The sequence below is a fragment of the Salinibacterium sp. NYA9b genome (genome assembly GCF_976973725.1).
Genome location: NZ_OZ333476.1, coordinates 1,426,650 through 1,482,001, shown reverse-complemented (window position 1 = coordinate 1,482,001; position 55,352 = coordinate 1,426,650). Strand labels below are relative to the sequence as shown.

General features: G+C 59.9%; 62 protein-coding genes (1 of these 62 only partly in view). 37 read left to right on the top strand and 25 right to left on the bottom strand.

Annotation, left to right across the window (positions count from 1 at the left end):
• Positions 1–2: 2 nt before the first annotated feature.
• The 7 genes from ACWFSR_RS07095 (at position 3) to ACWFSR_RS07065 (ending at position 6,580) form a co-directional block, all read left to right on the top strand.
• A complete protein-coding gene (locus tag ACWFSR_RS07095; protein ID WP_197105590.1) occupies positions 3–350 on the top strand; it encodes a hypothetical protein in 348 nt (115 codons plus the stop codon).
• Positions 351–722: a hypothetical protein gene (locus ACWFSR_RS07090; RefSeq protein ID WP_197105589.1), complete on the top strand. Its 372-nt coding sequence runs from the start codon at positions 351–353 to the stop codon at positions 720–722.
• Between the two features lie 78 nt (positions 723–800).
• The gene (gene tatA, locus ACWFSR_RS07085) at positions 801–1,016 is read left to right on the top strand and encodes a Sec-independent protein translocase subunit TatA (protein ID WP_197105588.1); all 216 of its coding nucleotides are present in this window, start codon (positions 801–803) and stop codon (positions 1,014–1,016) included.
• A gap of 50 nt (positions 1,017–1,066) precedes the next feature.
• Complete coding sequence (tatC, locus tag ACWFSR_RS07080) at positions 1,067–1,825, top strand: twin-arginine translocase subunit TatC (RefSeq protein WP_197105587.1); 759 nt, start codon at positions 1,067–1,069, stop codon at positions 1,823–1,825.
• A gap of 25 nt (positions 1,826–1,850) precedes the next feature.
• On the top strand, positions 1,851–4,283 hold the full coding sequence (locus tag ACWFSR_RS07075) for a DEAD/DEAH box helicase (RefSeq protein WP_197105586.1): 2,433 nt from the start codon (positions 1,851–1,853) through the stop codon (positions 4,281–4,283).
• A 13-nt stretch (positions 4,284–4,296) separates the two neighbouring features.
• On the top strand, positions 4,297–5,862 hold the full coding sequence (gene lnt, locus ACWFSR_RS07070; protein ID WP_447523418.1) for an apolipoprotein N-acyltransferase: 1,566 nt from the start codon (positions 4,297–4,299) through the stop codon (positions 5,860–5,862).
• Entirely contained in the window at positions 5,855–6,580 is a 726-nt protein-coding gene (locus tag ACWFSR_RS07065; protein ID WP_197109967.1) for a polyprenol monophosphomannose synthase, read from the top strand. Before lnt ends, ACWFSR_RS07065 begins: the two co-directional genes overlap by 8 nt.
• Here ACWFSR_RS07065 and ACWFSR_RS07060 read toward each other — a convergent pair whose 3' ends face one another.
• From ACWFSR_RS07060 to ACWFSR_RS07045, 4 genes are all read right to left on the bottom strand, one after another.
• A complete protein-coding gene (locus tag ACWFSR_RS07060) occupies positions 6,581–6,946 on the bottom strand; it encodes an RNA polymerase-binding protein RbpA (protein WP_197105583.1) in 366 nt (121 codons plus the stop codon).
• Positions 6,947–7,090: 144 nt separating this feature from the next.
• Positions 7,091–7,873 carry a glycerophosphodiester phosphodiesterase family protein gene (locus tag ACWFSR_RS07055; RefSeq protein WP_447523417.1) on the bottom strand — a complete coding sequence of 261 codons (783 nt, stop codon included), beginning with the start codon at positions 7,871–7,873 and terminating at the stop codon, positions 7,091–7,093.
• Positions 7,848–8,762 carry an SPFH domain-containing protein gene (locus ACWFSR_RS07050; protein WP_447523416.1) on the bottom strand — a complete coding sequence of 305 codons (915 nt, stop codon included), beginning with the start codon at positions 8,760–8,762 and terminating at the stop codon, positions 7,848–7,850. The genes ACWFSR_RS07055 and ACWFSR_RS07050 overlap by 26 nt, the downstream gene beginning before the upstream one ends.
• Positions 8,759–9,319, bottom strand: a complete 561-nt coding sequence (locus ACWFSR_RS07045) for an NfeD family protein (protein WP_231603834.1) — start codon at positions 9,317–9,319, stop codon at positions 8,759–8,761. Before ACWFSR_RS07045 ends, ACWFSR_RS07050 begins: the two co-directional genes overlap by 4 nt.
• Before the next feature lie 66 nt (positions 9,320–9,385).
• Here ACWFSR_RS07045 and ACWFSR_RS07040 point away from each other — a divergent pair, with 66 nt between their 5' ends.
• From ACWFSR_RS07040 to ACWFSR_RS07020, 5 genes are all read left to right on the top strand, one after another.
• Positions 9,386–10,162: an SDR family oxidoreductase gene (locus tag ACWFSR_RS07040; RefSeq protein ID WP_197109969.1), complete on the top strand. Its 777-nt coding sequence runs from the start codon at positions 9,386–9,388 to the stop codon at positions 10,160–10,162.
• Between the two features lie 10 nt (positions 10,163–10,172).
• Positions 10,173–10,628, top strand: a complete 456-nt coding sequence (locus ACWFSR_RS07035; RefSeq protein WP_197109970.1) for an NUDIX hydrolase — start codon at positions 10,173–10,175, stop codon at positions 10,626–10,628.
• Positions 10,625–11,110 carry a heme-binding protein gene (locus ACWFSR_RS07030; protein WP_197109971.1) on the top strand — a complete coding sequence of 162 codons (486 nt, stop codon included), beginning with the start codon at positions 10,625–10,627 and terminating at the stop codon, positions 11,108–11,110. Before ACWFSR_RS07035 ends, ACWFSR_RS07030 begins: the two co-directional genes overlap by 4 nt.
• A gap of 158 nt (positions 11,111–11,268) precedes the next feature.
• Positions 11,269–11,748, top strand: a complete 480-nt coding sequence (locus ACWFSR_RS07025) for a hypothetical protein (protein WP_447523415.1) — start codon at positions 11,269–11,271, stop codon at positions 11,746–11,748.
• 122 nt (positions 11,749–11,870) lie between these two features.
• Positions 11,871–12,008: a hypothetical protein gene (locus tag ACWFSR_RS07020; protein ID WP_197105576.1), complete on the top strand. Its 138-nt coding sequence runs from the start codon at positions 11,871–11,873 to the stop codon at positions 12,006–12,008.
• Positions 12,009–12,109: 101 nt separating this feature from the next.
• Here ACWFSR_RS07020 and ACWFSR_RS07015 read toward each other — a convergent pair whose 3' ends face one another.
• The 5 genes from ACWFSR_RS07015 to ACWFSR_RS06995 form a co-directional block, all read right to left on the bottom strand.
• The gene (locus ACWFSR_RS07015) at positions 12,110–12,892 is read right to left on the bottom strand and encodes a glucose 1-dehydrogenase (RefSeq protein WP_197105575.1); all 783 of its coding nucleotides are present in this window, start codon (positions 12,890–12,892) and stop codon (positions 12,110–12,112) included.
• Between the two features lie 307 nt (positions 12,893–13,199).
• Positions 13,200–14,591, bottom strand: coding sequence for an NAD-dependent succinate-semialdehyde dehydrogenase (locus ACWFSR_RS07010; RefSeq protein WP_197105574.1), 1,392 nt, complete (start codon positions 14,589–14,591; stop codon positions 13,200–13,202).
• A gap of 51 nt (positions 14,592–14,642) precedes the next feature.
• On the bottom strand, positions 14,643–14,834 hold the full coding sequence (locus ACWFSR_RS07005; RefSeq protein ID WP_447523414.1) for a hypothetical protein: 192 nt from the start codon (positions 14,832–14,834) through the stop codon (positions 14,643–14,645).
• A 230-nt stretch (positions 14,835–15,064) separates the two neighbouring features.
• On the bottom strand, positions 15,065–15,280 hold the full coding sequence (locus ACWFSR_RS07000) for a hypothetical protein (RefSeq protein ID WP_447523413.1): 216 nt from the start codon (positions 15,278–15,280) through the stop codon (positions 15,065–15,067).
• A gap of 77 nt (positions 15,281–15,357) precedes the next feature.
• The gene (locus ACWFSR_RS06995) at positions 15,358–18,447 is read right to left on the bottom strand and encodes a lamin tail domain-containing protein (protein WP_447523412.1); all 3,090 of its coding nucleotides are present in this window, start codon (positions 18,445–18,447) and stop codon (positions 15,358–15,360) included.
• A gap of 223 nt (positions 18,448–18,670) precedes the next feature.
• Between ACWFSR_RS06995 and ACWFSR_RS06990 the strand changes: the two genes are divergently transcribed.
• A complete protein-coding gene (locus tag ACWFSR_RS06990) occupies positions 18,671–19,660 on the top strand; it encodes a YHYH protein (protein WP_197105571.1) in 990 nt (329 codons plus the stop codon).
• Here ACWFSR_RS06990 and ACWFSR_RS06985 read toward each other — a convergent pair.
• Together ACWFSR_RS06985 and ACWFSR_RS06980 are read right to left on the bottom strand one after the other, a co-directional pair.
• Positions 19,618–20,016 carry a GntR family transcriptional regulator gene (locus ACWFSR_RS06985; protein ID WP_447523411.1) on the bottom strand — a complete coding sequence of 133 codons (399 nt, stop codon included), beginning with the start codon at positions 20,014–20,016 and terminating at the stop codon, positions 19,618–19,620. The genes ACWFSR_RS06990 and ACWFSR_RS06985 overlap by 43 nt on opposite strands.
• Complete coding sequence (locus ACWFSR_RS06980; protein WP_197105570.1) at positions 20,013–20,996, bottom strand: hypothetical protein; 984 nt, start codon at positions 20,994–20,996, stop codon at positions 20,013–20,015. The genes ACWFSR_RS06985 and ACWFSR_RS06980 overlap by 4 nt, the downstream gene beginning before the upstream one ends.
• 121 nt (positions 20,997–21,117) lie before the next feature.
• Between ACWFSR_RS06980 and ACWFSR_RS06975 the strand changes: the two genes are divergently transcribed.
• The 4 genes from ACWFSR_RS06975 to ACWFSR_RS06960 all read left to right on the top strand — a co-directional run bounded on the left by ACWFSR_RS06975 (position 21,118) and on the right by ACWFSR_RS06960 (position 23,815).
• The gene (locus tag ACWFSR_RS06975; RefSeq protein WP_197105569.1) at positions 21,118–22,017 is read left to right on the top strand and encodes a hypothetical protein; all 900 of its coding nucleotides are present in this window, start codon (positions 21,118–21,120) and stop codon (positions 22,015–22,017) included.
• Positions 22,014–22,313, top strand: a complete 300-nt coding sequence (locus tag ACWFSR_RS06970) for a transcriptional regulator (protein WP_447523410.1) — start codon at positions 22,014–22,016, stop codon at positions 22,311–22,313. Before ACWFSR_RS06975 ends, ACWFSR_RS06970 begins: the two co-directional genes overlap by 4 nt.
• Before the next feature lie 213 nt (positions 22,314–22,526).
• Complete coding sequence (locus tag ACWFSR_RS06965) at positions 22,527–23,159, top strand: DUF3105 domain-containing protein (protein ID WP_307784072.1); 633 nt, start codon at positions 22,527–22,529, stop codon at positions 23,157–23,159.
• Positions 23,156–23,815, top strand: a complete 660-nt coding sequence (locus ACWFSR_RS06960) for a DUF305 domain-containing protein (protein WP_197105566.1) — start codon at positions 23,156–23,158, stop codon at positions 23,813–23,815. Before ACWFSR_RS06965 ends, ACWFSR_RS06960 begins: the two co-directional genes overlap by 4 nt.
• 3 nt (positions 23,816–23,818) lie before the next feature.
• On the opposite strand, the gene ACWFSR_RS06955 is transcribed toward ACWFSR_RS06960, so the two are convergent.
• The 3 genes from ACWFSR_RS06955 to ACWFSR_RS06945 form a co-directional block, all read right to left on the bottom strand.
• Positions 23,819–25,570, bottom strand: coding sequence for an ABC transporter permease subunit (locus tag ACWFSR_RS06955; protein ID WP_197105565.1), 1,752 nt, complete (start codon positions 25,568–25,570; stop codon positions 23,819–23,821).
• Positions 25,567–26,475, bottom strand: coding sequence for an ATP-binding cassette domain-containing protein (locus ACWFSR_RS06950; RefSeq protein ID WP_197105564.1), 909 nt, complete (start codon positions 26,473–26,475; stop codon positions 25,567–25,569). The genes ACWFSR_RS06955 and ACWFSR_RS06950 overlap by 4 nt, the downstream gene beginning before the upstream one ends.
• Positions 26,476–26,551: 76 nt before the next feature.
• The gene (locus ACWFSR_RS06945; RefSeq protein ID WP_197105563.1) at positions 26,552–26,863 is read right to left on the bottom strand and encodes a hypothetical protein; all 312 of its coding nucleotides are present in this window, start codon (positions 26,861–26,863) and stop codon (positions 26,552–26,554) included.
• Between the two features lie 161 nt (positions 26,864–27,024).
• Here ACWFSR_RS06945 and ACWFSR_RS06940 point away from each other — a divergent pair, with 161 nt between their 5' ends.
• Positions 27,025–29,415, top strand: a complete 2,391-nt coding sequence (locus tag ACWFSR_RS06940; RefSeq protein ID WP_447523409.1) for an ATP-binding cassette domain-containing protein — start codon at positions 27,025–27,027, stop codon at positions 29,413–29,415.
• Positions 29,416–29,448: 33 nt separating this feature from the next.
• Here the strand turns inward: ACWFSR_RS06940 and ACWFSR_RS06935 are convergent, their stop codons facing one another.
• Positions 29,449–29,853 (bottom strand): VOC family protein, encoded by a 405-nt coding sequence (locus ACWFSR_RS06935; protein ID WP_197105561.1) that lies wholly within the window; start codon positions 29,851–29,853, stop codon positions 29,449–29,451.
• A 225-nt stretch (positions 29,854–30,078) separates the two neighbouring features.
• Here ACWFSR_RS06935 and ACWFSR_RS06930 point away from each other — a divergent pair, with 225 nt between their 5' ends.
• From ACWFSR_RS06930 to glpK, 13 genes are all read left to right on the top strand, one after another.
• A complete protein-coding gene (locus tag ACWFSR_RS06930; protein WP_197105560.1) occupies positions 30,079–30,480 on the top strand; it encodes a DUF805 domain-containing protein in 402 nt (133 codons plus the stop codon).
• A gap of 53 nt (positions 30,481–30,533) precedes the next feature.
• On the top strand, positions 30,534–31,457 hold the full coding sequence (locus tag ACWFSR_RS06925) for a YHYH protein (RefSeq protein ID WP_197105559.1): 924 nt from the start codon (positions 30,534–30,536) through the stop codon (positions 31,455–31,457).
• Positions 31,454–32,092 carry a DUF305 domain-containing protein gene (locus ACWFSR_RS06920; RefSeq protein ID WP_447523408.1) on the top strand — a complete coding sequence of 213 codons (639 nt, stop codon included), beginning with the start codon at positions 31,454–31,456 and terminating at the stop codon, positions 32,090–32,092. Before ACWFSR_RS06925 ends, ACWFSR_RS06920 begins: the two co-directional genes overlap by 4 nt.
• A 126-nt stretch (positions 32,093–32,218) precedes the next feature.
• Complete coding sequence (locus ACWFSR_RS06915) at positions 32,219–32,836, top strand: GAF and ANTAR domain-containing protein (protein ID WP_447523407.1); 618 nt, start codon at positions 32,219–32,221, stop codon at positions 32,834–32,836.
• Between the two features lie 29 nt (positions 32,837–32,865).
• Positions 32,866–33,606 (top strand): GAF and ANTAR domain-containing protein, encoded by a 741-nt coding sequence (locus ACWFSR_RS06910; RefSeq protein ID WP_197109988.1) that lies wholly within the window; start codon positions 32,866–32,868, stop codon positions 33,604–33,606.
• 107 nt (positions 33,607–33,713) lie between these two features.
• Positions 33,714–34,910 carry an NAD(P)(+) transhydrogenase (Re/Si-specific) subunit alpha gene (locus tag ACWFSR_RS06905; protein ID WP_447523406.1) on the top strand — a complete coding sequence of 399 codons (1,197 nt, stop codon included), beginning with the start codon at positions 33,714–33,716 and terminating at the stop codon, positions 34,908–34,910.
• Positions 34,910–35,236, top strand: a complete 327-nt coding sequence (locus tag ACWFSR_RS06900; protein ID WP_231599702.1) for an NAD(P) transhydrogenase subunit alpha — start codon at positions 34,910–34,912, stop codon at positions 35,234–35,236. The genes ACWFSR_RS06905 and ACWFSR_RS06900 overlap by 1 nt, the downstream gene beginning before the upstream one ends.
• Positions 35,233–36,654, top strand: coding sequence for an NAD(P)(+) transhydrogenase (Re/Si-specific) subunit beta (locus ACWFSR_RS06895; RefSeq protein WP_197105554.1), 1,422 nt, complete (start codon positions 35,233–35,235; stop codon positions 36,652–36,654). Before ACWFSR_RS06900 ends, ACWFSR_RS06895 begins: the two co-directional genes overlap by 4 nt.
• 54 nt (positions 36,655–36,708) lie before the next feature.
• Complete coding sequence (locus ACWFSR_RS06890; protein WP_197109991.1) at positions 36,709–37,293, top strand: DoxX family protein; 585 nt, start codon at positions 36,709–36,711, stop codon at positions 37,291–37,293.
• A gap of 58 nt (positions 37,294–37,351) precedes the next feature.
• Positions 37,352–38,425, top strand: a complete 1,074-nt coding sequence (locus ACWFSR_RS06885) for a 2,3-butanediol dehydrogenase (RefSeq protein WP_197105553.1) — start codon at positions 37,352–37,354, stop codon at positions 38,423–38,425.
• Positions 38,415–38,861: a pyridoxamine 5'-phosphate oxidase family protein gene (locus ACWFSR_RS06880; protein WP_197105552.1), complete on the top strand. Its 447-nt coding sequence runs from the start codon at positions 38,415–38,417 to the stop codon at positions 38,859–38,861. The genes ACWFSR_RS06885 and ACWFSR_RS06880 overlap by 11 nt, the downstream gene beginning before the upstream one ends.
• 124 nt (positions 38,862–38,985) lie before the next feature.
• Positions 38,986–39,357 (top strand): YchJ family protein, encoded by a 372-nt coding sequence (locus ACWFSR_RS06875; protein ID WP_197109993.1) that lies wholly within the window; start codon positions 38,986–38,988, stop codon positions 39,355–39,357.
• Between the two features lie 23 nt (positions 39,358–39,380).
• The gene (glpK, locus tag ACWFSR_RS06870; RefSeq protein WP_447523405.1) at positions 39,381–40,889 is read left to right on the top strand and encodes a glycerol kinase GlpK; all 1,509 of its coding nucleotides are present in this window, start codon (positions 39,381–39,383) and stop codon (positions 40,887–40,889) included.
• Positions 40,890–40,895: 6 nt separating this feature from the next.
• Here glpK and trpD read toward each other — a convergent pair whose 3' ends face one another.
• Positions 40,896–41,951: an anthranilate phosphoribosyltransferase gene (gene trpD / locus ACWFSR_RS06865; protein ID WP_197105549.1), complete on the bottom strand. Its 1,056-nt coding sequence runs from the start codon at positions 41,949–41,951 to the stop codon at positions 40,896–40,898.
• A 78-nt stretch (positions 41,952–42,029) separates the two neighbouring features.
• On the opposite strand from trpD, the gene ctaE reads away from it, so the two are divergent.
• Genes ctaE through ACWFSR_RS06840 form a run of 5 tightly spaced genes read left to right on the top strand, consistent with a single transcriptional unit; the run spans position 42,030 to position 46,441 of the window.
• Entirely contained in the window at positions 42,030–42,665 is a 636-nt protein-coding gene (ctaE, locus tag ACWFSR_RS06860; protein ID WP_197105548.1) for an aa3-type cytochrome oxidase subunit III, read from the top strand.
• A 17-nt stretch (positions 42,666–42,682) separates the two neighbouring features.
• Positions 42,683–43,495, top strand: a complete 813-nt coding sequence (gene qcrC, locus ACWFSR_RS06855) for a cytochrome bc1 complex diheme cytochrome c subunit (RefSeq protein WP_447523404.1) — start codon at positions 42,683–42,685, stop codon at positions 43,493–43,495.
• A gap of 39 nt (positions 43,496–43,534) precedes the next feature.
• On the top strand, positions 43,535–44,611 hold the full coding sequence (gene qcrA, locus ACWFSR_RS06850; RefSeq protein ID WP_197105546.1) for a cytochrome bc1 complex Rieske iron-sulfur subunit: 1,077 nt from the start codon (positions 43,535–43,537) through the stop codon (positions 44,609–44,611).
• Positions 44,608–46,224 carry a cytochrome bc1 complex cytochrome b subunit gene (gene qcrB / locus ACWFSR_RS06845; protein WP_197105545.1) on the top strand — a complete coding sequence of 539 codons (1,617 nt, stop codon included), beginning with the start codon at positions 44,608–44,610 and terminating at the stop codon, positions 46,222–46,224. Before qcrA ends, qcrB begins: the two co-directional genes overlap by 4 nt.
• Positions 46,211–46,441: a hypothetical protein gene (locus tag ACWFSR_RS06840; RefSeq protein ID WP_197105544.1), complete on the top strand. Its 231-nt coding sequence runs from the start codon at positions 46,211–46,213 to the stop codon at positions 46,439–46,441. The genes qcrB and ACWFSR_RS06840 overlap by 14 nt, the downstream gene beginning before the upstream one ends.
• 644 nt (positions 46,442–47,085) lie before the next feature.
• Here the strand turns inward: ACWFSR_RS06840 and ACWFSR_RS06835 are convergent.
• From ACWFSR_RS06835 to ACWFSR_RS06810, 6 genes are all read right to left on the bottom strand, one after another.
• Positions 47,086–47,544, bottom strand: a complete 459-nt coding sequence (locus ACWFSR_RS06835) for a GNAT family N-acetyltransferase (protein ID WP_231603832.1) — start codon at positions 47,542–47,544, stop codon at positions 47,086–47,088.
• Positions 47,513–47,935 carry a cytochrome c oxidase subunit 4 gene (locus tag ACWFSR_RS06830; RefSeq protein WP_197105542.1) on the bottom strand — a complete coding sequence of 141 codons (423 nt, stop codon included), beginning with the start codon at positions 47,933–47,935 and terminating at the stop codon, positions 47,513–47,515. The genes ACWFSR_RS06835 and ACWFSR_RS06830 overlap by 32 nt, the downstream gene beginning before the upstream one ends.
• A 3-nt stretch (positions 47,936–47,938) precedes the next feature.
• Positions 47,939–49,618, bottom strand: coding sequence for an aa3-type cytochrome oxidase subunit I (ctaD, locus tag ACWFSR_RS06825; protein WP_197105541.1), 1,680 nt, complete (start codon positions 49,616–49,618; stop codon positions 47,939–47,941).
• A 5-nt stretch (positions 49,619–49,623) separates the two neighbouring features.
• Positions 49,624–50,481, bottom strand: coding sequence for an aa3-type cytochrome oxidase subunit II (gene ctaC, locus ACWFSR_RS06820; protein WP_447523403.1), 858 nt, complete (start codon positions 50,479–50,481; stop codon positions 49,624–49,626).
• Positions 50,482–50,618: 137 nt separating this feature from the next.
• Positions 50,619–50,975, bottom strand: coding sequence for a HesB/IscA family protein (locus ACWFSR_RS06815; protein ID WP_197124671.1), 357 nt, complete (start codon positions 50,973–50,975; stop codon positions 50,619–50,621).
• 9 nt (positions 50,976–50,984) lie between these two features.
• Positions 50,985–52,403, bottom strand: coding sequence for a M20/M25/M40 family metallo-hydrolase (locus ACWFSR_RS06810; protein WP_447523402.1), 1,419 nt, complete (start codon positions 52,401–52,403; stop codon positions 50,985–50,987).
• 38 nt (positions 52,404–52,441) lie between these two features.
• On the opposite strand from ACWFSR_RS06810, the gene ACWFSR_RS06805 reads away from it, so the two are divergent.
• Positions 52,442–53,023 (top strand): DUF3043 domain-containing protein, encoded by a 582-nt coding sequence (locus ACWFSR_RS06805; RefSeq protein WP_197105537.1) that lies wholly within the window; start codon positions 52,442–52,444, stop codon positions 53,021–53,023.
• 32 nt (positions 53,024–53,055) lie between these two features.
• On the opposite strand, the gene ACWFSR_RS06800 is transcribed toward ACWFSR_RS06805, so the two are convergent.
• The 3 genes in view from ACWFSR_RS06800 to hisD are tightly spaced (at most 56 nt apart) and all read right to left on the bottom strand, a layout consistent with a single transcriptional unit that may run on beyond the window.
• Complete coding sequence (locus ACWFSR_RS06800) at positions 53,056–54,090, bottom strand: quinone-dependent dihydroorotate dehydrogenase (RefSeq protein ID WP_447523401.1); 1,035 nt, start codon at positions 54,088–54,090, stop codon at positions 53,056–53,058.
• Between the two features lie 56 nt (positions 54,091–54,146).
• Entirely contained in the window at positions 54,147–54,605 is a 459-nt protein-coding gene (gene nrdR / locus ACWFSR_RS06795) for a transcriptional regulator NrdR (protein WP_197124677.1), read from the bottom strand.
• Between the two features lie 20 nt (positions 54,606–54,625).
• Positions 54,626–55,352: the 3' portion of a histidinol dehydrogenase gene (gene hisD / locus ACWFSR_RS06790; protein ID WP_197105534.1), read on the bottom strand. It continues 587 nt past the right edge of the window; 727 of the gene's 1,314 nt are visible here — the last part of the coding sequence; its start codon lies beyond the right edge, outside the window; it ends in the stop codon at positions 54,626–54,628.

The window sequence follows — 55,352 nt, the reverse complement described above, 5'->3', positions numbered from 1 at the left end:
CGATGATTGCATGGTGGGGCTGGCTGCTCATCTGGGTGGGGCTCGTACTCATCTTGGTCGCGATGCTGGGTGTTGTTGCGTGGATCTTGTTCCGTAAGGCAATGGTTCTGATGAAGGATCTTTCGGATGTCGTCGAGAAGACGTCGATTCTGGATGTCGAGTCGGAGAAACTCAGCAAGCCACAACTGGCAATCCTCACCGAGATGGTGGAGATTCGCGATCGCCATGAAGCGCACAAGCGCCAGCGCGCTGAAGTCAAGCTCGCTAGGCACGAACGCCGCATTGCTCGCGCTAAGACAATCACTAAGCGCGACGCTTCTCAGATGCAGTGGCCCAAGGAGTGGTCATAGGTGGGCTGGGTCTTTGCTGCTGGCCTGATTCTCATCGCTCTGCTCTGGTTCGCAACGTGGTTGCGACGCCGGACTATCCGGGCGTATTTGCTCACGGCCGGCGCGCAGACAGCGGGCATCAGTAGCGAGTATCGCCGCCGACGGCGAGCTCCCCGCATTGCGGTGCGCTACACCGACAGCGCGGGAATCGAGCGAGTAGTCGTGAAGTCGTTGGTGAGCGCGGGCGATGCGCAATTGCTCGCGAAACCCGCCGTGGTGCTTTACCACCCCAAGCATCGCAGCCGTTCTGATTACGTTCTTCTCGGCTTTGGGCGACAGCCTCAACGGTGGTTTCCCGTTGAGTTCGCACCGCGCGAACCATCAGCCCGATAACGGTTCATTGTTCGGCGCATCACGGCAAATCTAGGTATGATTGGCCAACGCAGCCTTCGATTTTTAAGGAAGTTCTCCATGCTCGGCAATCTCAGCGGTTGGCACCTCGTTATTCTCTTGGTCGTCATCCTCTTGCTCTTCGGCGCACCGAAACTTCCTGGGCTCGCGCGCAGTCTCGGCCAGTCAATGCGCATCTTCCGCAGCGAGGTCAAGACGATGAAAGACGAGAACAGTTCCGATTCCCCAGCCGACACTTCGGCGGATTCGAACAGCGACACTCCTCCTAAGTCCTAGCCCCTATGGCAGTTCGCGCCGAGAGGTGGCGTTCCAAGAGTGAAGAACGGATGTCACTCGGCGCGCACCTCGTAGAGCTCAAGAAGCGGTTGTTCATTTCCGCGATTGCGATCATTGTGACCGCTATCGCAGGTTTTATCTTTGCGAATTTCTTTATCGACGCCTTGCGCGCACCGATTACCAACATCGCTGACGCAACCGGCCGCGGTGCCGCTCTCAACTATGACGCGGTAACTCAAGCATTCGATATCCGTATGCAGATCGCGTTCACGGTGGCGATCGTCGCCGCAAGCCCGGTGTGGCTGTACCAAGTCTGGGCGTTTTTGGTTCCCGGCCTTGTGCGCAAAGAAAAGCAATATGCAATTGGCTTTTTAGCAACCGCGATTCCCCTGTTTCTCGCAGGGTGTGCCGCCGGCTGGTATGTAATGCCGAACATCATCACGCTCATGTTGGGCTTCGCGGGTGACCAAGATCTCTCCAATCTGAACGCAAAGTACTACTACGACTTCATCGTGAAGCTGCTGCTCTCGGTTGGGATCGCTTTCGTATTGCCCGTTTTTGTGGTGCTTCTCAACTTGGTGGGGGTGCTGTCGGCGAATGCAATTCTCAAGGGGTGGCGCGTCGCCATTTTGACGATCTGCATCTTCACCGCAATCGCTACGCCTGCCGCCGACGTCATTTCAATGTTCCTGCTCGCCATTCCGATGATCATTCTCTACTTCATCGCAGCACTGATTGCGTGGCTTCATGATCGACGTGCGGCCAAGAAAGCTGCCGCCGTTGACGCCGAGTTGCGAGCAGAAGGCTAAGCAATCACCGTTTAGGCTGTAGTCAATGACTGAACTGTCTCCCGCCGAACGGTACGCCGCGGCAAAGAAGCGTCGGGGATACCCCGTTCTTGAAGCCTTTCGCGCCAGCCAGCGCTTCGATCTCGATGAGTTTCAGATCTCAGCCTGCCAAGTTGTCGAAGACGACAAGAGCGTTCTCGTCGCTGCTCCGACTGGAGCTGGCAAGACGATCATCGCTGAGTTCGCTATCTACCGCGCCATGCAGCTCGATGGGCCGAAGGTGTTCTACACGGCGCCGATGAAAGCGCTGAGCAATCAGAAATTTCAGGAGCTCGTCGCCGAGTACGGTCCCGAGAACGTAGGGCTGCTCACCGGTGACACAAACGTCAATGCCAGCGCGCGCATTGTGGTCATGACCACCGAAGTGCTGCGCAACATGCTCTACGCCAAGTCTGACCTGCTGAAGAACCTCAGCACGGTCGTGATGGATGAGGTGCACTTCCTGGGCGATCGCTTCCGCGGCGCCGTGTGGGAAGAAGTGATCATCCATTTGCCTGAGGACGTTCACATGGTCTCGCTGAGCGCGACTGTGTCGAATGCTGAGGAGTTTGGTGACTGGCTGCAGGCCGTTCGGGGCGATACCGAAGTAATCGTCTCAGAAGACCGCCCAGTGCCTCTGGAGCAGCATGTGCTCGTGGGCACGAAGCTCATTGACCTCTTCGACTCGTCAGGCTTGGCCGCAACGAACCGCGTGAATCCAGAACTCGCGCAGATGGCGCGCTTCGGTGGTCGAAGCCAGAGTGTCGGCAATCGCAGAAAGAGTAGTCGCCATGACTCTCGCGGCGGTCGCCCGGCACGTTCTCGCATGGATCGCGCCGATGTCGTCGCAATGCTGTCGTCAAAGAATCTTGTGCCAGCCATTTTCTTCATTTTCAGTCGCATGGGCTGTGATCAGGCGGTGAATCAAGTGTTGCGCGCGGGCGTTCGCCTGACGACATCCGAGGAGCGCGACGAGATTCGCGAGATCGTGGAGGCTCGCTGCCGCACGCTCCTCGATGAAGATCTGGCTGTTCTCGGCTATTGGGATTGGCTCAGCGGTCTCGAGCGGGGCGTTGCCGCCCATCATGCTGGCCTTCTTCCCGCATTCAAAGAGGTCGTCGAAGAACTTTTCCAAAAGAAGCTTGTCAAGGCTGTTTTTGCGACAGAGACGCTCGCGCTCGGCATCAACATGCCGGCCCGTACCGTTGTGCTCGAAAAGCTTGAGAAGTTCAACGGCGAAGCTCGCGTTCCGATTACTCCGGGGGAGTACACCCAGCTCACCGGTCGTGCCGGCCGTCGCGGCATCGACATCGAGGGTCACTCCGTCATCCAGTGGGTGGACGGGCTCGACCCGCAGGCGGTGGCATCCCTCGCGTCACGCCGCACCTACCCGTTGAACTCGAGCTTCAAGCCGACCTACAACATGGCCGTGAACCTCATCGAGCTGTTCGGTCGGGAGCACACTCGCGAGATTCTGGAATCGAGCTTCGCGCAATTCCAAGCCGACCGCGCTGTCGTCGATTTGGCTCGCAAGGTTCGTTCGCAGAAGAACTCGCTCGACGGCTATGCCAAGTCAATGGAGTGCCACTTGGGCGACTTTGGCGAGTACTCCCGCATCCGTCGTGAACTCAATGATCTTGAAAAGAAGTCGCAGCCCAAGAACGATGCGGGGCACCGCGCCGAGCGTGAACGGCGTCAGCGCAAGCTCGCCGATCTGCGTCGCCAGATGCGCAAACACGAGTGCCATGCCTGTCCAGAGCGCGAATCTCACGCACGCTGGGCCGAACGCTGGTGGCGCCTGAAGCGCGAGACGGATCAGCTGACTCGTCAGATTCAGAACCGCACAGGAGCGGTTGCCAAGATCTTCGACCGCGTCACCGATGTGTTGACCAAGCTCGGCTACATCGAGCCGGGAGCCAACGGTGAAATGACGATCAACTCCTACGGCCGCACGCTGCGACGCATCTATGGAGAACGCGACCTCCTCGTTGCCGAATCACTGCGACACGGGTTCTGGAACGAGCTCGACGCCCCCTCTTTGGCCGCTATGGCTACGACGCTGGTGTACGAGCCCCGTCGCGACGAAGGTGACCTCAGCGATCGTTACCTCCCGCGTGGTGCCTTCCGTGAGGCCTTCGACAAGACGACCACGCTGTGGGCAGAGCTCGACGATCTCGAGCGTGACAACCGTCTCCCCGGCAGCCAACCACTCGCGGCTGGGCTCGCGCTCGCTATGTACCGCTGGGCGAACGGAGCCAACCTTGACTCCGTGCTCGATCTCGCGGATATGGCTGCGGGTGACTTTGTGCGCGTCACCAAACAGACGATCGACCTTCTTGACCAGCTCTCGGTCGTCGCTGATGGCAATGTCGGCCCGACCGCGCGCAAGGCGCTCGACGGCATCCGTCGCGGAATCGTCGCCTACAGTTCTGTCGCTTAGGCTCGAACGCGTGATGCCCGATAAACCCGTTGCTGTGCTGCCCTTCTGGGCTGCGATTGTGGTTGCACTGGCATCCGGCCCCATTTTGGATGCAGGGTTCCCAGACAAGAGCGTCTGGCCGATGACCTTTGTCGGCATCGCGCTCGTGCTCATCGCCCTTCGCGGGCGGAGCTCCCGTGGGGCATTTCTCGTCGGTTTCCTTGGCGGAGTGGCGTTCTATTTGACGCACATTTCCTGGGCATCTCTCTTTTTGGGCCCTGTGCCGATGCTGGCACTGTCGTTTCTTGAGTCGCTGTTCGTCGCGCTCGGCGGGCTCGCAATCACCCTGGCCTATCGCTGGTTGCCGCGCGCTTTTGGAGCGGGCTGGGGAGCAACGCTGGGCCTCGCCGTTGTGGTTTCAGGCCTCTGGACGGCGCGCGAAGCGTGGATGAGCGTCTGGCCCTATGGCGGCTTCTCCTGGGGCCGCGTTGCTCTATCTCAGTCGGAGAGCCCGCTTGCAGCCCTCTTCCCGTGGCTCGGTGTCTCGGGCGTCAGCTTCGTTATGGTTCTTGTTGTCGCGCTTTCGCTTGCCGCCGCCGAATACACCTGGCGTCACTACCGCGAACTTCCCTTGGATGAACGCGCCCAGCACCTCTCGAGGGCGCTACGCGCCGCCTTCGTACCGGTAACGGTCGTCACTCTGCTGCTGAACGCACCCTCGTGGCACGCGACCCTCGACGGAACACTCCGCGTCGGCGCAGTCCAAGGAAATGGAAAAGCCGCCTATTTCGACGAGCGCGACCGCGGTGACCTACTTCAGGCGCAACTCACCGCCACCGAGCCGCTCTACGGCCAGGATCTCGATCTCGTGGTGTGGCCCGAGGGCGGCACCGATCTCTCGCCGCTGAGCAATAGTTACGCGGCAGCAGCCTTCGATTACGTCGTCGATAACGCCAATGCACCGCTGATTTCCGGCGACATCACCGAGCGTGACGGAAACATCTATAACAGTCAGTTGTTGTGGATGCCGGGGGAGGGCGTCGTCGATATTTACGACAAACGCCATCCCGTGCCCTTTGGCGAGTATGTCCCCAACCGCGAGATCTGGGAGCAGTTTGCGCCCGACCTCATCGGGCTCATTGGGCGCGACTATTCAATCGGCAGCACCGATATGGTCTTCGATGTGAACGGTGTGACCCTCGGCGTCAACATCTGTTTCGACATCGTCGACGACCAGATCCTTACAGAGTCCGTCGAAGAGGGCGCTCAGCTCATCATCGCGTCCTCCAACAACGCGGATTTCGGCCGCACCGATGAGAGCGCCCAACAGCTGGCGATGGCCCGCATTCGCGCGCTCGAACTCGGCCGCAGTGTCGTCAATATCTCGACTGTCGGTTTGAGCGCGATCATCGCCCCCGACGGAACCACAATTGCTGAAGTACCGTGGTACACGGCGGCCACCATGGTCGAAGACGTGCCGCTCTCCACCAGCATCACTCCGGCCGTTGTCTGGGGTCGCGAGCTCGAGTGGCTCGTGTCAGGAATAGGGCTCGGCGCACTCATCGTCGCAGCAGTGGCCGGTCGGAGAAAAAATGCCTAACGTCGTCGTGGTCGTCCCGACCTATAACGAGATCGAGAACATTTCCGCGATCGTTGGTCGGCTCCGGCAAGCAGTGCCACGCGCCCACGTGCTCGTGGTCGATGATTCGAGCCCTGACGGCACGGGGGAGCGCGCCGAAGAGCTCGCCGCCGCCGATCCGGGCATCACTGTGCTGCACCGCGCCAAGAAAGAGGGACTCGGCAAGGCCTACCTCGCCGGCTTTGCGCTGGCCCTTGAGCGCGGTTATGACTACATCGCGGAGATAGACGCCGATGGTTCCCATGATCCGTCTGATCTTCCGGCGATGATTGCTCTCGCCAAAGCAGGCAACGATCTTGTCATCGGTTCCCGCTGGGTGCCCGGCGGTTCCGTCAAGAACTGGCCATGGTTTCGGCACACCATTTCGCAAACGGGGAACGCCTATGCCCGCACGGTGCTGCACTCCGACATCCGGGACATCACGGCAGGGTTCAGAGTGTTTCGCGCGAGCGCGCTGCGAGAGCTAGGCCTCGACGGTGTCTCGTCGCAGGGCTACTGCTTTCAAGTAGAAATGGCCTGGAACTTGGAACGTGCGGGCTACCGAGTGGCGGAGCATCCGATCACGTTCGTTGAGCGCTCAACAGGTCGATCAAAAATGCATGCAGGAATTGTTGCAGAAGCACTGCTCAGGGTCACCGGCTGGGGAATAGCGGCGACCCTGAATGCAGCACGTCGTTAGTTAGGCGCCGATCTTCTGCTGGCCGCGACGGGCACGCAAGAAGTCGAGACGCTCTTGAAGAAGCTCTTCTAATTCGGGGCGGGTGCGACGTTCGAGAAGCATGTCCCAGTGGCTACGGGGAACCTTCACGTCGACCTCATCGAGTTCTACCAGCTCGCCGTTGTCATCGAGGAGTGTTCCTTCGTGACCCGTCTTGGCGTCAAGCCACTGCTGGGGAACTTCGGCGTCAGACGAGAACATCACTTCAAACGTGGTGCCGTCGGCCGCCTTGTATACGCTCTTTTTCCGCGGGGAAAACTCGACACCCTCTTCGCTCTGTAAGCTCTGGGTACCAAGTCTCATGCCGCGCAAGCTGCGATCTGCCATCGTGTGGCCTCCTTCAATTCGCGGTTTCTACAAGTAATAAACCCTCTTGCTGAACGTATGCTTCCAAGGGCGCACTGTTCACAGCGACTTGTCAGCATTTGCCAACATTTTCGCTGCCCAGAAGTGGAGTGTGCGCCGCCTTGATCAGGCGCGCGATTTCACAACTTCGAGGGCGAGGTCTGCTCGATCGGTGACGATTCCATCGACACCGAGGTCGAGCAGGTGACGCATTCGCTGCGGTTCATTGATCGTCCAGACGTGCATCTCGAGTCCGAGAGTGTGCACGCGGTCGATCATCCGCTGAGTGGTCACACGCAACCCTAGTGCCTTCTCGGGTACTTGGATGGCAACCAGTCCACTGAGCGCGCGGCGAACGGCGGGCGAAATTCCGGTCTTGGCGCTCAGTAGCGCCAGAATGAAACGTCGAGCGGATGCCGAACTCGCCACTCCTGGCAATTGTTCGACTGTGGCGGCACGGCGGGCTTCATCGAATGAAGTCACGAGCACTCGATCGATCGCGTGGATATCGCGGATCGCGCGCGCGGCGGGAAGCACCGCGCCTTTGTTCTTGACGTCGATATTGAAGCGAGTCTCGGGAAAGGCATCGAGAGCCTCTCCCAACGAGCAGAAGCCTTGACCTTCGCCCAGATCAATTCGCCGCAACTCTGTCATCGTGAGCTGATCGACCATGATGTTCCGGCCGGCGACGCGAGTGAGACTCGGGTCGTGAGCGACCACAGCTTCACCGTCGAGGCTGACGTGAACATCCGTCTCGATGTAGTGCGCACCCACCGCGACAGCTTTCGCGAACGCAAGGAGCGTGTTCTCGGGTGCTTCCACCGCAAGCCCCCGGTGCGCGAGCACTCGGGGGCGAGCGGGGGAGAGGAACGACGAGTTGGCGCTAACGCGCGACTGGTCCTTTGCCACTAAAGAATCCTTCACCAATGCCCTTGAGCGCTTCCGTCAGTTCAGACGGGATAATCCACATCTTGTTGGAATCACCTTCTGCAATCTTAGGCAGCGTCTGGAGGTACTGGTACGCCAGCAGCTTCGGGTCGGGGTCGCCCTCATGAATCGCCGCGAAGACGGTCTTGATCGCAGCAGCTTCACCATCCGCACGCAGCACAGCAGCTTTCGCTTCACCCTCAGCCTCAAGGATCGCTGCCTGGCGCGAACCTTCCGCTTCGAGAATCGCGGCCTGCTTGGTTCCCTCGGCGGTCAAGATCTGCGCACGGCGGTCGCGCTCGGCACGCATCTGCTTTTCCATCGAATCTTGGATCGAGAGGGGCGGGTCAATGGCCTTGAGCTCGACGCGACCTACGCGAATTCCCCACTTGCCTGTTGCTTCATCGAGAACAACGCGCAGTTGCGAGTTGATGTTGTCTCGGCTCGTGAGCGCCTGCTCAAGGTTGAGGCCACCGACGACGTTTCGCAGCGTCGTGGTCGTCAACTGTTCAACGGCCCCGAGATAGTTGCCGATCTCGTAGGTCGCGGCACGGGCATCCGTTACTTGGAAGAAGACGACGGTGTCAATGGAGACGACGAGGTTGTCTTCGGTAATAACGGGCTGCGGGGGGAACGAGACGACCTGTTCACGCAGGTCGATGAGGGGCAGCATCCGGTCGATAAAAGGAACAAGGATGTTGAGGCCCGGCAGCAAGGTCTTGCGGTACTTGCCGAGGCGTTCGACGACTCCGGCACGCGCCTGCGGAACAATGCGGATTGCACGGAACAACGTGACGATCACGAAGATCGCCAGAACGACGAGCAGAATAATCACAAAGATCTGGCCTATGAAGCCAGCAGGATCAGTCACTTTTCTTCCTTTCTCGGCGATTTTGTGGTCGCACGAGGTTGAGTGGAGCCGGGTTTGGCAGATTCAAGAACGACAACGGCCATGGCACCTTCGATGGCCGTGACCGAAATTCGCTTGCCGACGGGAACCGCCGACGGTGGCGAGCTGTCTCCGATGCGGGCAGTCCAGGTTTCGCCATTGTCGAGTTTGACCTCGCCAATGCCATTGGCGAAGGGGCCCGTTACGCGACCGCCGAGATCATAGAGAGCGTCGACGTTGCTCTTTGCAGGGTCGGATCCCTTTTCAAGATTCATCAGCAAAACCGGCCTGATGGTGAAGATGAGAAGGCCAGAGATCGCTGCGGCGAGAGCGATCTGGATGTACCACGGCCAGCCGAGAAGGTTGGAGCCGAGCCCACCGATGAGAGTGCCCGCGGAGATCATGAGGAACGTGAATTCGAGAGTCATGACTTCGATCACGATGAACAACACGACGAGGGCAAGCCAGAGAATCCAGAGGTACTGGGTCAGATCAATAAGCATTGTTCCGGCGCCCTTCATCGTTGCGCGGTTCGACAAATCTTCAGTCTCGACGCTAGCACTTACCTCACTGCACAGCACGGCATTGACCGCTAAAGTCGTAGGGTGAACAGCGATAATTCGAATCCTCTGGCAGCCCACTCGCTCGATGGCGCTCGCGCGCTCATCACTGGTTCTTCGCGGGGGATTGGCGCCGATACGGCCGCCTACTTCGCCGAAGCGGGCGCCCGCGTTGCCGTGAACTACCGCAACAAAGAGGCTCGCGCCCTCAAGCTTGTCGCTCAGCTCAACGAGACTGACGGTTCGGCGATTGCCATTGGCGCCGACCTCACTGACCCCGAGACTGTTTCTGCCCTGTTCGAGACGGTGAAGACTGAGTTCGGCGGGCTCGAGATTCTGGTGCTCAATGCCTCCGGCGGCATGGAGGGTGGCATGGCTGAGGACTACGCCATGCAGCTCAACCGCGACGCTCAAGTCAATTTCTTGAAGACCATGATGCCGCTGCTCCACGAAGGTTCACGCGTTGTCTTCGTCACTAGCCACCAGGCGCACTTCATCCGCACCGTTGAGACGATGCCCGAATACGTTCCGGTCGCGCTGAGCAAGCGTGCCGGCGAGGATGCCCTGCGCGAATTGATCCCTGAGCTTGAGGCTAAGGGCATCGGCTTTGTCGTTGTCTCGGGCGACATGATTGAGGGAACGATCACCGCGACGCTGCTGCAGCGCGCCAACCCTGGAGCGATCGAGGCTCGCAAAGAGGCTGCTGGCCGCTTGTACAACGTGAGCGAGTTCGCCGCCGAGGTTGCTTCTGCTGCCGTTGAGCCTGTGCCCGAGAACAACACTCGCTACGTCGGCGACGTCTCAGACTTTCTGAACAAGTAGCGACCCGCGGATGCCGGTGAACCGAACTACCAGCCGTGTGCTGTTGTTCGACCGCGAGCAGCGCTTCTTGCTTTTTCTGACGAAAGCGCCGGATACAAGCGGTGTCGCGCGCTGGCTGACGCCGGGTGGCGGCGTGGACCCGGGGGAGTCACACCACCAAGCGGCACTACGCGAGCTTGAAGAAGAAACCGGACTTGTTATCGAGGATCTCGGTGCTCCCGTGTGGTCGCACGACTTCGTGGTGGAGTGGGATGACGCTGATCATGACACGGGTCACGCCGAGTTCTACCTCGCTCACTCAGATGCCTTCGAGCCGTCACAAGAACAATGGACAGCCGACGAACGCGTCGACGTGTTGGCGCACCGGTGGTGGACCATCGATGAGTTGGCCGCCACATCCGATCGTTATGAACCCGCCGAGCTTGTCGGCGTCATTCGAACGCACCTTCAGGAGATGAACCGATGAGTCGTCCACTACCGCACTACTCGGTGCCCGATGTCGAGTACTTGAATGAGATTGAGTTCGACACCATCACCAATGATGATGCTGTCGCGCTGGGGCTGATTGCCGTACAGGTCATTCAGGAATGGGATCTCAATCTCGCAGTCGAAATCGTTCTCCACGGTGACGTTGTCTTCAAGGCGAAGCTGAAGTCGACAAACGCAGACAACGACCCCTGGCTGGCGGGAAAAGCTGCAGTTGTGAACCATTTCGGCGAAGCGTCGCTTGTGGTCAAGCTGCGCCACCTCGCTGCCGGTACGCCGTTTGAAGATCGAACGGATGTCGACCACGACAGGTACAAGGCTCACGGTGGATCGATTCCGCTGTGGGTCGACGGCGCCATCATCGGCACAATGACCATGTCGGGGGAGCCCGACGCTATCGATCATGAAGCCGCTGCTGAGGCGCTGGCGAGGTTCGTCAGCAGCCGTAATCCGAGTTTTTAGTGTGCTGCTGCAGTGAGCACGGGTAGAACTTCACGTCTCCAAACTAGGGCTTAGTTGACAGACCCTCACGTTTGTTGCTAGCCTACCTATGCGGCTCAGGCGTGAGCCTTCGACGCCAGCGCGAGGTGAAATCACGAGTGTTTAAGTGGGGGAGCGCCATGAGCGACGTGCGCAGCGGGCTGTACATTGTTGCCGCTGCGGCCGTTATGGCGATACTGACCGGGTGCACCGGCGCCTCAGAGGCAGACGTCGAAGTGGGAGTTCACGCGCTGGACCGCACAAACACGGCCAGTGATTCCGTTATGTCAGAAACTCCCGAACTGATGGCGTTCGACACCGAGGGCGAGGTCGTCCTAGCGACGAGCACCAATGCCGGCGGCTCTATCGATGTGTCGCCATTCGCCCCCACAACAGCACGAATCGCAGTGTATTCAGATTGTGTTGGTCTTGGCCGCATGACAGTGTCGCTCGGTGACGTCGCACAGTCTTCTCACGACTGTCGCGAAAATTCAGATGACGCAGTCCACCTGGACGAGCTGGATATCGATCCCAGCGGCAGCTATTCAATCGCAGTGACGACCGACAACCAGCAGCCCTGGACCGTCACGGTCGTCGCGTTGCCGCCGTTGCAGCCCTGACCTCTGCCGCCCCTCTCGTAGACGTGTTTAGTATCCGATAATGCACATTATGTCAGCTTAGAGAGATTTCAACACTCTCCAGCGTTTAGCCGACCGTCTGGCAACGAACAAAGGATTCCGGAATGGATTTCGTTTTCACCGTCGTCGTCATCGTCATTCTGTTTTATGTGCTGCACCGAGTCGTTCGCAGCGCCGTGCGTGATGGCATCCTCTTGGCTGACGAGGAACGCCAGTCAGTCGATCACCACAAACCTGAATAAATCTCTATCAAGAACTTGGTTCGAGAACAAAGAAAGGGAGCAGGCAGCCCGATCGGCCGCCCACTCCCCTGCGCCCTCGTCAGATAACGACGAGAGGTGACCTAGTACTTGTAGGACTGCCCGCCATCGATCGGCAGAACGGTTGCGTTGACGTAGCTGGCGTCATCGCTCAGCAGGAAGGCCACAACGGCCGCGATCTCAGGTGCTTCACCAAAGCGCTTGGTCGGGTTTCCCTGAATGAACTGCTCGGCAGCGCCACGCGGGTTTTCGGCATCAAGCTGCTTCATCGAGTTTTCGACCATCGGCGTCCAGATGGCGCCTGGTGCGATCGCGTTGATACGGATGCCGTGCTCAGCATATTCAATACCCGAGTTGCGAGTGAGACCCACGACGCCATGCTTGGCTGCTGCATAGCCGGACTGGTTTCCGATCCCGCGGATGCCGCCAACGCTCGCCGTGTTCACGACCATGCCGGAACCCTGCTCGCGCATGATCTTGAGAACCTTCTCGAGGCCCAAGAACACACCGCGCAAGTTAATGGCGACGACCTTGTCGAACTCTTCTGCGGAGAAATTTTCAGTGAGGTTCTGCTTACCTTCGATGCCGGCGTTGTTGAAGAAGCCATCGATGCGACCGAAGCGTTCTACGGTTTCCGCGACGTAACGATCAACATCCGACTCTTTGGACACATCAGCGACGACAGTGAGAACTTCGGCGTCGGGCGCGGTCTCAGCGATCGCGGTGACGGAGTCGGCCAAGCCGCTTTCGGATACGTCGACGAGAGCGAGTTTGGCGCCCTCCCCCGCTAGTCGCACTGCGGCCGCCCGGCCGAGGCCTGACCCTCCGCCGGTGATGAGAACTACGCGGTCTGTGAAGCGATTCATGAATTGCCTTTCGAGTGGTTTCACCGCTCAACTGAATTCAGAGCGGCGGTAATGAGTGCGCGTGATGCTGTCCAGCGCACAACCTCAGCTCGAAAAGTCAGAAGCGTGCGTCGAACGATTGCACAAGTTTGACTATACGATTGCTGGCTGAATGTCGCCTCAGAACTATCACCGCGATTCTCCACAGCGCTCGGTTGCGGCAATGCCAGCCCATCGTGATGCGGGACGAGCCACGCGTGCCCGAATCCCCGCTCGGCTCTCCGGCTGGCCAGCCTATGTGCGTTGGGCTGGCCGACCGAAGTGGGAGTTAGAACGCCGCGTTGATATCTACGACGTCAATGACCTTCTTGTTCACGAACTCTTGAATACCAAGGTTGGTGAGCTCGTGGCCATATCCCGAATGCTTAACGCCACCGAACGGAATGTCAGCCTTCACCATCGTCGGGTGGTTCACGTACACCATCCCCGTGTCGATCTTTCTGGCTACCTTTTCACCGTTCACGGTGTCCCTCGTAAAGACCGAGCCGCCAAGACCGAACGGCGAATCGTTCGCCACCGCAATCGCCTCCGCTTCATCTTTGACCCGGATGACGATGGAAACAGGTCCGAAGAACTCTTGGTAATAAGACGGATTTTTCGAGTCGATTTCGGTGAGAATCGTTGGCTGGAAGAACGCTCCGGTTGTGGGCACCGGTGTGCCGAGGGTTTCTGCCTTCGCTCCCCCGGCAACGGCATCCTTCACCTGGTCTGCAAGCTTGTCCGCTGCTGACTGAGACGACAGCGGAGCGAGGGTCGTCGCCGCATCCATCGGGTCGCCCGCTTTCAAAGCGGATACGCCGGCGCGGAACTTCTCGAGAAACTCATCGAACACATCGTCGACCACGATCATTCGCTTGGCTGAAACGCACACCTGACCGGCATTCCAGTGGCGGCCGAATACGGCCCACTCGACTGTTTTGTCCATATCGGCGTCCTTGAGGACGACGAACGCATCGGAACCGCCCAGTTCGAGAGTGCTTTTCTTCACCGCTTTCGCTGCGTAGGCCGCAATAATCGACCCCGCTTCCTCACTTCCGGTCAATGCAACACCGCGCACGCGCGGATCGTCAATGACGTGCTGAGTGAGGTCATGAGGCAGGTAGAGGTTCTTGAATCCGCCCGCGGGAAGCCCCGCACGCGCAAACAGATCATCGAAGATTGCCGCGGACTGCGGAACATTGCTTGCGTGCTTCAGGAGGATGGTGTTGCCCGCGACCAACTGCGGCGCGGCCACACGAACCACCTGGTAGTAGGGGAAGTTCCAAGGCTCAACCGTCAGGAGAACACCGAGCGGCTGGCTAACGATCTCGACGTTGCCCTCTGCGGCGTATTCCACGGGAACCTTCTCGGTTTCCAGCAGCGACTCGCCACGCTCTGCGTAGTACTCGAGGATGTCGGCCGATAGGTCAACTTCGGCCTCAGCCTCGGCGATCACCTTTCCCATTTCCAGAGTGAGCAGCTCTGCGTAGCGACGCTTGTCGGCTCGCAGGAGCTTCGCGGCCTTGGCCAACACCGCCATCCGGGTCGCATACGAGGCTTCGCGCCACGACAAAAATGCTTCGTGCGCCGCGGTGATCGCTTCATCCACTTCACTCACCGTTGCATCGGGGAAGGTGGCGACCACTTCATTCGTATACGGGTTAATCGTTTGGTAGGCCATTCTGGCTGATCCTTTCGTTGGTTGATACTTTTCGGGAGGAAAAACTGCGGTTTACTGGGCCGCGGAAAACGATACGAGCCGGGCGAGCGCGGACGAGTCACTCAGCGTGGAAGGCTCGATCGGTGTTGGCGACACGAGCGTGGCCGCTGGCGCGACAGGAAGAAACCTTTGCGTGGCTTTCGCAGTCTCGGTGAGAGGAACGATGCGAAGCGCTGCGGCTTTAAGGGTGAAAATTGCGGTCATGGTGGTCCTCAGGCGAGAGCGAAAGATATTCGCTGCCGAGGACTAGAGCAACAAGATAAACGTTACTCCTCATGCCTGAGAGTTTCGCAAGTCTCGGGCATTTACGAGACGGAGAATTGTGCCTATGTGTGCAAAAAACTCGCCGTGCCGCCCCAGAGTTCTGAGTTGCGGATCACGGCGAGTCTCGTGTTCATGGGGCGCTGCCCCACCTGTAGTCAGGTTACGTCGGACTATTCCTTGTCCAGGTTCTGAGGACCGTCCTCCGAGTTGAGTTCGTGTTCGTCATAAACCGGAGAAACCTCGTGGAGCTCTGAACCTTCGGGCGCACCGCTCTCGGCAAAAGGAACGACTGGCTCGCCCGCGACCGCATCGTTAGTGGCGACCTCATCGGCTTCAAAAGCGTCATCCGGGTACTCGAATCCGGATGGAGTGGAATCTGACTTCATGGTGCAGCCTTCCTAGGTTGAGCAATTGCGCAGGAGTACCCTCACGCGTCTGTGTCTATTGAACGCCGCAGTGGCACCTAGGGCAAGCGTGATTCTCCGCTGAGGAGTGCCCCGACCTCGCGGCGACGAATCATGACCAGCGCGAGGCCAGCGACGAGCAGCATCAACGGCAGTTGAATCGGCAACACTGACCCAGAACCGGTGAACGCGAGCGAACCCGATTCAAGTGCGGTGATCGTGATGTTCGCCCAACCGATCAAGGAGCCATCCGCTGCGGTAACTACCAAGCGGTGAACGCCTGGTGTGAGCGTCGAAGGAATAGTTGCTGAGACAGTTCCGGCGGCGGTGACCGTCGGCGATCCCAATAGAGTCGGCGTGGAGTAAATCCACGTATTCACGACATTGCCGGCATGCGCTGTGCCCACAGTGATCGTGATGGTCTCCCCCGGACTCGCGCTCGTGGGGGCAGACACCGAACCCCGGTTCGCCGCCGTGAGGGTGGCTTCAGGAACAGCTACAGGAGTAGTCGGCGTCGCTGGATCAGTCGGATCGGTCGGGTCAGTGGGGTCAGTGGGATCAGTGGGATCAGTCGGGGCCGTCGTCACCGTGCAGTCGATGGTGCCGGCCCGCAGCGCGATGCCGTCGGTGTTCGAGTCATCCGACCAAAACACCGCTTTGGAGTCGGAGACGCACTCGGACTGCGGCACGATCGCGAAGCCCTCGTTGTTGAGGTTCGGCATTCCTGTGGGGCGTTCGAAGACGGTGGCGACTTCGAAGGAACCAGCCGTGGCGCCATCCTGAGCAATCTCGAGAATGGCGCTGCGACCGTTGCAAGTGTCGTCACAGATCGCCCAGAGTGCCCCGAGAGCGGGGTCGAACTCGAGTTCCATGACGCTAGAGAAGCCACTCTCGATCGTTGCAACCCGCTGGAATGCACCCGAATTCTGGTCGAGCGCGTAAGCGTAGATCGTGCCATTGGCTTCGAGCCCCACGAAGAAGAGTCCCTCACCGTGGCCGGCGTAGGTGCTGGGATTGTAGAGCGCGCTCGTGGTCTCATCCCTGAATCCTTCAGCGACCAGGTAACTGTCGGGAACCCACGCGATGCCCTCAAGCCCCGCATTCGCTGCCACAGCGGGCAGGTCAGCGGTGAGGTTCCACTCCTGGCTGGCCGTCAATTCGGATGCAGCGCCCGCCACCCCATAGCGAAGAATTGTCGGGCGGCTCACCCCGCTGTTCGCGTTGTCACGTTCGCTCGCGATGAAAACTCCCCCGGAGGCGCCAGCCGAGGTCAGCGCGACGCCTTCGGCATCCACGTCTCCGGTACCGTCGGCGTAGTGCAGCAGCTTGCCCTCGTTCCACGAGTTCGTTACCACTGGCGCCCAGTTGGTGCCATCAAAGACAAGCTTGTACAGCGCACCGGGGCCGTTCTTTGCCGCCCAGAGCACGTCACCTGACACTGCGGCTTCAAAAGCAAGCCCGCTCATGTTGTCGCTGAACGCGTCCTTCGCGTTCGCCGTCGAAATCGTCGACGCCCCAGGCCATGTCGACGTTTCGAGTTCGCCAACGCAACTGTTGGGCGCGCCCTGTGTGACGGCCTTCGACGTCGCGAAATCGCCGGTGCCGTCGGGGCAGCGCGCGTAGGTTGTGGCGGCATGCGCCGTCCAGACGTAACTGTCGATCAGGGTCACGCCGTCAGCATCGAAGAGCCTCGCCGAGTCTCCCCCGCCGAGCCCAAAGTCGGGCTCGACGACGAGATAGTCGCCCGCAGCAATCGTCGTGCCGGCAGCGAGCGTGAAGGCGTGACTGTCGTCGCTGTCCTTGAGGATGAAGCCCGAGACATCCATTGAATCTGAACCGTTGTTCTTCAGTTCGACCCAGTCGCTCGAATCGCCGCTGGACTCGATTTCGTTGATGCGGATCGGCGCGCTGCAGTCGTTGACTGAACCCTTGGTGGAGCTTGTCGTGTCGCCAAACCCGGTGCCGCACACCCCGAGGGTTGTGGGCGAATGGCCGCTCCAACTGCGTGAATCGATTGCGGTGAAGCCGTCGGCAGCGAAAACGCGGACCGAGTCGGCCGTGCCGAGGCCGAAGCTCAACGCCGGCTGGTCAAAGACGTAGAAAGCCCCGGCCGCAAGTGATGTCCCGGCAGGGATCCGCGCGACGTGGCTATCGTCATTGTCTTGGATGACCCAGTTAGAGAGGTCAACAGGGGTGCTGCCGCTATTGAAGAGTTCGATCCAATCGGTAGCATCACCATTCGACTCGATTTCGTTGATGCGAACGCTCGGGAGCTCGGTGGCAACGCAGTCGTTGGCGGCACCCTTTGTCGTGGTGTTCGTCGTCGCAAACTCGCCGATGCCGTCTGGGCAGCGGCCGTAAGTAGTGCTCGCGTGCGTTGTCCAGCGGTAGCTATCGATCAGCGTCGTGCCGTCGGTGTCAAAGACGCGCGCGGCATCCGCACCGCCCAAGCCGAACGATGGCTCAAACGCGAAGAAGGCGCCCGGCTCGATCGTCGTCCCGCTAGGGATCGAGTCGGTGCGGCTGTCGTCGTCGTCCTTGAGAACGAGGCCCGACACATCCACCGCAAAGGCGCTGATGTTGGTGAGTTCGATCCAGTCGCTCGTATCGCCGCTCGACTCCACCTCGTTGATGCGTACCGCGGCTGCGGCCGTGATCTCGCAGGCGTTCGCTGCGCCCTTGGTGGATGCCACAGTGTCGCGGAACTCCCCCGTGCCGTCAGCGCAACGCCCATAGGTGGCAGTGGCGTGGCCATCCCACGCAAACGCGTCGATAGCCGTAATGCCGTCGGCGGCAAAGAGGCGCGCGGTGTCTGCCTTACCGAGTCCGAAGCCCTCCGGATTGGCGTCGTCGTTGACGTTGATGACGAGGTACTCGCCGGCCGCGATGCTGGAGCCGGCGGGGAACGCTAGGGCGCGCTCGTCGTTGTCGTCCTTGATGATCCAGCCCGAGACATCCACTGTGTCGGTTCCCGTGTTCACGAGCTCAACCCAGTCGAAGTCGTCGCCGTTCGATTCAATTTCGTTGATGCGCACCGACGACAACTCGGCGGCATCCGCCGACACCGTCGAAACGGTCGCGGAAGTCACTACGAGCGGCACCGCCAACGATAAAGAAATGAGGAGGGCGGCAAGGGGCCGTCTGCGCATGGGGAATGCCCTTCGAGGCTGCGGTGAGGATGCCCGGTCGGGAGAGCAGGCGTGCGCAGTCTTGGGCAACGATGTGAACCACCGGTGAACGCGAATCGACCGGAAAGTTCGCAATCAGCGACGCCGACTGGTTTCCCATGAAGCCGTCATAGAACTATCCGCTAGTATCAGCGGCGCTCGCGATCACCACCCGCGCGGCCAGATTCTTCTAGGGGCATTTGCCATGATCACTCGCTCGATAACCTCACGCACAGCACTCGCTTTGTCGCTGGGGGGAATTCTCATCCTCTCCGCGTGTGCGTCAGGCGCTGCCGACGACACGGCGACCGCTACCGCGACGCCGAGTATCGAGCCGAGCGCTGCAGCGTCTGCGATCGACATCCCGGATGCCTGGTCTGGCGTCATCGACGCCACTGCCATTCCGCTCGGAGACGACCGCACCTCCACCTCCCCCGCTGTCGACTATCTGTACTCCTGCAAGACCGACTTCAGCGGGCGCGGACCCGTGAACGGCGGACCGTGGATCGACTACGACGCTGGCACGTGGGATGCCACGACAAAGGACACCGTCGAGGGCGCCGTCTCGTGGCCACAGGCCTATTACGAGGAACAGGTCGGCCACGACACTCGCACCATCCTGACTGCCAATGTGCCGACCGAGCAAATGACCGGCACGTTCCCCATCGCCGATACCGACCCGGCAAAAGAATTCGACCGCAACCCCAACGAGATTGACGAGAAGCTTGTTGAGCTCACTCTTAGCGTCGCTCCCACCGTTGCCGCCGAGCCAAGCTGTGTTGCGATGGGGGCCGTTGGAGTGCTCAAAAATGGCGTCTACCTCTATAACGCGGTGGATGCCTCGGGCGGGGATGCGGTCGCCCACGAAACCCAAGACCTGTGTGACGGGCATCCGGATGGCGGCGATTACTACCACTACCACGACGTACCGTCGTGTCTCTTGGATGCCGCCCCTGAGACCGGATCGACCCTCGTCGGCTACGCCCTTGACGGTTTCGGCATCTACATCGAGCGCGACTCGAACGGCAATCTCCCCACCAACGCTGACCTCGACGAATGCCACGGCCGCACCAGTACCGTGCTCTTCGACGGCGTTGAGCAAGAGATGTACCACTACAGCGCCACGATTGAGTTTCCGTTTACGGTCGGATGCTACGTCGGCGACCCTGCACCCGTGCCGTCACACGAGCACTGAGCATCGGCCGCGTACGCTGCCGAAGTTCCTCGGGAACTCCAAGCGCTGCGGATGGCGGTGACCACATCCTCTTCGCGAACCTCATGCCCCTTCGCCTCGAAGACCAGTTCACGAATGCGTGACACGATCGCCCCCGGCAACACGGATGCGCCTTCTGAAACGCGGGTGCCAGCACCCGTGCGCGAGTAGACGAGCCCGTCAGCTTCAAGCATCTTGTACGCCTTCGCAGCAGTTCCGTTTGCCACACCAAGGTCGCTCGCGACCTGTCGCACCGTGGGGAGCCGCTCGCCGCTGCCTACCTGACCCGAGACGATCATCCCTCGAAATTGCTCGTAGATTTCGTTGGCGTCGGTCACGAGCGCACCAACTCCGGAGAAGACACACGCGACCGCTTGCCCTGAATCCCTGTCACAAGCATGAGCAGTGCGGCCCCCTGCAGCACTGCGCCAGCGACAGCGATCGGCCCGGCGAAAGATGCATAGCCCAACGGTACAAAGTAATCGACGGAATCCACCGAGATCACGCTGGGATACATCGCAGTTTGACCGATAAGAAGGAGGGCGCCGCCCAACGGAAGTAAGACCGTCGCGATAAATAGTCGAAGCACGATAGAGGCGGTGCGCGTACGCTCGCGAGTCTCCGCAGTGACGGATTCGGGGCTGGCGAATGGGCGAACAGAAATGGTGCGCAAGACCCACCACACCTGAGCAGCGAGCGCCACAGCGAGAATCATCACCGGGACCGAGTAAGCCCAGCCGTAAAATGTGCTGGCTCCGTACTCATCCCAGGCAGCATCGGTGACGCCGATAGGTCGCGGCCCGCTGACCAAAGTATGCAGCCCGAATCTGTCGGTGATCGAGTGCACTCCTGCAAATAGCGAGACACTCACGAGCGCGCCGAGAGCGCTTGCCGCGCTTGCGAGCTCTTTACGACTGGCGAAACTAGTCCACCCACGCGGCTTCAATGACAACACCGGCGTCTCGACCGTCACGGACTTTCGTGCAACCCGCACCATGACTACGGCCAGCACCACGACCGCGACGATCAACGGCAGCGGATAGCGCCACCACGCATACGCCCACGGCTCGGGGCTGAAATCGACGTTCAAGTTCGGCAACAGGTAACGCTGCGCCAAGTCGAGTAGCGGAAAGAACTGGACCGCGAGATGCACAATCAATACCGCCACTGACCCTGTGACTGAGACTGAACGCATGAACGCACTGCGTCCCGGCAGGACAGTTTCGGCGGTTCGCCCTCGCCTCGCGAAAAGGAGGATGACGATTGCGATTGTCGCCAGGATGAGTGGAGACTGTAAGACGAGCAGTAGGTACGACATTGACGGCTCCTTCAACTTGTGTCACTCGCATGATACAAGATTGAAGTGATCGATTGTCAACACTTCAACGCAAGATCTGCCGGAATACTTGCGAAAAACTCACATACGTTACACTTTCCAGATGGAAAGTGATTCCGCGGACTCCCCCACCGCCCCAGATTCCGCCCCACAGTCCACGCGGGTTGAAGCCTCTCGCCAGCTCCAACAGCAACAAGAAGTGCGCGATTCGTTGAACCAGCGAGGGCCGTCCCGAGGCTTCGCTTGGTTCAGCCTCTGGAGCGCTCTGATGGCAGCGAGCTATATCGGCGTGTTTCTTTTCGCATTTTCCGTGAGCATCGGCACAGCCGGCGACAGCAACCCCGACAAGTTCTCGCAGACATCGCTACTCCTCGTACCAATACTGGCCTTCACCACGATGACCACGGGCACCCGTGAACGGTTCGGCATCCGAAGAGCACTACCGCGAGCAGTATGGATTCCCTTGGCCCTCGCGATCATCGCGATGACCTTTCTGTCGGGTCTGTCGGTGTTCGACGTGCCCTACTCCCCGTGGCTCATCGCACTCGTCGCTCTCACCGTCTTCGTTCCTCTGGCCGCTCCCGCCATAGCTCAACTGATCCGGGTGCCACGTTCACGCACCCCGGCGGGCCGCAGCCCCGAACCGCTCAGCACACCCGTGCGCTGGAACACCGGGATCATGGGAGCGGTAGCGGGCTTGCTCATCTCATTCGGCACTATTCCGATCGTCTCAGCACTGCTGATGATCGCGGCGCTCGCGGGCATCGCGTTCACGTACGTGCTGAACGAATCTGCATGGGTCTTGCCCCGCGTCGGTTTCGAATGGGGCTGGATACAGTGGACTGCCTTCGGCATCACCACGAGCACGCTCTTTGCATTTGCGATACTCGCTCCGCTGGCACAGTCGCCATCCCTCGCGGCAACGATAGCTGCCGGAATCGCGGTCTTTCTCGTCATGCTCGCGGCTTCCGCGCTGCCTGCGCACCGAGACGCACGTTCATGAAACAGCATCCTCGTCACCAGCTGGACGACGCATTTCTGACCCCGGTGAGACTGTCGCTCATGGCCGCACTCGGCCCGAGAAACGAGATTGACTTCACGGCGCTAAAACAACTCCTCGAAGTTGAGGACTCGGCTCTCAGCAAGGCGATCAGCTATCTTGCGGATGCCGGCTACGCGAAAGTCATCAAGGGAACGGTCGGCAATCGTCCGCGCACGTGGGTCACCTCGACGGCATCCAGGTATCGCGCGCATCAGCAGCACCTGCTGGCATTGCGAGCGATCACAGAGCAGGGCTAGCCGCGCAGAAGTTAGCCGCATCTTCGCCAAGAACTAGGGACTCGGCTGCCGTTATTCGCGAGAGCGCTCCCTAGGAGGGCTTTCACAAATTCGACCGAATAGGCTCGGACTGCACATCTGTTCCCTGCCCACGCACTCGACGACAGGACCACCTGAATGCCACCCCGCGACTCGCAATCCTCCCCAAACGCATCATCCGGCAAAGACCTCACTGTGAAGCAGCAGCGCGATGCGCGCCGGGCCACAAAAGTCGCCGCGCTAAAAAAGAAACAAGCCGCCGAGAAGCGTCACCGTGTCATCGGTATCGTCATCAGCAGCGTCGCCGCGGTAGGCGTCCTAGCATTGGTCATCGTAATGGTGGTGGCGAACGGAACTCCGCGAACTAGCCCCGAAGCCATCGAGATCGACGGTGTGCAGAATTATCCGAATCTGGTCGCCGGTCATGTTGAGGGCACCGTCGATTACGAGCAAAGCCCGCCGGTGGGCGGTGAGCACGCATCCGTGTGGCTGAATTGCGGCGTGTACACCGAGCCAGTGCCGAACGAAAACGCCGTGCACGCTCTTGAGCATGGTGCCGTGTGGGTGACGTACGACCCGGAGCAAATCTCGGGTGACGAACTGGAAACGTTGCAGGATGCAGTTCCGTCGACCTATTCAGTGCTCTCGCCCTTCGAGGGCCTTCAGGCACCCGTCGTGATTTCTGCGTGGGGAAACCAGGTTGAACTTGACGGGGCAGATGATCCCCGTATGCAGGACTTCGTTGACAAGTTCTGGCAGGGCGGCGAAGCACCTGAAATTGGGGCTTCGTGCTCCGGCGGAATCGACGGCGGCGGACGCATCGCATGACCGACGGCGATGGCGGTTCACCACGTCACCGCTGGCTCCGCTTAAGCGCCATGGCGATCGCAGCGCTGCTGCTGGTTGGAGTCGGCGTTCTCGCTGGGCAAAAGTTGTTGCCCGCTGAATCCTCGGATCCCTTGACGACGAGCGCCGAAGCCGGTTTCGCGCGCGACATGCAGACGCACCACCTGCAGGCTGTCGACATGGCGATGATCATTCTGGAAAAGAGCGAGAATCAAGCCATACGCACCTTGGCCTATGACATTGCGACGGCGCAGGGCCAGCAAGCGGGACAAATGTTCGCGTGGCTCATCATGTGGAATTTGCCGCAAGCCTCGAGCGAACCTGCGATGACGTGGATGATGGATGACGGCGAGCACGACTCGCACGGCGCCTCGGATTCCGACTCCACGACCGCGATGGCAATGCCTGGCCTCGCGACGTACGACCAGATGGAAGCGCTCAGAGCGAGCACCACGGATGCGGACGCGATGTTTCTTGAGCTCATGATTGCCCATCACGCGGGCGGTGTTGACATGGCGGAGGGCCTGCTCGAGCGCTCCACCAACGATGTCGTGACGTCGTTGGCCGAGGGAATGGTTGCCGTGCAAATGAGTGAGATCAACTACATGAACGAGTTGCTCGCAGGTCTTGAAGGATAGAACTCAGACTCCACGGCGACGAAACAGCACCCACGCGATCGCTAGGCTTCCGGCCGCCCACAGAAACAGCGCCACCATGCTCGCGCCGGGTGGAAGCTGCAAAATATTTCCATACTGAAACCACGGCTGGAAGGTATTCGGGCCCAGCGTTTCCGCTGCGTCGCGCCCCGACGGGAATACTCGGCCAATGTTAGTCAGCCAGACAAGCGGGGTGTCGACGGTTATGCGTTCCATTTGGCTCGTCAGCGTCGACACGACGACGAAGATCGTCGCCAAGGCGAAAAGTGCACCGGAGGCCGAACGCGCGATCATGCCGACACCGCATCCGAGTGCCGCGACTAGCCCGAGCGCAATCGTCCCTTTGGCGATAGAGATCCATACGATGCTCGCTGACAAAGTGGCGGGGAAACCTTGGTCCTGCTGGATGGGCGTCGCCACTATCGCAGCCAGCAGTAACGCGATTGCCCCTACAGCCATCGCTGAGGTGACCGCAATCCCGGTTTTCGCCGCCAGCAACCATCCGCGCCGGGGTACCGCCGCTAGCGCCGGCCGGATGTTTCCGGTGGCAAAGTCCGAGGTCGCGACAAGAGCGCCGAACGCTGCGATGAGGAACTGGCTGAGGGCCAGCCCACCGCTTATCACTGTCATCTGATCGTAAAAGGTCAACGAAGCTAAATCCCAGGCGGTAATTGGCGCCTCGAGAATGTCAGCTGGATTTCTCGCGACAGCCCAGCGCCACGCCATAAACACAATTGCGCCCGCACTCAACGCCAACAACCACCGCGAGGAGGGCAAGGTAAGTGCCTTCAGCGCCTCGGATCGAACTACTCCCGTAAAGCTCAATCCGCGAGCAGGGCTCTCCACTCGCATCGCCGGCCGCGAGGCTTGTGACTGGCGACCGTTGCGCGCGACTTCCAGATGAACTGACCGTCGGGCAAATATCACAGCTGCGGCAGCGAGGAGGAGCGCTGATCCGGAGGCGAGCACAGCGAATCCTATGGACGGCTCCAGCGCTGATGCGCTAGTCCCTTCCAGCACGAATGGCTCTGCCGGAGCTCGCGTCGTGAGCGCTTGGAGTGCGCTGGCAGGGAGCATCTCCACGAACCGAGGAGCCCAGGTTCCTCCGAGATAGAAGAGCGTGCTTGGCATCAACAAGACGATCCCAACGAAGACGATTGAGGCGGTCACCGCTGATCGCGCAAGCGCACCAAATGCAAGACCCAGGACCGCGAAACACCCAGCGCCCGCGACGACGCTGAGCAAAAGATCAGCCGAGCGATCGAGGCTGGGCACTGTGTAACCACGCGACGTCAGCGTTATGGATGCAATCCAGCCGGCAATAGACGTCCCTGCCGCTACGGAAAGTGCGGAGAGGCCAATGGTCGGAAGGGTCTTCGCCAAGAGGAGCTTTACACGCGAGGGGACGGCAACCAACGACCCCGCCAAGGAGTCGTCTGTGTACTCCGAAGTTATGGAGATGAGACCGAGCGTCGCGGATAACACCGCCAGCGGAAGCGCACTCACCGATATCGATTCGAAGAGCACTGAGGTGCCATCGGTGTCCAGATCGGTGCCGACAACCAGCGGCACGAAGAACACGCGAACCGTCGCCAGCGCAACCGGCAGTATAAACATCAGTACTGTGATCAGCCGTGGTGGACGAAGAGACCAGAGCTTGAGCGATTCCGAACGGAGAACGCCCCAGATTTGCGCGAGCTCCTTAGCCTCGAGTGCGCGTGCGAGGTCGGGACTCACTCCTCCGATCCCTGTCGAAATTCGACACTCGAATCGGTGAGTTGACGATACGTTTCTTCCAGGGATTCCACCTGAGTGCGAAGCTCAATGAGCGGGATGTTCAACCGCGCCGCTAGCAGTCCGACGTCTGCGGCAGTCGAACCTTCAACTGCCAGCGCATCGCGCTCCTCGACTGCCCGCGCCCCGGATGCGGCGAGCGGCTCGATCAGTTCGCGCGCGCGCGGGCTGCGTACGATTACGCGTTCAGCGCCCTGCAGCCGCGCAATATCCGACAGCGTAGAGTCCGCAAGGACCTTCCCGCGCCCGACAATCACGACGTTGTCAGCAGTGAGCGCCACCTCGCTAATGAGATGCGAGGAGAGCAGCACGGTGCGTCCTTCCGCGGCAAAATCGCGCACCAGTTCCCGAAACCACATCACGCCATCGGGATCCAAGCCGTTCACCGGCTCATCGAACACGAACACCTCGGGATCGCCCAGCATCGAGGCCGCGATGCCTAGCCGCTGGCGCATCCCCAGCGAATAGCCGCCAACGCGACGAGAGGCCACAGCGCTGAGCCCGACCTCCTCGAGCACAAATTCAATGCGGTCGTTGGATATCCCGTGGGTGAGTGCAAGAGCGCGCAAATGGTCGAAACCTGAGCGCCCTGGATGCGCGTTGCGAGCATCCAGCAGAGCCCCCACATGGAACAGCGGGTTCTTGATCTCCCGGTATCGCCGACCACCGATAAGAGCTGCCCCTGAACTCGCGGCTTCGAGCCCGAGCAGGATTCGCATCGTCGTGGTTTTGCCTGAACCGTTTGGGCCGAGAAACCCTGTGACACGTCCGGGCGCGGCCAAAAAGCTCAGATCATCGAGCGCGAGCTTGCCGCCAAACCGCTTCGAAAGGTGACGAAACTCGATCAAGTTACCTCCGGTTGCCGATGTTGGGCCAACACGCCCCGTTTAGACGTGCTGTGCGAATGGCGCGCGCACACTTCATCTAACGCGTCTCAGCCCGAACATACAGACTCGCGGCGCAACTTGCGTGGGTATTGACGATGTTGGCACCCCCATTGATGCGCACCCACGCCCCAGTATCAGTCCACGACGGGAATGGCCACACCGCATTGCAGGTAACGTTTACTCGCGCCGAGCCAACGCCGCTGCACGACGCTGTGGCAACGTTGTTGAGCGAACCAGCATTCCAACAGCTGGCCGCCGCGTTTGCGGGCGCGGCGATAAGAAGTGGACTCAGAAGAGCGAGGCCGACCGCAGCGATGAGTCCCTTGGAACGTAGTTGTGAAGATTTCATAATAATTCCTCTCATTTCCGTTATTGGAAGAATACTCACACCTTTAGAACGAGTTGTCTACCCCGACTTTCACAAACTTTTAGGGACTGTCGCAATAATGGTCACAAGCATCCGCGAACCCGCAGAGCCGCGACATCCGCACCGCTAGGGAGGCACCCACGATGGCCAGCACGAGCACCCCCGACTCCCCCAGTTCTCACGCGGCCGATAGCCACGACATCATTCGGGTGCGGGGCGCTCGCGAGAACAATCTCACGGACGTGAGCATTGACATCCCGAAGCGCAGGCTCACGGTCTTCACTGGCGTATCGGGCTCAGGCAAAAGTTCACTCGTGTTCGGCACAATCGCTGCCGAGTCGCAGCGCATGATCAACGAGACCTACAGCGCATTCTTGCAAGGCTTCATGCCCTCGCTCGCTCGCCCCGACGTCGACCTGCTTGAGGGCCTCACGACGGCGATCATCGTCGACCAAGAGCGCATGGGCTCGAACGCCCGCTCCACAGTTGGCACCGCGACTGATGCAAATGCCATGCTGCGCATCGTCTTTAGCCGCCTCGGCCAGCCCCACGTTGGCTCGCCGCAAGCATTCTCGTTCAACGTGGCCTCTATCTCCGGCGCAGGCGCTGTCACCTTTGAGAAGGCTGGCGTCACGACGAAGGAGCGCCGCGAGTTCAGCATTACCGGCGGCATGTGCCCGACGTGCGAAGGTCGGGGCACGGTCAACGACATCGACCTCACGCAGCTCTACGACGACAGTAAGTCGCTCGCCGAGGGCGCGTTGACGATCCCCAACTACACCGCCGATGGCTGGATGGTGCGCATCTTTACCGAGTCAGGCTTCCTCGATCCCGACAAGCCCATCAAGAAGTACACCAAGACTGAGTTGCACGACTTTCTCTACAAAGAGCCGGTCAAAGTCAAGATGCAGTCGATCAACATGACCTACGAGGGGTTGATCCCCAAGATTCAAAAGTCGATGCTGTCGAAAGACCGCGAAGCGATGCAGCCCCACATCCGGGCTTTTGTCGATCGCGCGGTCACGTTCACGGCCTGCACCGATTGCGGCGGCACTCGACTCAACGAGGGTGCCCGAGCATCCACAATTGCCGGAATCAATATTGCGGATGCCTGCGCCATGCAGATCAGTGACCTCGCCGAGTGGGTGCGCGGGCTGAACGAACCATCTGTAGCCCCGCTGCTCGAAGCGCTGCAGCAGACGCTCGACTCGTTTGTGGAGATCGGCCTCGGCTATCTCTCCCTCGACCGTCCCGCCGGAACCCTTTCTGGCGGCGAAGCGCAACGCACCAAGATGATTCGCCACCTCAGCTCGTCGCTCACCGACATCACCTACGTTTTTGATGAGCCAACCGTCGGTCTCCACCCGCACGATATTCAGCGGATGAACGAGCTCCTGTTTCGCCTGCGCGACAAGGGAAACACCGTGCTCGTGGTTGAGCACAAGCCAGAAACGATCTCGATTGCCGATCACATTATCGACCTTGGCCCTGGGGCCGGCACCGAGGGCGGCCAGATTTGCTTCGAAGGCAGTTTCGACGAGCTGCGCCAAAGCGACACCGTCACCGGCCACCACATTGACGACCGAGTCTCGGTCAAAAACGAAGTGCGCTCCCCCACCGGCATCCTGGAGATTCGCGGCGCCGACTCCCACAATCTTAAGAACGTGGATGTCGACATCCCGCTGGGCACCCTCGTCGTCGTGACGGGCGTTGCCGGTTCGGGCAAGAGCTCATTGATTCACGGATCGGTGGTGCCCCGCGACGGCGTTGTGTCCGTCGATCAGGCCGCCATCAAGGGATCACGCCGCAGCAACCCCGCCACGTACACCGGGATGCTCGAGCCCATTCGCAAAGCATTCGCCAAGGCCAATGGCGTCAAGCCCGCCCTGTTTAGCGCCAACTCCGAAGGCGCCTGCCCCAATTGCAACGGCGCCGGCGTGATCTACACCGACCTCGGCGTCATGGCCACCGTCTCGACCCCGTGCGAGGTCTGCGAAGGAAAGCGCTTCATGGCCTCCGTGCTGGAGTACACGCTCGGCGGGCGTGACATCAGTGAAGTGCTCGGGATGTCCGTCGCCGAGGCCGAAGCGTTCTTCGGCGAAGGCGAGGCACGCACTCCCGCGGCCCACGCCATCCTCGACCGGCTAGTTGATGTCGGGCTGGGCTACCTGCGCCTCGGGCAACCACTGCCCACGCTCTCGGGCGGAGAACGTCAACGTCTCAAGCTCGCCACCCAAATGGCTGACAAGGGTGACATTTATGTTCTGGATGAACCGACCACTGGCCTGCACTTGGCCGATGTTGAGCGGCTCCTAGGCCTGCTCGACCGCCTCGTCGATTCGGGAAAGTCCGTGATTGTCGTCGAGCACCATCAGGCGGTCATGGCCCATGCAGACTGGATCATCGATCTCGGTCCTGGTGCCGGAAACGATGGCGGCTCGATCGTTTTCGAAGGCACTCCGGCAGATCTCATCGCCGCCAAGTCTTCGCTCACGGGCGAACACCTCGCGGCGTATGTGGGCGATGGCGGGTAAGGCAAACCGCGCATTACACACTCCTGTTGCGGTCTACCAGCTATAGATTCGCGGAATGATCGCGTGGCGCGCCGACTCATCGGGTCCAGGAAACACCACGAAGATCGGCAAATGGTCAGGGTCTCGGCCCTCGAGCACCTCAATCCCATCGAGCTGTTCACGACGGACGTGGCTCGACTCTCGACGCATCGCATCTTCACACTGTTGCAATTCTTCCAGGGTGTCGGCACTCCAAATGAGGTACTGGATACCCACTGAGCCGAGTACGCGACTCGGCTGCGCATGCTTACCGCGAAGGTAGAGCTCATAGTTCTCAGGGCCAACCAACAGCGCTGCCGACTCATCAAGAATTGAGCATGTGAGCCCGAGAAGATCGCAATAGAACGCGACCGATCGATCAAGATCTGAAACAAATGCGACGGCGGATGAGAGACGCACGATAGCTCCTCACTGAACGATTGTGAGCTTCGCCGATTGGCGCGCTCACTCTGGCGGTGAGCAGTGGCACCAGCAGTTCGCTCGCTATTCAAGGTACGCTCACGATGCCCGAGCAGCGAGTCTCTTCACCGTTTCCTCAGGCAGCGTTCAGATTCGATGCCGCCCGAGACGCTGTCGACGCCGAAGCCGTACGCTTAGTGCACGCCACCTAACTGGGGAGAGATCGTGACATTTTTTGAGTCCATCGCCACCGTATTCCGCAAGTACGCGGACTTCACCGGGGTCGCAAGCCGCCCCGAGTACTGGTGGTTCGCGCTCTTCTCCTTCATCACGTCGGGAATCGCTGCTTCGCTTGACCCGAGCAGTGGCAACGATTTTGGTCACATGGGAGCAAACTTCGGGCTTTCAGTGGGTCTGAGCGCCGCCTGGTCGCTCGCTCTCCTCGTTCCTCAACTCGCCGTCACCGTTCGCCGTTTGCGCGACACCGGCCGCAATTGGACGAACATTTTCTGGATACTGGTTCCGATCGCCGGTGCGATCGTTCTGATCGTTTTCCTGACTCAGCCGAGCGTTACGCAGCAGAGCGTTGCCGGGCAAGTTCCCCCGCAGGTCGCAGAGACTTCATAAGGAATCCATAGACTTCTGGGCCAACATGGCTCTCCTCACGATCAGGAGAAACCATGAATCGACTTGTCACAACCGTGGCCACTGCAAGTGTTCTGCTGCTAGCGCTTGCCGCCTGCACTACTGCTTCAGTAGAACCCACCGAAACCGCCGAAGCAACCCCAGAATCGACCGAGACGGCTACAGCCTCGACAGCCACCTTTGCGGCATCCACGGGTGATTGCGACGCCATGGCTGCGACACTCCGTGACGTCGAAAGCGCGAACGCTGACCTCGCGGATCCCGAACTCACGGCAGTCTGCGATGGCGACACCCTCACCATCAGCAGCAACAGCATCCCCGACTATCTCTACATCGCGACGACACCGGGCTCGCCCAAGGTGTCCGAACTCACTATGACGATCCCTGTCACCCCTACGGAAGCTGACGAACCCGGCTCCGTGCCGTACCTCGGTGCTCTCGGAGTTGCCGTCAATGGAGTTCCCATCTACGGGCCGACCGAAGGCACCGGTGGAGATGTGCAATCCCTAGAAGGCGCGCTTTCGGTCTGCGGCAGCCACAGCGGCCCGACCGACTTCCACATCCACTGGTTTGGTTACGCCGATGGGGTCGACTGCCTCTACGACGCTGACGAAGTTGAAACCGGTGAATCACTCGTCGTGGGATGGGCTGCCGACGGCTACCCCATCATGTCCGGAGTCGTGTGCTCAGATGACGACTGCAGCGAGGTTGTTCAGCTCACGAGCAGTTGGCAACTCACCGACGAATCTCAATTCGCCACTGACACTTGGGCGGCCCACAGCTACGTTGAAGGCTCCGGTGACCTCGATGAGTGCAACGGACGCGTCGATAGCGACGGCCAATACCGGTATTACTCCACCACCACGTTCCCTTACTTCCTCGGCTGCTACTACGGCGATGTGGCAGATGACGCTTTGAGCGGTAACAACGCCGCAGCTCCCGGTGGCGGCCCTGCATGATCCCCGCGACTGAACGCGCGACAAACGCCGTAAATCCGGCCCGCCGTAACTTTCTCGCGTTCGGGTTACTCGCCCTCACCGGCACAGCGCTCGCCGCCTGCACAACCGCCGCCGCTGACGACGACGACACCAGCGCAGCTGAAGAAACGCCTAACGACACCGATATCGGTTTCTTCACGGACATGGCTCTACACCACGAACAAGCCCTCGCCATGTGCCAACGCGTGCTCGGTCGCGACAACGGCGACTCTGTGCAGTCGCTCGCCGCCGACATCCTTCAGAATCAATCGTTCGAACGGGGCGTCATGCACACGTGGCTCACGGTGTGGGGCGAGAGCACCGCGCCGCCTGAGACGGTGATGGCTTGGATGGGAATGGAGATGCCCGCAGCCGAGATGACGGGTCTCGCCACTGACGAACAGATGAGCTCCCTCTCGACCACAACCGGGATGGATCAGGGGCGACTCTTCTTGAACCTCATGCGCGCGCACCACGTCGGCGGTGTCCACATGGCCGCCTATGCGAACGAGCACGCCGCGGTGAGCACAGTGCGGGCAACAGCCGAGCGGATGGATGTCATCCAAACGTATGAAATTGGGATCATCGACCAGCTGCTCTCGACCACCTACCTCTAACGGGGCGCTCTTATTCAGAGTGATAGCCTCGATTGAGATACCCCCTCAGCCAAGGCCATCATGCTTTCGAATCCAAAAATAGCCGGAACACAAGCGTCCGCTGATGACTGCCTGTGTTCACCTTTCGTGACTGCGCTCAACGTTTCGGGCGCCGCTATCTCGGTCATCGGCGAACACGGTAACCAATCGACGGTGTGTGTGAGCGGCCGCCTCGCTGGCCGACTGGATGCTCTCCAGTTCGAACTCGGCGAGGGTCCAGGCCTGCAAGCACTCACTACCCGATCCCCTGTTCTCTGTTCCGACCTCGCTCACGTCCCCGACACGGCCTGGCCCGTGTTTCTGGGTGCCGCACGGGAGCTCGGCGTTGGCGCTATTTTTAGTTTCCCGATGATGCTGGGCACCGCGGTAGTCGGAGTGGTCGATTTGATCACCACGACACCTCGACCCGCTGACGCCGAGTTCATCTCGAGGGCCCAAGCGCTGACCCGTGATGTGGCGCTCACTGCCGTCGAACGAGCACTCACGGCCGCGCAACAACACAGCTCGCCCGAGTCTGATCAATCACCGGCGCTGCGACGCGAAGTCCACCAGGCGACAGGCATCATCATTTCGCAGCTGGCGCTCTCGGCACCGGATGCGTTTGCCCGACTACAGGCCCACGCATTCTCGACTGGGCGCCCCATCGACGATGTAGCACGTGACATAGTTACGCGCGTGCTTGAGTTCGATCCCCTCACCGAATAACCACCTCCCCCGCAGGAAAGAAGCTTCAGATGGATGGAACAACCCGCGAGGCCCAGATCAGTGCCGCATTCGTCACTGTTGCGGAAACGCTCACTGTCGACCATGACCTGGTCGACGTGCTTCACACGTTTGTCGAGCGTTGCGCAGAGATCGTTCGGATGGATGCTGGCGGGCTCGTTCTGGTTAACGACGCTGGTGAACTCCAACTCATGACATCCACGAACGAAGCAGCCGTCATGCTCGAGAGCATGCAACTTGAGGCAGCCGAAGGACCATGCCTCGATTGTTTCCGCACCGGAAATGCGGTGGCGATCGACAATATTTCAGCGTCCGAGGCGTCGACCGAATTTCGTGCCGCTGCCGTTGCCCAAGGCTTCAACTCGCTGTTGTCGATCCCTATGAAGGTCCAAGGCGCGGTTATCGGCACCATGAATCTCTTTCGCGCAACGACAGAAGCCGTCAGCTCTCGAGACGCTGCGGTAGCTCAAGCGCTCGCGGACGTCGCGACGATCGGCATAACCCACGAACGCGCACTCCAGCACGCTCACCTCGTAGAGGAACAGCTGCACAACGCTCTCAACAGCAGAATTGCCATCGAACAGGCGAAGGGTGTCATCGCAAACGGCTTGTCCCTCAGCATGGACGATGCCTTCGCACTCCTGCGCAAGTATTCCCGCGACTGCAACCGAACGATTCGGACAACCTCCGAAATGGTCAGTCGGCGCGAGATTACGGTGCAGCAGATTGTCGAAGCCGCAACCAAGAGATAGTGCTCTCAGCATTTCTTCAGAATCCGGTCATAAGCCCGGGTGTACGCTTTAAGTAGTTGCTCCAGACCTTGGCAACGGAATTTGTTCCGTTTCGACCAAGGATGGCAATGTCCAGCTCAGGTACAAGCCTCACCATCGGGGTTCTCTCCGAACAAAACTCGCGCGAGCATCGGGTCGCTCTTGATCCAACCGCGACCAAACACCTCGTTCACGCGGGCTTCACAGTGCTCGTCGAAGCGGGGTGCGGATCCGGGGCGAGCTTTACCGATGAAAACTACGTCGCCGCCGGAGCCACCCTCACTACCTCGTCTCAGATAATCGCTACGTGCGATGTACTCGCTTCTCTCTCGCTTCCCTCGTCGGATGTTACTGACGGTCTCGCCGCGGGGCGGACCGTTATCGGCCTTCTCGACCCGCTGAACAATCTCAGCCGAGTGTCAGCACTTGCTGGCCAGGGAATCACTCTCGTAGCGCTAGAGCTTCTCCCCCGAACGCTCAGCCGTGCCCAATCGATGGATGCTCTGAGTTCGCAGTCAAGCGCTGCGGGCTACCGCGCGGCTATCGTGGCCGCCGAAAAATTCGGACGCTACCTCCCGATGATGATCACGGCATCCGGTACTGCAACTCCGGCGAAGGCAATCGTCATTGGCACCGGCGTCGCCGGACTCCAAGCAATCGCCACGGTGAAGCGACTTGGTGCTGTCGTTACGGGCTACGACGTGCGGGAAGCATCCCGCACCGAGGTCGAGTCGCTCGGAGCTAAATTTCTCACGTCCTCGGTAGCTGCTGGCGCCGGAGAGGGCGGCTATGCCCGACCGATGACTGCGGCTGAGCAAGCCGTCCAGCAGAAAGAACTTGCGGATGCCCTCGTGAGCTTTGACATCATCATTACGACCGCAAAGGTGCCGGGTCGCACTCCCCCGCTGCTGGTCTCGCAAGACACTCTCGCCGCGCTGAAGCCCGGCACGGTGTGCGTCGACCTTGGCGCCAGCGACAAGGGCGGCAACGTATTCGGCTCGAGCGATGGTGAATCCTCAACGACCGTAAATGGCGTCGTAGTCGTCGGCGCCGGCAACCTTGCCGCCGACCTTCCTGCCTCGTCGTCTCTGATGTACGGCCGAAACGTCGCTGCTGTTCTCGAAGCGCTCGCCCCTGAAGGCGCAATCGCGATCGATCCCAGCGACGAAGTCCACAGCGCCATCGTCGTTTCCCATGCAGGAGAGGTCACGAGTGCCACCGTGCGTACAGCCCTCAATCTTGAGCCGCTCGGCTCCACCGAACCTCTGAAAGCTCAGGCCAACTGATGGAAACCCTGTACAGCAATCTCGCCATCTTCGTTCTCGCGCTTCTCGTGGGCGTTGAAGTGATCGGCAAGATTCCCTCGACCCTGCACACCCCGATGATGTCGGGATCAAATGCCATCCACGGGGTCGTGATCGCTGGTGCCGTTGTCACGGCATCGCTCGCTGATTCCCCTACCGGCTACATCCTGACCTTCATTGCGGGTGCCTTCGCGGCCGCGAACGTCTTCGGAGGCTATGTCGTCACTGACCGGATTCTGAAAATGTTCACGAGGCCGACGCCGCCCAAGACCGCTGAAACCAGCAGCACCACGGAGGACGCATCATGACCGGCTTCGAGTTTCTCGTCGGAATTCTCTACTTACTGTCGGCGTCGCTCTTCGTCGTCGGCCTTCACATGATGCGGGCACCCGCGACCGCCCGAAACGGTAACCGCATCTCTGCTGTCGGCATGATTATTGCCGTCCTAGCGACGATCATGCTTGCCCTCGTTGTCGATGGCGGCGAATGGATTGCGTGGGTTGCCCTCACTGCGGGCGTGCTCGTCGGTGCAGTGTTCGGGGTGTACCGTGCTCGCACCGTAAAAATGACCGATGTCCCTCAGCTCGTGAGCGTGTTCAACGCCGTCGGAGGCAGCGCGGCTGCCGCAATCGCCTTTGCCGCGTTCATTCTCGCGACGAGTGCCGATCCCCTCGAATTGACGGTCTCTATCCCCGTCGTGCTCGATGTCCTCATTGGCTCCATTACCTTCTCCGGCTCGCTGATCGCGGCTGGAAAGCTCCAGGGCATCATCCCCGGCAATCCCGTGACGTTCCCCGGCTCCCGCCTGCTCAACGCGCTCGTCGCGGCGATCGCGCTCGGTGCGAGTGTTGCGGCAGTGATGCTTCCCCACAACACACTGTTGCTCCTAGTGGTGCTCGTGACCGCACTCGTCCTCGGCATTCTTATGGTGCTGGCGATCGGTGGCGCCGATGCTCCCGTCGTCGTTTCGCTCCTCAACGCCCTGACCGGCCTCGCCGTAGCCATGGCTGGCTTTGCGATCGACAATCAGGCGCTCATCATCGCGGGTGCTCTGGTCGGCGCAGCGGGCACCATTCTGACGCTGCAGATGGCGCAAGCGATGAATCGCTCCGTGCTCTCGATCATCGTCGGCGGCTTCGGCACTGGCGAGGCTACGGCGACGGCAGGACCAGCGGATGCGGATCTCACCAATGTGCGAAGCCTCACCTCCGATGATGTCGCCATTCAGCTTGCCTATGCGCAACACGTGCTGATCGTGCCCGGCTACGGACTCGCCGCCGCCCAAGCCCAACATGAAGTCGCGGAGCTCGCCGCTCTGCTCATGGCCCACAACATCGACGTCAAATACGCGATTCACCCGGTTGCCGGCCGTATGCCAGGCCACATGAATGTGCTGCTGGCCGAAGCCAACGTGCCCTACGAACAAATGCTCCAGCTCGACGAGGCAAATGCAGCATTCGATAACTGCGATGTTGCTCTCGTAATCGGCGCCAATGACGTCTGCAACCCGGATGCTCGAAAGCCGGGCAATGCCGTCTCCGGAATGCCCATTCTCGACGCTGATCATGCCAAAGCCGTTGTCGTCATCAAGCGGTCGATGCGGCCTGGCTATGCGGGCATCACGAATCCACTGTTCACCGATCCCAAGACGGGGATGCTCTTTGCTGATGCCAAGAAGGCGCTCAAGGACATCACCGTCGCTGTCAAAGAATACGTCTCGGCCTAAACCGAGCAGAAGCCACCCGGCTTCGCTATCACCCATCCCTGAAGGAGCACGACGATGACTACACGCCCAGCCACCGCCCCCACTAAATCGCTCCACGAGACGCCGAAGGCGGTGGCACTCGAGAGCGATCTCGTAATCTCCGTCACCGGTCGTCGCGTTCTGGCAGCGTTGCGCCTTGCCACAGGATTCCTCTTCCTGTGGGCGTTCCTCGATAAGACCTTCGGGCTCGGTTTTTCTACCCCGGCCGAACGAGCATGGATCAATGGGGGCGGCCCGAGTCAGGGTTTCTTGACCGGTGACGCGGTTGTCGGCCCTCTAAAACCGGCGTTTGCCGCAATCGCGAGCCCCGCCTCCGACATTCTTTTTATGCTCGGGATGATCGGAATCGGTGTCGCAGTGATGCTGGGCATAGGCCTACGCATCAGTGCCGTCGCCGGAACCATCATGATGCTCCTGATGTATCTGGCGGAGTGGCCGTTCGCCGCGAACGCCGGCTCCACTAACCCGCTGGTGGATTACCACATCATCTACGCCCTCGCACTCATCACCATCGCTGTTCTGTCAGCCGGGGATACCTGGGGCGTTGGCCGGGCGTGGAAGCGCCTCAGCATTGTGCAGAAAATGCCGTGGCTCGTTTAGCAATTCGACCTTGCAACTGACAACCAACCCTTAATCGCTCAGGAGAAAGAAGAAAATCATGAAGGCAGCACGTTTCCACGGACGCAAAGACATCCGCATCGATGACATTCCGGAACCAGAGCTTCGGCCCGGCGCAGTCGCTATTGATGTCGCGTGGTGCGGCATCTGCGGCACAGACCTTCACGAATATCTCGAAGGCCCGATCTTCATCCCAGCAGCGGGGCATCCGCACCCACTGACTCACGAAGAAGTTCCCGTGACTATGGGTCACGAATTCTCGGGAACAATAACTGCTCTTGGCGAAGGGGTCACCGACCTCACGGTCGGAGAGAACGTTGTCGTGGAGCCGTACTTTGTGTGCGGCGAGTGCGCCCCCTGTCGCGCCGGCAACTACAACCTCTGCACCAAAATGGGCTTCATCGGGCTGGCTGGTGGGGGCGGTGGCTTGAGTGAAAAGATCGTCGTCGAACGTCGCTGGGTTCACCCGATCGGTGACATCCCCCTCGATCAGGCCGCGCTCATCGAACCCCTTGCTGTCGGCCATCACGCGTTCGTGCGCAGTGGCGCTAAAGCCGGAGATGTCGCGTTCATCGGTGGCGGTGGCCCTATCGGTCTTCTGCTCGCCGCCGTGCTCTCCGCCGAAGGAATCACCGTCATCATGTCTGAGCCAGGCACAGCGCGCCGCGAAATGGCGCTCTCGACGGGGGTCGCCGATCACGTGATCGATCCCAGTGTTGAGGATGCCGTAGCCAGAGTCATGGAATTGACCAACGGAGTCGGCGCCGACGTCGCATTCGAGTGCTCGAGCATCAACGCCGTACTCGACCAGCTTTTTGATGCGGTGAAGCCGACTGGCGTAATTGTGAACGTCTCCATCTGGGGTCACCCGGCGCAACTCGATATGCAAAAGCTCGTACTCAAAGAGATCGACCTGCGCGGCACGATTGCCTACGCGCATGATCACCCCGCAACCATCAAGCTCGTTCAGGATGGCAAGGTCAATCTTGAACCGTTCATCACCGGTCGGATTCATCTCGACAAGCTCATCGACGAGGGCTTCATGACCCTTATCGATCACAAGGAGACCGCCGTGAAGATCATTGTTCGTCCGGAGGTCAGCAATGTCTCATGACATGACGGAGGCCGGCTGGTCTCCACAGGGACCGGTCGTCGAGTTGTCCGATCAGGCAAGTCTGGATCTGCTTGCCAGCAAGAGCTTCGGTCATCTCGCTCTGAGCAATGATGGGCGGCCGGATATCTTCCCGGTCAACTACTACTGCGACAAGAAGACGATCCTGTTTCGCACTGCGTCAGGCTCAAAACTTCACGAGCTCACCGAGAACATGCATGTGGCTTTTGAAGTCGATGTGAAGACTCCTGACGACGTGTGGAGCGTCGTAGTCAGAGGGCTGGCAACGGTTCTTGACGATGCATCTCAGGTGACTGCTCAGGCGCTGAAGACCCTCCCCGATTGGGTTCCCATCGAGTCATTTGTCTACATCCTGATCGAACCAGAATCTATCCGCGGCCGTCTCTTCGAACGCCGCCTTCCGATAGGACACAGCTAACGCTCAGCACTACAACGATGGTCGGCCGCTTCTCTGAGCGACCGACCATTGTTGCGTCCCGGCGAAACCCGGTTGAGCCGCCGCGAGAGAAGCGCACTGCACGGCAACTAGTTACGCTGGGGGGATGAACGCATGCCCGTGCCAATCGTCCGAAACCTACGACGATTGTTGCGGCCGCTTCCATCGCGGTGAGGCACTGGCCCCCACCGCTGAACGGCTGATGCGTTCGCGCTATAGCGCCTACGTGCGTGGCGAAACCGATTACCTCCTGAAGACCTGGCATTCGTCTACCCGCCCGACAACGCTGGAGCTTGATCCGGATGTGCGCTGGTACCGTCTCGATATCGTCGCGCGCACGGGCGGCAGCATGTTCGACACGGCGGGTACTGTCGAGTTTCGGGCCCACTATCGCTTCGATGGCGGAGCCGACCAGCAACACGAGAACAGCAGATTTCTGCGCGAAAATGGCGCCTGGCTTTACGTTGATGCCGTCTAATGAGTGAGAACCAAGGAGAACCGGTGAACTACATACTCTCGATCGATCAGGGCACCACCAGCACCCGTGCGATCATCTTCGATCACGATGGCAAGCCGGTCACCTCTGGCCAGCTTGAGCATGACCAGATTTTCCCGAAAGCGGGTTGGGTCGAGCACGATGCCGCCCAAATTTGGAACAACACTCGAGAAGTAATTGGTCAGGCACTCTCCAAAGCGAACGTCACGCGCCACAGCATTGCCGCTGTCGGCATCACTAATCAGCGCGAAACGGCCATCATCTGGGACCGCGCGACCGGCAAGCCCGTCTACAACGCCATCGTCTGGCAAGACACCCGCACCCAGGCGATCATCGATCGCATTGCGGACGGCGACACCAACAAGTTCAAAAAGATCACCGGGCTGCCCCTCGCCACCTATTTTTCAGCATCCAAAATTGTGTGGATGCTTGAGAACGTCGACGGAGTTCGTGAGCGTGCCGAGGCGGGCGAGCTTGCCTTCGGAACCCCCGACACCTGGCTGTTGTGGAATCTCACCGGTGGGCCTGACGGCGGAGTTCACGCCACCGACGTCACTAATGCGAGCCGCACGCTGCTCATGGATCTCGAAACCCGCACGTGGAGCGACGACATCCTTTCCGAGCTGGGCATTCCTGCGTCGCTCATGCCCGACATCCGCAGTTCTTCCGAGGTCTACGGCACCGTTTCCACGTCGAGTTTGCTGCGCGAGGTGCCCGTTGCTGGCATTTTGGGCGACCAGCAGGCCGCGACCTTCGGGCAGGCTGCGTTCGACGCCGGCGAATCGAAAAACACTTACGGCACAGGCAACTTTCTGCTGACCAACACGGGCACTGACATCGTGCATTCCGAAAACGGCCTCATCACGACGCTCGCCTATCAGCTCGGCGATGATGCACCCCGCTACGCCATCGAAGGCTCGATTGCCGTGACGGGTTCACTCATTCAGTGGCTGCGTGACAATCTCGGCATCATTTCTCGGTCTGAAGAGGTTGAGACCCTCGCCGCCTCAGTCGACGACAATGGTGGCGTCTACTTTGTGCCAGCCTTCTCTGGCCTCTTTGCGCCTCATTGGCGTCCGGATGCCCGGGGAGCGATTCTCGGACTCACTCGTTTCGCCAACAAGGGCCACATAGCTCGCGCCGCGCTCGAAGCCACTGCGTTCCAGACCAGCGACGTCATCGAAGCCGCCAATGCGGATGCCGATGTTGCGATGACAGAGTTGCGGGTAGATGGTGGCATGGTCGCCAATTCCGCGCTCATGCAATTTCAAGCGGACATCCTCAACATGCCGGTCATCCGACCTGAGGTCGCAGAGACGACAGCATTGGGCGCTGCCTACGCTGCGGGCCTTGCGGTCGACTATTGGAGTGGCCTCGATGAGCTGCGCGATCGCTGGAGCGAGGGCGAGCGGTGGGAACCGACGATGGACGATGCCGAACGTGAGCGCCTCATCCGCAATTGGAAGAAGGCCATCACGAAAACTCTGGATTGGGTCAACGAAGACACCGACTAGGCGGTTCTAGCGGTTGGTGGCAGCGACCCACTCGTCGAGCTTGCTCGCGGCAAGCCCTGAATCCACGACGTGCTCGGCGCGCTCAAGTTGTTCTTTCAAGCGTGCCAGCAGCGGACGCTGACTCTGCTCGGGATCCTTCGCCAGCTCGAACGAGGCGAAGCCTGCCGCGGCGTTCAGCAACACAACGTCACGCGCCGGCGACTTTTCGCCAGCGAGTATCGAGCGGATGACCTGGGCGTTGTACTCGGGATCCTTGCCCAGTAGCGCCTCGATCGGCGCCCGCGGGATACCCAACTCCAGCGGGTCAAGATCGTGTTCGGTAACGAAACCGCGCGACACTTCCCAGACGTGGCTGTGCCCCGTGGTGGTCAGTTTGTCGATTCCATCGTCACCGCGGTAAACCAGCGCCGTCGCTCCGCGAGTCTGGAACACTCCGACGAGGAGACTGACACGTTCGCGGCTGCCGACACCGACCGCCGAGGCTTGCGGGCGGGCGGGGTTGCAGAGCGGACCAAGAATGTTGAACAGCGTCGGGATTCCTAGCTCGCGCCGTGTCGGGCCGGCATGTGCAAAACCGGGGTGGAACAGCGCAGCGTAAACGAACGTGATGCCCACCTCGGCTAGCACTTCGGCTACTCGCTCGGGCGTGAGATCCAGCTTGAGCCCCAGCGCGCTCAGAACATCGGATGCTCCGCTCTTGCTGCTCGCGGCACGATTGCCGTGCTTAATCACTGGCACGTCCCCCGCTGCCGCGATGATCGAGGCAACGGATGAGATGTTCAGCACGGCGCCGTAGGGGTCGCCACCGGTACCGACGATGTCCAACGCCATGGGATCCACGGGCAACGGCACGGCGCTGGCCAACGCAGCATCGCGAAAACCAACAATCTCGTCAACGGTCTCGCCCTTGATGCGTAGGGCGATCAACATCGCTGCTAATTGAGCGGATGTTGCTTCTCCGTTCATCACGGATTTCATCGCCCACTCAGCCTGACTAATCGACAAATCGGTGCGGGAAACAAGCGTCGTAAGGATTTCTGGCCAAGTTGGGGATGAAGACATGAGTGAAATCCTACCGATCCTGAACCGACAGGCCGGGGATTGAAAAACTAACGCCGAGTTATCAGCCATAATAGATACGTGACCACAGCTGCCCTCAACCGCTCTCTTGGAGCCCAGTCTGTCCAGCGACCGAACACTGTTGCGGTCGGTACCATCGTTTGGCTTGGTAGCGAGGTGATGTTCTTCGCCGGCCTTTTCGCCATCTACTTCACTCTGAAGTCGACGTCCCCCGAATTGTGGGCGGAGCAGACCGCCAAGCTCAATGTGCCATTTGCGACCACGATCACGATCATCCTCGTGCTCTCGTCGGTCACGTGCCAGTTCGGCGTCTTCGCCGCTGAGCGCATGCAAGTGCGTCGCACAGGCAAGCTCTTCGACATGCGCAAGTGGGGCATGACGGAATGGTTCTTCCTTACCTACTCCATGGGTGCTGTCTTCGTAACCGGTCAGGTTTTCGAGTACGCAACGCTGGTTTCTGAACACGTGAGCCTTTCGAGCGACTCCTACGGCTCGGCCTTCTACATCACCACCGGATTCCACGGACTCCACGTCGCCGGTGGCCTCATCGCCTTCTTGCTGGTTCTCGGCCGCGGATTCGCTGTCAAGAGCTTCGGACACAAAGAGGCAACGAGCGCAATCGTTGTTTCCTACTACTGGCACTTTGTCGACGTAGTGTGGATTGGCCTCTTCCTCATCATCTACGTGCTCAAATAAGAAACGGAATAGACGTAATGGCCACCAAGGCAGCTCGCGCGTCACGCAGGTCACAACCTGTCGGTCGACGCCATCCTCTTGCGACTGTAGCCCTCCTGCTCGTCGGTCTTCTGGGAACGGGCGGCGCGTACGCGCTGTTCACCTCGAGTGCAACGGCAGAGACCAGCGCATCCGCCGAAGCTCTTGTCGAAGAAGGCGGAAAGCTCTTCGCTGCAAACTGTGCAACGTGTCACGGTCTAGATCTCGAGGGCACGACTCAAGGCCCCACTCTCATCGGTGTAGGCGCCGCGGCGACTGACTTCCAAGTGGGAACGGGTCGCATGCCCCTCGCGTTCTCCGGACCGCAGGGTGAAGTAAAGCCCGTGCAGTTCACTGAGGAGCAGATCCAGGCTCTCTCCGTTTACGTCGCTTCGCAGGGCCCCGGCCCCGCAATTCCCGCCGACATGTACCTCACAGGTGATGGCTACGACGTTTCCAATGGTGCCGAACTATTCCGCATCAACTGCGCAATGTGCCACAACGTTGCCGGTGCTGGTGGAGCGCTCACCGAGGGCAAGTTTGCTCCCGCGCTCGCTGATGTAACCCCAAAGCACGCCTACGAGGCAATGCTCACCGGCCCGCAGAACATGCCCGTGTTCAATGACACCAACCTCACGCCTGAAGAAAAGGCCGACATCATCACGTACCTCAAGTACCTCGATGAGACGCCCTCTGTTGGTGGATTCACGCTTGGATCACTTGGCCCCGTGTCTGAGGGACTGTTCATCTGGATCTTCGGCCTTGGCGCGATCGTGGCAATCACGGTCTGGCTCACGGCTAAATCAAACTAGTTAGCGACCGCTGTACAGCGGACGGTTGAAGGGATAAGAATGGCAGACGACCACGGCGATACCGCCGGCAGCACCGCTGCGGGTAAGGACGTCGAGCAGCACGGGGCTCCTGCGCACAGCGCAGGTACCGCCGTCGTCGCAACCGACGAGGTGCCCAACCCTGGGTTTCCCCCGCATCGCCCCCGCGTAACGGATCTCGACCCCAAGGTCGACAAGCAACAGGAACGCCACGTTTCGACGCTGTTCCTCCTTTCCATTGTGGGAAGTGTGCTTGCCGTTGTCGCTTACTTCGTGTTCCCAATTGAGCCAGGAAATATGCAGTCGGTGCGTAACAACACCCTGTTCCTGGGTCTCGGCATAACACTGGGGCTGCTCGGTATCGGCATCGGTGCCGTTCACTGGTCCAAGGCTCTTATGCAGGGTCACGACCTTGTTGAGCAGCGCCACGGCACGCGAGGCAGCGAAGAAACTCGCGCCAAAGCCGTCGAGGTGTTCACTCTCGGCAACAAAGACTCCGGATTCGGCCGTCGCACCCTGTTGCGTCGCTCCCTCATCGGTGCCCTCGTTGTCACCCCGCTTCCCGCGATCGTGCTGTTCCGTGACCTAGCTCCGGCTGACGACCCGGTAGCTCTTCTCAAGCACACCTTCTGGGAAGAGGGCATGCGCTTGACGCGTGACCCCAGCGGAACCCCCATCAAGGCATCGGACCTCACCATTGGTTCAGCCTTCCAAGTGATCCCTGAAGGCCTCAACGACTCTGAGCACCGCATCGAGGAGAAGGCGAAAGCCTCCGTTCTCCTCGTTCGCCTCAAGCCTGAAGACCTCGAGGTCTCGGAGGGTCGCGAAGACTGGAACTACGACGGCATCGTCGCCTACTCCAAAATTTGCACCCACGTTGGATGCCCGGTGGCTCTCTACGAACAGCAGACGCATCACTTGCTGTGCCCGTGCCACCAATCACAGTTCGACATCAAGCGCGAAGCAGCCGTGATCTTCGGCCCAGCGAAGCGTCCACTTCCGCAATTGCCGATCACGGTCGACTCAGAGGGCTACCTCATCGCTAAGAGCGACTTCACTGAGCCCATCGGACCAAGCTTCTGGGAGCGCAAGCTATGACAACCACCCCCACCCAGGACGCACAGCCCAAGACACGCGGACAGCGTTTCACGGGAGCTGCAGCCAACTACATTGACGAGCGCACCAGCATTTCTGGGCTCGTCAAAGAGGTAGGTCGCAAGATCTTCCCCGACCACTGGTCGTTCATGCTCGGAGAGGTTGCTCTCTACAGCTTCATCGTGATTCTTCTTTCGGGAACGTTCCTGACGTTCTTCTTCGAAGCGTCGATGGTTGAAGTCCACTACGAGGGTTCTTACGCACCGCTCAAGGGAATCGAAATGTCAGCCGCCATGGCGTCGACACTAGACATCTCCTTCGACATCCGCGGCGGACTCTTGATGCGCCAGATCCACCACTGGGCAGCGCTGCTGTTCGTGGCCTCGATCGGTCTGCACATGCTCCGCGTGTACTTCACCGGCGCGTTCCGCAAGCCGCGTGAGATCAACTGGTTCATCGGCTTCGTACTCTTCGTACTCGCCATGGCAGAGGGCTTCACCGGCTACTCGCTCCCCGACGACCTGCTTTCCGGTAACGGTCTGCGCATCATCGACGGAATGGTCAAGGGAATCCCGGTCATCGGCACGTGGATCTCTTACCTGCTGTTTGGTGGAGAGTTCCCCGGCGTCGACATCGTCAGTCGCTTGTACATCCTGCACATCATGCTGCTGCCGGCGATCATCATCGCTGCAATCGGTATTCACATGCTGCTGCTCGTGATCAACAAGCACACCCAGTTCGCTGGCCCCGGTCGCACCAACGACAACGTCGTCGGTTCGCCCGTCATGCCTGGCTTCGCTGCGAAGGCTGGTGGATTCTTCTTCATCATCTTCGGTGTCATCACGCTGATCGCATCCACGTTCTCGATCAACCCCGTGTGGGTCTACGGCCCCTACGACCCCTCCCCTGTTTCGGCAGGTACCCAACCTGACTGGTACATCGGATTCGCCGACGGCGCTCTCCGACTCGTTCCGCCGGGGTGGGAAACCGAGTGGTTCGGCTTCACGTGGTCGTTCAACATCATCGCGCCGCTGGTGATTCTGGGACTCTTCATTGCCATCGTGGCCTTCTACCCCTTCATCGAGGCGTGGGTTACGGGCGACAAGCGTGAGCACCACATCGCTGACCGTCCCCGTAACGCTCCGACCCGTACCGCTATCGGTGCAGCCGGCGTCACGTTCTACGCAGTCCTCTGGGCCGCCGCGAGCTCTGACCTCATAGCAACTCACTTCAAGTTATCTATCGAAGGCGTTATCCACTCCTGCCAGGCTCTCCTTATCTTCGGGCCGATCATTGCGTACTTCCTCACGAAGCGTGTGTGCATCGGGCTCCAGAAGAAGGACCGCGAGATCGCTCTTCACGGTTACGAGTCGGGTCGTATTGTGCGCCTGCCGCACGGTGAATACATTGAGGTGCACGAGCAGCTCGACGACTACGAACTGTGGAAGCTCGTCAGCTACGACGACTACAAGCCGCTCATGGTGCGTCCGGATGCTCAAGGCCGCATCACCGTCGGACAGAAGTTCCGAGCGTCAGTGTCTCGCTGGTTCTTCGAAGACCGCATCGCGCCGGTCTCGCAGAAGGAAATCGAACAGTCCAAGGATGAGCACCACTAAAGCTGCTCCCCGCTACGACTGCTGTGGGCCTCGCCGAATTCATTTCGGCGGGGCCCACACTCGTTTAGGCACTCGGATGCCGCGCCGGTTGCTCCCCCACCGCGGGCCGGCAGGAGTCCGCTCCACCGCACACGTCACCGTGCGCCGACTCGCTCACGCCATGGCCGGCGACGGCGGCTCAACGCTGCTCAGCCAGGCCGCCGGACTGCCGGAGTGAGGGACTGCTGCTCCACCCGTGCGGTTGCTAACTAGCCCGCGGAACAGCTTCGGAGACCTGATCTGATTGTCTATGCGGTCAATCCGCGACGCGATTAGTCCGCGACGCCAGAAACGCTCTGGCGCCGATCGGACACCTCGGTAGCCGGGGCTGGATTTCCCCTGTCGTCACCGCACGCGTGCCGCATCGCTCCCATACGCGCAGACGCAGAGTGCGGCACACAGGGAACTGGGCACGGCCTGGCACGGCACGGCCTGGCACGGCCTCGCACTACTGCACGGCCTGGCGCAACCCGACACGGTTCGACACAGCAGGCAGCATCGCATGGCATGGCATGGCATGGCCTCGCATGGCCTCGCATGGCCTGGCCTCGCATGGCATGGCCCGGCACGGCCCGACCGGGGAGACGGCACGGCGCCACGGGCCTCTGCGCAGCTCGGAAGCAACCCTCTGCAGCCCCTAGTGGCCTATTGACGTGGCATGTGTGGCCGGCCGCGACGCCGATTCCAAAGTCGCGTCGCCCCGTGAGCATCCTGAGCCCCAGCACCCGACACCCAACACCCAACAGTGATCCGGGCACAGACTTCCACGGAAGCAAAAGACGGCGCGGACGCAGTTGGGGACGCTAGAGTCCCGTGGAGTTACTAAAAGACGCGCTTGAGAAAGTCCGCCGTCGACATGTAGCCGATGCGCTCAAAGAAGTCTGCAGAGCCGCGGCTGGGCACCGTGAGCTGGCGCACGCCACGCTCGAGACATACAGCCTCGACAGCTTCCACTAGTCGCGTACCGATTCCGGTGCTCTGAACAGTGCTATCAACAACGAGCTCCTGTAGTTGAGCGGAGCTGCCGTTGGTGTGCAGCAGGTGCGCAATCGTCGCGAAAGCGTAGCCGACGACGGCACTTTCCGATTTCTCGGCAACGAGGAGGAGCGTTGTCGCCCGGTCATCGACAGCATGTACAAATGCGGAGTCAAATGCCGACCGGTCCGGTGCGTACTCAGTTCCGAGTTGCTTGAGCAACTCGAACACTGAGGCAGCGTCGTTGGCGGTGGCAGGGCGAATCTGCACCGACTTAGCGGGCGAAGTATCCGCGGTAGTACTCATACGTCCACCCTACGAGGCTAACGACGAGGATACCTCCGCCGATGAATGCAATCCAGGCTCCAATGGCAACGCCCAGGAACACGAGCGAAGCAGCGCCGGCGAGAACGATCGGCCACCAGCTCCACGGGCTGTAGTGCCCTTGCTCGGCGTCGCCATCTTCGATATTGGCGTCGAGGCGATCCTCAGCGAGTTCGCCGCCCTGAGCTGCGTGCACCTTGCTCAGGTAGAAACCGATGAGAAGGAACAGGAGCCCGCTCAGCAGGAGAGCAATGGTGCCCACCCACTCGATGCGCTGGTGACTTGCGTCCAGTAGCGACCACACCGTGTACAGCCCTGAGAGGAGAAGGAAGAAGACGGTCAGAATCCAGTAGAGCTTGACGTTTGCATTCATCGGTTACTTCACCTTCTCGTCTGCGAGGTCGTAGACCGGTGCGTCAGGCGCATCCTTGCCTGGACCGATGCCAACAGGGATACCCGCTTCGGGGTGGTTGAGGTCGAATGCCGGAGATTCTGAACGAATTCGTGGGATCGACGTGAAGTTGTGTCGCGGAGGCGGGCAGCTTGTGGCCCACTCGAGCGAGCGTCCGTAGCCCCATGGGTCGTTGACAGTGACCTTAGGCGCCTTGCGCGTGGTCATGTACACGTTGAAGAGGAACGGGATCATCGACACTGCGAGGATGAACGCACCGATGGTTGACACCTGGTTCATCCACGTAACACCATCTTCAGCAAGGTAGGTGCGGTAACGACGCGGAAGCGCGACTACACCGGCCCAGTGCTGGATGAGGAACGTCATGTGGAAGCCGATGAAAAGCAACCAGAAGTGAATCTTGCCGAGACGCTCGTTGAGCATCTTGCCGGTCCACTTGGGCCACCAGAAGTAGAAACCGCTGAACATGGCGAACACGACGGTTCCAAATACGACGTAGTGGAAGTGAGCCACAACGAAGTACGTGTCAGAGACGTGGAAGTCGAGCGGCGGGCTAGCGAGGATAACACCGGTGAGTCCACCGAAAGTGAAGGTCACGAGGAAGCCAATAGCCCAGAGCATTGGCGTTTCGAACGTGATGGAGCCCCGCCACATTGTGCCAACCCAGTTGAAGATCTTCACCCCTGTAGGCACTGCGATAAGCATTGTCATCAGAGAGAAGAACGGGAGCAACACAGAGCCCGTGACGTACATGTGGTGAGCCCACACCGTTACGGACAGCGCAGCAATCGAGATTGTTGCGTAGACCAGAGTGGTGTATCCGAAGATCGGCTTGCGGCTGAAGACCGGGAATACTTCAGAGACGATTCCGAAGAACGGAAGCGCAATGATGTACACCTCGGGGTGGCCGAAGAACCAGAAGAGATGCTGCCACAACAGAACTCCACCATTGGCGGGGTCATAGATATGAGCGTCGAACACCCGGTCAGCACCGAGACCAAACATGGCCGCGGCCAAAACGGGGAACGCCATCAGGATCAGCAGCGACGTCACGAGGGTGTTCCAGGTGAAGATCGGCATGCGGAACATCGTCATGCCAGGAGCGCGCATCGTGATGATCGTAGTGATGAAGTTCACGCCACCCAAGATGGTACCGAAACCGCTCATCGCGAGACCGAATACCCAGAGGTTTCCACCGATTCCCGGGGAGAACGTGGTGCTGGAAAGCGGTGCGTAGGCGAACCAGCCGAATGATGCCGCGCCCTGCGGGGTGAGGAATCCAGCGACAGCAATCAGCGAACCGAAGCTGTAGAGCCAGTAGGCGAATGCGTTCAGTCGCGGGAAGGCAACGTCGGGAGCACCGATCTGAAGCGGCATGAGTACGTTCGCGAACCCAGCAAACAACGGGGTAGCAAACATCAGCAACATGATCGTGCCGTGCATGGTGAACAACTGGTTGTACTGCTCACCCGTTGCCACGATCGACAGTCCCGGCTCAAAGAGCTGGGCGCGGATGACAAGCGCCATCACACCGCCGAGAAGGAAGTAGAAGAAAGAAGTGATCAGGTACATGTACCCGATTGTTTTGTGGTCGGTCGAGGTGATCCAGTTCACCAAGACGTTGCCCTTACGTTCGACGCTCATGAGCCCTATTCCTCGTCGCTGCTGCCGTTGCCGGGCAAGTTCTGGTTGACGTTGTAATCGAGACCGAGTTGACCCTCGAAGCCAGCAGCACGCTGGGCGTCAATGTAGTCCTCGTACTCAGCCTCGGAGACGACCTTCACAGTGAAGAGCATGAGCGAGTGGTATTCACCACACAGCTCAGCGCACTTGCCCTGATAGGTGCCTTCCTTGGTGGGGATGAAGTACATGTAGTTGGTCTTGCCTGGCAGCATGTCCTTCTTGTACAAGAAGTCCACGACCCAGAACGAGTGAGCGACGTCGCGCGCCTCAACCTTGATCTCGACCTTCTTGTCGACAGGGAGAACCAGTTGGGGCAACGAGTCAACGTTGATGGTGCCATCCGGGTTGAAGTCTGCTTGAACACCGGGGCTGTAGACGTTTTCGTCAATGTAGTTGAAGTCCCACGCCCAGCGCTTTCCAATGACCTCAATCTGAACATCCGGGTTAACTTCAACAGCTTCAATAGCCGCCTGGTCACGCGCGGTGAAGGCGAAGAAGCCCAGAACCAAGATGAGCGGTACAACCGTGTAGAAGATCTCAATCGGCATGTTGTAACGGAGCTGGACCGGAAGACCGGTCTGTCCGCGACGACGGCGGTACACAACCGCTGCCCAGATGATGAGGCCCCAGGTGATGACACCAACGACCAGCAGAACGATCCACGATGTGACCCAGAGGCCAATCACGCTACTCGTGTGGTTGGTGGTGTCTGGACTTCCTGGCAAATATCCCTGCAACTGGTCCTGAGTACAGCCGGTCAGGACCAACATCGTAACCAGAGCGAGTGGAATCGCTGCCAATCGAATTCGGCGGTTAGAGCGCACCTGTGACCTCTCGAAGAACACGGACTAATACCTTTCCAGTGTATATGCAGCGAGAGGGGGTAGTGATTACCGGCTCGCCCCGCACAAGCGAAAAGGTGCACCGAATCGGCGCACCTTCTCAAAAAATTGCTATGAAATTAGTGGAAACTGTCGCCACAGGCACAACTGCCCTCGGCGTTGGGGTTGTCAATAGTGAACCCCTGCTTCTCGATGGTGTCTTCAAAATCGATGCTCGCACCTTCGAGGTACGGAACACTCATTTTGTCGACGACCACCTCGACACCCTCACCGAAGTCACGACTCACGTCGCCGTCGAGGAAGCGCTCGTCGAAGTAGAGCTGATAGATGAGTCCCGAGCATCCGCCCGGCTGAACGGCAAGCCGAAGACGCAAGTCATCGCGCCCCTCTTGCGACATGAGGCTACGAACCTTGTTCGAGGCAGCCTCAGTCAGTGCAACACCGTGGGTGTCAGTTTCAACAGCGGAATCAGTCATGACGTAATTCTACGCCCGACGTTCCAACTTTGCGAGCAGCAGCGCCTCCGTGAGGATAGCCCGCTTGAAAACGCCAAGGTGAAGCGACTCGTTGGGGCTGTGCGCCCGCGACTCGGGATCTTCGACTCCAGTCACAAGAATCTGGGCATCAGGGAAAACTTCAACAAGATCCGAAATGAACGGAATAGAGCCGCCAATCCCAGTCTCAAGCGGTTCGTTTCCCCACGCCTCGCGCATGGCTGACTTTACGACGTCTACAGCCCACCCGCTCGTATCGACGAGGAAAGGGCTACCCGTGTCGACGTCGGAAATTTCGAGATGCGCACCGAAGGGCGCGTGGGATTCGAGGTGGCTGCGAAGCGCTTCGAACGCGTCATCCGCATCCTGTCCAGGGGCAATTCGTGCACTCACCTTGACTGTGACAGTGGGCGCCAACGTGTTTGACGCGTTCTGGACGCTAGGCGCATCGATCCCGGTAACAGTGATTGCCGGCTTGTCCCACAATCGACTCAGCACACTTCCCGAACCCACTGAGGTGACGCCCTCGAGCAACCCTGCCTCGTGACGAAGTTTTTCTTCACTGAACTCCGGAGTCTCGGATTCACGACTCGTCAACCCCTGAACAGCGACAGCACCGTTCTTGTCGTGAAGGGTCGCCAGCAGTTTGATGGTCGCAAGCATCGCATCCGGAACCGCTCCCCCGAACATTCCCGAGTGAGAGGCGTGCGCCAACGTGGACACCTTAAGCTTGAAGGTCACGTTGCCACGGAGGCCGACCGTGAGCGACGGCGTGTTCACATCCCAATTGTCGGAGTCAGCAACCACGATCACATCAGCCGCGAGCTTGTCGCGGTTCTCGACGATGAAGTTAGCAAACGACCGCGAACCGAACTCCTCTTCGCCCTCGAAGAAAGCAACAAGGCCGAGATCAAAGTCGGGCCCAACGGTGTCGACGAAAGCGCGGATCGCCGCAACATGCGCCATGATCCCCGCCTTGTCATCAGCCGCGCCGCGACCGTAGAGACGATCACCGCGCACTGTCGGCTCGAAGGGAGGCGAATCCCAATCGGCATCCTGACCGGGAGGCTGCACATCGTGGTGCGCATACAAGAGAATGGTGGGCTTTCCGTTCTTCGCCTTGCGCGTGGCAAGCACAGCCGGATGCCCGAGCGTGTCGCCATCGATCGGCGCCTGAGCCAGCTCAACGGTGTCGAAAATTCCAATGCCGTCGATCAACGCTCGCGCAGCTTCAGCACTGCGAGCGACCTGATCTGCATCGAAGCCATCCCATGACACTGAAGGGATGCGAACCAACGTTGACAACTCCGCAATCGTGGCCGGTAAAGCGCCATCGACAGCCTCAGTTAGAGCAACGAGCAAAGGATCGGGAGTCGTCGACGCTGACGTCGGCTGCGGCGTGTGAGTCATACGAGTAATCTTAGATTGACACCAACGCAAGGAACCCCGTGGCAAAAACATCTTCGACCGAAAACACTCCCAATCCTGAGAACTCCGACGCGAACGACAGCGTCAGTTCCGGCAAAGGACGTCCCACCCCCACGCGCAAAGAACGTGAGGCCGCAAACCTTCGCCCGCTGGTCTCCAACGACCGCAAAGAAGCTAAGCGTACGGCTCGGGCCCAAATGCAGGTCGAACGCGAACGAGCTCGCGTAGGTATGGCGAATGGTGAAGAAAAATATCTGCCGATCCGCGATCGCGGTCCGCAGAAGCGTTTCGTGCGCGACTACGTTGACGCGCGCTTTAACGTGGGCGAGCTGCTTGTCCCCGTGATGTTCGCCGTGATTATCCTCACGTTCATCAACGACCCCACGATTCAAGCCCTCGGCTTGCTCTTCCTGTGGGGCTTCTTCATCATCGCCGCAATCGACGCCGTTCTACTCGGACTGCGCTTGCGCAAACTGATCAACGCCAAATTTGGTGAGTCTCGCGCCGAGCGCGTGCGCTGGTACGCCGCCATGCGATCGCTTCAGTTGCGCATCATGCGTTTGCCGAAGCCTCAGGTGAAGCGCGGCCAGTTCCCGAGCTAGTCACGACGCCGGCCGGTTCCTGAGGGAATCGGCTATGCAGCGTTCTCTGCGCGAAACAGTTTCGAGAGACCGCGATTGATTGAGCGCGCCCAGAACGGGCCGCGATAAATGAAGCCTGTGTAGCCCTGAACGAGTGTCGCTCCCTCGCGGAGACGCTCAGCGACATCCGCAGCCGTTTCGACGCCGCCCACTGAAATCACACAGAAATCGGCGGGAACAGCGGCGCGAATTACGCGCAAAAGCTCGAGCGAGCGAGCCGCGACAGGCTTGCCCGACACTCCCCCGGCTCCGGCGGCCTCAACGACGTCGACAGGGGTCGCAAGGCCCTCTCGCGACAGCGTGGTGTTGGTGGCGATGATGCCGTCGAGTTCGTCGACCGCAAGCTGAGCAATGGCCCGAGCCTCGTCATCCGAAACATCAGGGGCAATCTTGACCAGCACGGGAGTCTGTCCAGCAGCCGACTTGACCGCAACCAACAGCGGCTTGAGCTTGTCGATCTCCTGAAGGCCACGTAGCCCCGGAGTATTGGGGGAACTGACGTTCACCACTAAGTAGTCTGCGAGCGGCGCGAGGGCACGAGTGCTCGAGAGGTAGTCCGCAACGGCATCCTCGACGGCAACAACGCGCGACTTGCCAATGTTGATGCCGATGATCGGGCGCCCCGGGCGTTTACGAGCGCGCTCAATCACCATCGAGGCTTTGGACGCCCCCGCATTATTGAAGCCCATGCGGTTGATAACTCCGCGGTCGGCAACAAGCCGAAACAACCGCGGCTTGGGGTTGCCAGGCTGCGGTAACGCCGTAATCGTGCCGACTTCAACATGGCTGAAGCCCAATTGTCCGAGCCCGTGGATGCCGGAACCCGACTTATCGAAGCCTGCTGCGACACCGAACGGTGAATCAAAGGTCAGCCCCAGAGCTTTCACCTGAAGCGCAGGATCCACCGGACGCTGCAGTAGCGTGCCCACACCAATCACCGGAAGCACCTTGATCACCGAAAAGGCCAGCGAATGAGCAAACTCAGGGTCGAGCCGTTTGAGAACAGTGCGGAAAAAGAAGTCGTACATAGCTAACGGTGCTCTCAGCGATAGAAGGCGGGAAACAGCGAAACCGGATGGTTTAGTTAGGAGGCGGTGCCGTGATCCAACCGCAGTTGGCTAATAGCAGCATCGAAATCGTCGAGCGAGTCAAACGCCTGATAAACGCTCGCGAAACGCAAGTAGGCGACCTCGTCGAGATCGCGCAGCGGCGAAAGAATCGCTAGGCCGATCTCGTTGGCATCAATCTGAGCAGCGCCTGTCGCACGAATGGCCTCTTCAACCTTCTGCGCCAGCACTGCGAGGTCAGTATCCGTGACCGGGCGCCCCTGGCACGCTTTGCGCACGCCGCTCACGATCTTCTCGCGGCTAAAGGACTCGACAACACCGTTGCGTTTGATGACGTTCAACGAAGCGGTCTCGGTGGTCGAGAAACGGCGACCGCACTCGGGGCACTGCCGGCGACGACGGATCGAAAGACCATCATCGCTGGTGCGCGAATCAACAACCCTGCTGTCAGGATGCCTACAAAAAGGGCAATACATAGTGCCTTAAGAGTACCCGCTTAGCGGTCGCGGAATCGTTCACTCACGGCCGAACCGTGGGCAGGAAGATCCTCAGCAGAACTCAACGCCACAATGTGCGGCTCCAGCTCGCGGAGAGCGTCGTGGCTGTAGCGAATGATCTGCTGCGGGCGAAGGAAGGTATACGCCCCGAGCCCGGAAGAGAAGCGAGATTGACCGCCTGTAGGAAGCACGTGATTGGAGCCAGCGAGGTAGTCCCCCAAGCTCACGGGTGACTGATCACCCAAGAAAATTGCTCCGGCGTTATCGATCATGTCGAGCACGGCACCAGACTCTTCCGTCTGAATCTCGAGGTGCTCCGGGCCATACGCATTGCTGAGCGCGGCAGCAGCTGCCATATCGCTCACGAGGACGATCGCTGATTGCTGGCCGTCGAGAGCGGCGCTCGCGCGAACGGAGTGCGGCGTCACGGCAAGCTGCTCGGCCAAGTGCGTGCGAACGGCATCCGCAAGTTCTTCTGAGTCTGTAACAAGCACGGCGGCCGCAAGTTCATCGTGCTCTGCTTGACTCAACAAGTCGGCAGCAACAAGGCGCGGATCAGCAGAACCATCAGCGATAATCAAAATCTCGGTAGGGCCGGCCTCGGAATCGATGCCAACCACACCACGAACGGCACGTTTCGCCGCCGCTACGTAGACATTTCCCGGACCAGTGATGATGTCAACAGGGTCGAGCCCCAACTCCTGAACGCCATAGGCAAACGCGCCA

What these genes read in the sequence shown, in the direction of transcription:
- ACWFSR_RS07095 (WP_197105590.1), top strand. Translation starts at nt 3, where the DNA reads ATGATTGCATGGTGGGGCTGGCTGCTCATCTGGGTGGGGCTCGTACTC.
- tatA (WP_197105588.1), top strand. Translation starts at nt 801, where the DNA reads ATGCTCGGCAATCTCAGCGGTTGGCACCTCGTTATTCTCTTGGTCGTC.
- tatC (WP_197105587.1), top strand. Translation starts at nt 1,067, where the DNA reads ATGTCACTCGGCGCGCACCTCGTAGAGCTCAAGAAGCGGTTGTTCATT.
- ACWFSR_RS07075 (WP_197105586.1), top strand. Translation starts at nt 1,851, where the DNA reads ATGACTGAACTGTCTCCCGCCGAACGGTACGCCGCGGCAAAGAAGCGT.
- lnt (WP_447523418.1), top strand. Translation starts at nt 4,297, where the DNA reads ATGCCCGATAAACCCGTTGCTGTGCTGCCCTTCTGGGCTGCGATTGTG.
- ACWFSR_RS07065 (WP_197109967.1), top strand. Translation starts at nt 5,855, where the DNA reads ATGCCTAACGTCGTCGTGGTCGTCCCGACCTATAACGAGATCGAGAAC.
- ACWFSR_RS07060 (WP_197105583.1), bottom strand. Translation starts at nt 6,946, where the DNA reads ATGGCAGATCGCAGCTTGCGCGGCATGAGACTTGGTACCCAGAGCTTA.
- ACWFSR_RS07035 (WP_197109970.1), top strand. Translation starts at nt 10,173, where the DNA reads ATGCCGGTGAACCGAACTACCAGCCGTGTGCTGTTGTTCGACCGCGAG.
- ACWFSR_RS07030 (WP_197109971.1), top strand. Translation starts at nt 10,625, where the DNA reads ATGAGTCGTCCACTACCGCACTACTCGGTGCCCGATGTCGAGTACTTG.
- ACWFSR_RS07025 (WP_447523415.1), top strand. Translation starts at nt 11,269, where the DNA reads ATGAGCGACGTGCGCAGCGGGCTGTACATTGTTGCCGCTGCGGCCGTT.
- ACWFSR_RS07020 (WP_197105576.1), top strand. Translation starts at nt 11,871, where the DNA reads ATGGATTTCGTTTTCACCGTCGTCGTCATCGTCATTCTGTTTTATGTG.
- ACWFSR_RS07015 (WP_197105575.1), bottom strand. Translation starts at nt 12,892, where the DNA reads ATGAATCGCTTCACAGACCGCGTAGTTCTCATCACCGGCGGAGGGTCA.
- ACWFSR_RS07010 (WP_197105574.1), bottom strand. Translation starts at nt 14,591, where the DNA reads ATGGCCTACCAAACGATTAACCCGTATACGAATGAAGTGGTCGCCACC.
- ACWFSR_RS07005 (WP_447523414.1), bottom strand. Translation starts at nt 14,834, where the DNA reads ATGACCGCAATTTTCACCCTTAAAGCCGCAGCGCTTCGCATCGTTCCT.
- ACWFSR_RS07000 (WP_447523413.1), bottom strand. Translation starts at nt 15,280, where the DNA reads ATGAAGTCAGATTCCACTCCATCCGGATTCGAGTACCCGGATGACGCT.
- ACWFSR_RS06995 (WP_447523412.1), bottom strand. Translation starts at nt 18,447, where the DNA reads ATGCGCAGACGGCCCCTTGCCGCCCTCCTCATTTCTTTATCGTTGGCG.
- ACWFSR_RS06990 (WP_197105571.1), top strand. Translation starts at nt 18,671, where the DNA reads ATGATCACTCGCTCGATAACCTCACGCACAGCACTCGCTTTGTCGCTG.
- ACWFSR_RS06980 (WP_197105570.1), bottom strand. Translation starts at nt 20,996, where the DNA reads ATGTCGTACCTACTGCTCGTCTTACAGTCTCCACTCATCCTGGCGACA.
- ACWFSR_RS06975 (WP_197105569.1), top strand. Translation starts at nt 21,118, where the DNA reads ATGGAAAGTGATTCCGCGGACTCCCCCACCGCCCCAGATTCCGCCCCA.
- ACWFSR_RS06970 (WP_447523410.1), top strand. Translation starts at nt 22,014, where the DNA reads ATGAAACAGCATCCTCGTCACCAGCTGGACGACGCATTTCTGACCCCG.
- ACWFSR_RS06960 (WP_197105566.1), top strand. Translation starts at nt 23,156, where the DNA reads ATGACCGACGGCGATGGCGGTTCACCACGTCACCGCTGGCTCCGCTTA.
- ACWFSR_RS06945 (WP_197105563.1), bottom strand. Translation starts at nt 26,863, where the DNA reads ATGAAATCTTCACAACTACGTTCCAAGGGACTCATCGCTGCGGTCGGC.
- ACWFSR_RS06940 (WP_447523409.1), top strand. Translation starts at nt 27,025, where the DNA reads ATGGCCAGCACGAGCACCCCCGACTCCCCCAGTTCTCACGCGGCCGAT.
- ACWFSR_RS06925 (WP_197105559.1), top strand. Translation starts at nt 30,534, where the DNA reads ATGAATCGACTTGTCACAACCGTGGCCACTGCAAGTGTTCTGCTGCTA.
- ACWFSR_RS06920 (WP_447523408.1), top strand. Translation starts at nt 31,454, where the DNA reads ATGATCCCCGCGACTGAACGCGCGACAAACGCCGTAAATCCGGCCCGC.
- ACWFSR_RS06910 (WP_197109988.1), top strand. Translation starts at nt 32,866, where the DNA reads ATGGATGGAACAACCCGCGAGGCCCAGATCAGTGCCGCATTCGTCACT.
- ACWFSR_RS06905 (WP_447523406.1), top strand. Translation starts at nt 33,714, where the DNA reads ATGTCCAGCTCAGGTACAAGCCTCACCATCGGGGTTCTCTCCGAACAA.
- ACWFSR_RS06900 (WP_231599702.1), top strand. Translation starts at nt 34,910, where the DNA reads ATGGAAACCCTGTACAGCAATCTCGCCATCTTCGTTCTCGCGCTTCTC.
- ACWFSR_RS06895 (WP_197105554.1), top strand. Translation starts at nt 35,233, where the DNA reads ATGACCGGCTTCGAGTTTCTCGTCGGAATTCTCTACTTACTGTCGGCG.
- ACWFSR_RS06890 (WP_197109991.1), top strand. Translation starts at nt 36,709, where the DNA reads ATGACTACACGCCCAGCCACCGCCCCCACTAAATCGCTCCACGAGACG.
- ACWFSR_RS06885 (WP_197105553.1), top strand. Translation starts at nt 37,352, where the DNA reads ATGAAGGCAGCACGTTTCCACGGACGCAAAGACATCCGCATCGATGAC.
- ACWFSR_RS06880 (WP_197105552.1), top strand. Translation starts at nt 38,415, where the DNA reads ATGTCTCATGACATGACGGAGGCCGGCTGGTCTCCACAGGGACCGGTC.
- ACWFSR_RS06875 (WP_197109993.1), top strand. Translation starts at nt 38,986, where the DNA reads ATGAACGCATGCCCGTGCCAATCGTCCGAAACCTACGACGATTGTTGC.
- trpD (WP_197105549.1), bottom strand. Translation starts at nt 41,951, where the DNA reads ATGTCTTCATCCCCAACTTGGCCAGAAATCCTTACGACGCTTGTTTCC.
- qcrC (WP_447523404.1), top strand. Translation starts at nt 42,683, where the DNA reads ATGGCCACCAAGGCAGCTCGCGCGTCACGCAGGTCACAACCTGTCGGT.
- qcrA (WP_197105546.1), top strand. Translation starts at nt 43,535, where the DNA reads ATGGCAGACGACCACGGCGATACCGCCGGCAGCACCGCTGCGGGTAAG.
- qcrB (WP_197105545.1), top strand. Translation starts at nt 44,608, where the DNA reads ATGACAACCACCCCCACCCAGGACGCACAGCCCAAGACACGCGGACAG.
- ACWFSR_RS06840 (WP_197105544.1), top strand. Translation starts at nt 46,211, where the DNA reads ATGAGCACCACTAAAGCTGCTCCCCGCTACGACTGCTGTGGGCCTCGC.
- ACWFSR_RS06835 (WP_231603832.1), bottom strand. Translation starts at nt 47,544, where the DNA reads ATGAGTACTACCGCGGATACTTCGCCCGCTAAGTCGGTGCAGATTCGC.
- ACWFSR_RS06830 (WP_197105542.1), bottom strand. Translation starts at nt 47,935, where the DNA reads ATGAATGCAAACGTCAAGCTCTACTGGATTCTGACCGTCTTCTTCCTT.
- ctaD (WP_197105541.1), bottom strand. Translation starts at nt 49,618, where the DNA reads ATGAGCGTCGAACGTAAGGGCAACGTCTTGGTGAACTGGATCACCTCG.
- ACWFSR_RS06815 (WP_197124671.1), bottom strand. Translation starts at nt 50,975, where the DNA reads ATGACTGATTCCGCTGTTGAAACTGACACCCACGGTGTTGCACTGACT.
- ACWFSR_RS06810 (WP_447523402.1), bottom strand. Translation starts at nt 52,403, where the DNA reads ATGACTCACACGCCGCAGCCGACGTCAGCGTCGACGACTCCCGATCCT.
- ACWFSR_RS06800 (WP_447523401.1), bottom strand. Translation starts at nt 54,090, where the DNA reads ATGTACGACTTCTTTTTCCGCACTGTTCTCAAACGGCTCGACCCTGAG.
- nrdR (WP_197124677.1), bottom strand. Translation starts at nt 54,605, where the DNA reads ATGTATTGCCCTTTTTGTAGGCATCCTGACAGCAGGGTTGTTGATTCG.